Origin of the sequence: Aeromonas sp. ASNIH1 (genome assembly GCF_002934285.1) — a bacterium.
Lineage (GTDB): Bacteria > Pseudomonadota > Gammaproteobacteria > Enterobacterales > Aeromonadaceae > Aeromonas > Aeromonas caviae.
In genome coordinates, this window is sequence record NZ_CP026228.1 from 4,855,034 (window position 1) to 4,912,704 (window position 57,671).

48 protein-coding genes, 1 tRNA gene and 2 pseudogenes (2 of these 51 running past the window's edge) are annotated in these 57,671 nt (G+C 54.9%); 17 read left to right on the forward strand and 34 right to left on the reverse strand.

Features of this window, described 5'->3' with window-relative positions; all coding sequences use genetic code 11:
* The 8 genes from C2U37_RS23375 to C2U37_RS23410 all read right to left on the reverse strand — a co-directional run.
* On the reverse strand, window positions 1–974 hold the beginning of the coding sequence (locus C2U37_RS23375) for a DEAD/DEAH box helicase (RefSeq protein WP_104453145.1). The gene continues 2,863 nt to the left of window position 1, outside the view; the window shows 974 of its 3,837 coding nt (coding positions 1–974); its start codon is at window positions 972–974; its stop codon lies off the left edge, out of view.
* A gap of 218 nt (window positions 975–1,192) precedes the next feature.
* On the reverse strand, window positions 1,193–1,846 hold the full coding sequence (locus C2U37_RS23380) for a YceH family protein (RefSeq protein ID WP_104453146.1): 654 nt from the start codon (window positions 1,844–1,846) through the stop codon (window positions 1,193–1,195).
* Between the two features lie 263 nt (window positions 1,847–2,109).
* Entirely contained in the window at window positions 2,110–3,759 is a 1,650-nt protein-coding gene (locus C2U37_RS23385; protein WP_233768441.1) for a PglL family O-oligosaccharyltransferase, read from the reverse strand.
* A 148-nt stretch (window positions 3,760–3,907) separates the two neighbouring features.
* Window positions 3,908–4,996, reverse strand: a complete 1,089-nt coding sequence (locus tag C2U37_RS23390; RefSeq protein ID WP_233768442.1) for an LPS O-antigen chain length determinant protein WzzB — start codon at window positions 4,994–4,996, stop codon at window positions 3,908–3,910.
* Window positions 4,993–5,547: a dTDP-4-dehydrorhamnose 3,5-epimerase gene (rfbC, locus tag C2U37_RS23395; RefSeq protein WP_042017517.1), complete on the reverse strand. Its 555-nt coding sequence runs from the start codon at window positions 5,545–5,547 to the stop codon at window positions 4,993–4,995. Before rfbC ends, C2U37_RS23390 begins: the two co-directional genes overlap by 4 nt.
* 54 nt (window positions 5,548–5,601) lie before the next feature.
* Complete coding sequence (gene rfbA / locus C2U37_RS23400) at window positions 5,602–6,507, reverse strand: glucose-1-phosphate thymidylyltransferase RfbA (protein ID WP_045524120.1); 906 nt, start codon at window positions 6,505–6,507, stop codon at window positions 5,602–5,604.
* Window positions 6,508–6,554: 47 nt separating this feature from the next.
* Window positions 6,555–7,445, reverse strand: a complete 891-nt coding sequence (rfbD, locus tag C2U37_RS23405; protein WP_104453147.1) for a dTDP-4-dehydrorhamnose reductase — start codon at window positions 7,443–7,445, stop codon at window positions 6,555–6,557.
* A gap of 5 nt (window positions 7,446–7,450) precedes the next feature.
* The gene (locus C2U37_RS23410; protein ID WP_225315733.1) at window positions 7,451–8,476 is read right to left on the reverse strand and encodes a sugar transferase; all 1,026 of its coding nucleotides are present in this window, start codon (window positions 8,474–8,476) and stop codon (window positions 7,451–7,453) included.
* 39 nt (window positions 8,477–8,515) lie between these two features.
* Between C2U37_RS23410 and C2U37_RS25180 the strand changes: the two genes are divergently transcribed.
* Window positions 8,516–8,680, forward strand: coding sequence for a hypothetical protein (locus C2U37_RS25180; protein WP_225315731.1), 165 nt, complete (start codon window positions 8,516–8,518; stop codon window positions 8,678–8,680).
* 95 nt (window positions 8,681–8,775) lie between these two features.
* Here the strand turns inward: C2U37_RS25180 and C2U37_RS23415 are convergent, their stop codons facing one another.
* The 16 genes from C2U37_RS23415 to rfbB form a co-directional block, all read right to left on the reverse strand.
* Complete coding sequence (locus C2U37_RS23415) at window positions 8,776–9,525, reverse strand: glycosyltransferase family 2 protein (protein ID WP_199770492.1); 750 nt, start codon at window positions 9,523–9,525, stop codon at window positions 8,776–8,778.
* The gene (locus tag C2U37_RS23420) at window positions 9,526–10,560 is read right to left on the reverse strand and encodes a glycosyltransferase family 4 protein (RefSeq protein ID WP_104453149.1); all 1,035 of its coding nucleotides are present in this window, start codon (window positions 10,558–10,560) and stop codon (window positions 9,526–9,528) included.
* Window positions 10,560–11,651: a hypothetical protein gene (locus C2U37_RS24790; RefSeq protein WP_158656309.1), complete on the reverse strand. Its 1,092-nt coding sequence runs from the start codon at window positions 11,649–11,651 to the stop codon at window positions 10,560–10,562. Before C2U37_RS24790 ends, C2U37_RS23420 begins: the two co-directional genes overlap by 1 nt.
* 4 nt (window positions 11,652–11,655) lie before the next feature.
* On the reverse strand, window positions 11,656–12,636 hold the full coding sequence (locus C2U37_RS23425; RefSeq protein ID WP_104453150.1) for a glycosyltransferase family 52: 981 nt from the start codon (window positions 12,634–12,636) through the stop codon (window positions 11,656–11,658).
* Window positions 12,637–12,666: 30 nt separating this feature from the next.
* Window positions 12,667–13,935, reverse strand: coding sequence for a lipopolysaccharide biosynthesis protein (locus C2U37_RS23430; protein WP_233768443.1), 1,269 nt, complete (start codon window positions 13,933–13,935; stop codon window positions 12,667–12,669).
* Window positions 13,929–14,375, reverse strand: coding sequence for an acyltransferase (locus tag C2U37_RS25315; RefSeq protein WP_324056897.1), 447 nt, complete (start codon window positions 14,373–14,375; stop codon window positions 13,929–13,931). Before C2U37_RS25315 ends, C2U37_RS23430 begins: the two co-directional genes overlap by 7 nt.
* A 110-nt stretch (window positions 14,376–14,485) precedes the next feature.
* Window positions 14,486–15,256, reverse strand: a complete 771-nt coding sequence (locus tag C2U37_RS23440) for an oxidoreductase (RefSeq protein ID WP_048207994.1) — start codon at window positions 15,254–15,256, stop codon at window positions 14,486–14,488.
* Window positions 15,256–15,945: an acylneuraminate cytidylyltransferase family protein gene (locus tag C2U37_RS23445; RefSeq protein ID WP_104453152.1), complete on the reverse strand. Its 690-nt coding sequence runs from the start codon at window positions 15,943–15,945 to the stop codon at window positions 15,256–15,258. The genes C2U37_RS23440 and C2U37_RS23445 overlap by 1 nt, the downstream gene beginning before the upstream one ends.
* Window positions 15,946–15,968: 23 nt before the next feature.
* Complete coding sequence (locus C2U37_RS23450; RefSeq protein ID WP_048207996.1) at window positions 15,969–16,940, reverse strand: Gfo/Idh/MocA family protein; 972 nt, start codon at window positions 16,938–16,940, stop codon at window positions 15,969–15,971.
* Window positions 16,940–18,001, reverse strand: a complete 1,062-nt coding sequence (locus C2U37_RS23455; protein ID WP_104453153.1) for a nucleotidyltransferase family protein — start codon at window positions 17,999–18,001, stop codon at window positions 16,940–16,942. The genes C2U37_RS23450 and C2U37_RS23455 overlap by 1 nt, the downstream gene beginning before the upstream one ends.
* Window positions 18,002–18,013: 12 nt before the next feature.
* On the reverse strand, window positions 18,014–18,655 hold the full coding sequence (locus C2U37_RS23460; RefSeq protein ID WP_104453154.1) for an acetyltransferase: 642 nt from the start codon (window positions 18,653–18,655) through the stop codon (window positions 18,014–18,016).
* Complete coding sequence (gene neuB / locus C2U37_RS23465; RefSeq protein ID WP_045524098.1) at window positions 18,648–19,721, reverse strand: N-acetylneuraminate synthase; 1,074 nt, start codon at window positions 19,719–19,721, stop codon at window positions 18,648–18,650. Before neuB ends, C2U37_RS23460 begins: the two co-directional genes overlap by 8 nt.
* Complete coding sequence (gene neuC / locus C2U37_RS23470) at window positions 19,718–20,878, reverse strand: UDP-N-acetylglucosamine 2-epimerase (RefSeq protein WP_045524096.1); 1,161 nt, start codon at window positions 20,876–20,878, stop codon at window positions 19,718–19,720. Before neuC ends, neuB begins: the two co-directional genes overlap by 4 nt.
* 2 nt (window positions 20,879–20,880) lie before the next feature.
* Window positions 20,881–22,023: a LegC family aminotransferase gene (locus tag C2U37_RS23475; protein WP_104453155.1), complete on the reverse strand. Its 1,143-nt coding sequence runs from the start codon at window positions 22,021–22,023 to the stop codon at window positions 20,881–20,883.
* A 9-nt stretch (window positions 22,024–22,032) separates the two neighbouring features.
* Window positions 22,033–23,211, reverse strand: coding sequence for a UDP-N-acetylglucosamine 4,6-dehydratase (locus C2U37_RS23480; RefSeq protein ID WP_233768444.1), 1,179 nt, complete (start codon window positions 23,209–23,211; stop codon window positions 22,033–22,035).
* Between the two features lie 75 nt (window positions 23,212–23,286).
* Entirely contained in the window at window positions 23,287–24,354 is a 1,068-nt protein-coding gene (rfbB, locus tag C2U37_RS23485) for a dTDP-glucose 4,6-dehydratase (RefSeq protein ID WP_104453157.1), read from the reverse strand.
* A gap of 859 nt (window positions 24,355–25,213) precedes the next feature.
* On the opposite strand from rfbB, the gene C2U37_RS23490 reads away from it, so the two are divergent.
* Both C2U37_RS23490 and C2U37_RS23495 read left to right on the forward strand, forming a co-directional pair.
* A complete protein-coding gene (locus C2U37_RS23490; RefSeq protein WP_041207018.1) occupies window positions 25,214–25,888 on the forward strand; it encodes a response regulator in 675 nt (224 codons plus the stop codon).
* Window positions 25,889–25,899: 11 nt separating this feature from the next.
* Window positions 25,900–27,270 (forward strand): ATP-binding protein, encoded by a 1,371-nt coding sequence (locus tag C2U37_RS23495; protein WP_442778409.1) that lies wholly within the window; start codon window positions 25,900–25,902, stop codon window positions 27,268–27,270.
* Window positions 27,271–27,639: 369 nt separating this feature from the next.
* On the opposite strand, the gene glk is transcribed toward C2U37_RS23495, so the two are convergent.
* Complete coding sequence (gene glk / locus C2U37_RS23500; RefSeq protein WP_104453158.1) at window positions 27,640–28,608, reverse strand: glucokinase; 969 nt, start codon at window positions 28,606–28,608, stop codon at window positions 27,640–27,642.
* A 348-nt stretch (window positions 28,609–28,956) separates the two neighbouring features.
* On the opposite strand from glk, the gene C2U37_RS23505 reads away from it, so the two are divergent.
* Window positions 28,957–29,811: a MurR/RpiR family transcriptional regulator gene (locus tag C2U37_RS23505; RefSeq protein ID WP_029314760.1), complete on the forward strand. Its 855-nt coding sequence runs from the start codon at window positions 28,957–28,959 to the stop codon at window positions 29,809–29,811.
* 160 nt (window positions 29,812–29,971) lie between these two features.
* On the forward strand, window positions 29,972–31,411 hold the full coding sequence (gene pyk, locus C2U37_RS23510) for a pyruvate kinase (protein ID WP_041214849.1): 1,440 nt from the start codon (window positions 29,972–29,974) through the stop codon (window positions 31,409–31,411).
* A 68-nt stretch (window positions 31,412–31,479) separates the two neighbouring features.
* Here the strand turns inward: pyk and C2U37_RS23515 are convergent, their stop codons facing one another.
* The 4 genes from C2U37_RS23515 to C2U37_RS23530 all read right to left on the reverse strand — a co-directional run bounded on the left by C2U37_RS23515 (window position 31,480) and on the right by C2U37_RS23530 (window position 38,788).
* Entirely contained in the window at window positions 31,480–32,523 is a 1,044-nt protein-coding gene (locus C2U37_RS23515) for an efflux RND transporter periplasmic adaptor subunit (protein ID WP_104453159.1), read from the reverse strand.
* Between the two features lie 15 nt (window positions 32,524–32,538).
* Window positions 32,539–35,601, reverse strand: coding sequence for an efflux RND transporter permease subunit (locus tag C2U37_RS23520; protein ID WP_104453160.1), 3,063 nt, complete (start codon window positions 35,599–35,601; stop codon window positions 32,539–32,541).
* A 161-nt stretch (window positions 35,602–35,762) separates the two neighbouring features.
* Window positions 35,763–38,087, reverse strand: coding sequence for an acyl-CoA dehydrogenase (locus C2U37_RS23525; protein WP_041213197.1), 2,325 nt, complete (start codon window positions 38,085–38,087; stop codon window positions 35,763–35,765).
* A gap of 47 nt (window positions 38,088–38,134) precedes the next feature.
* Complete coding sequence (locus tag C2U37_RS23530) at window positions 38,135–38,788, reverse strand: TetR/AcrR family transcriptional regulator (RefSeq protein ID WP_005324182.1); 654 nt, start codon at window positions 38,786–38,788, stop codon at window positions 38,135–38,137.
* Between the two features lie 470 nt (window positions 38,789–39,258).
* Here C2U37_RS23530 and C2U37_RS23535 point away from each other — a divergent pair, with 470 nt between their 5' ends.
* Together C2U37_RS23535 and C2U37_RS23540 are read left to right on the forward strand one after the other, a co-directional pair.
* Entirely contained in the window at window positions 39,259–39,999 is a 741-nt protein-coding gene (locus C2U37_RS23535) for a phosphatase (protein WP_005324180.1), read from the forward strand.
* An 87-nt stretch (window positions 40,000–40,086) separates the two neighbouring features.
* A tRNA-Thr gene (locus C2U37_RS23540) sits at window positions 40,087–40,162 on the forward strand.
* 148 nt (window positions 40,163–40,310) lie between these two features.
* Here C2U37_RS23540 and C2U37_RS23545 read toward each other — a convergent pair.
* The 3 genes from C2U37_RS23545 to C2U37_RS23555 form a co-directional block, all read right to left on the reverse strand.
* Entirely contained in the window at window positions 40,311–41,363 is a 1,053-nt protein-coding gene (locus C2U37_RS23545) for a YagK/YfjJ domain-containing protein (RefSeq protein WP_080689687.1), read from the reverse strand.
* 514 nt (window positions 41,364–41,877) lie between these two features.
* Window positions 41,878–43,338, reverse strand: a complete 1,461-nt coding sequence (locus C2U37_RS23550; protein WP_024941028.1) for a YfjI family protein — start codon at window positions 43,336–43,338, stop codon at window positions 41,878–41,880.
* 32 nt (window positions 43,339–43,370) lie between these two features.
* A complete protein-coding gene (locus tag C2U37_RS23555; protein WP_080689276.1) occupies window positions 43,371–43,604 on the reverse strand; it encodes a helix-turn-helix transcriptional regulator in 234 nt (77 codons plus the stop codon).
* Between the two features lie 251 nt (window positions 43,605–43,855).
* On the opposite strand from C2U37_RS23555, the gene C2U37_RS23560 reads away from it, so the two are divergent.
* From C2U37_RS23560 to istB, 6 genes are all read left to right on the forward strand, one after another.
* Window positions 43,856–44,575 carry a hypothetical protein gene (locus tag C2U37_RS23560; RefSeq protein WP_158656311.1) on the forward strand — a complete coding sequence of 240 codons (720 nt, stop codon included), beginning with the start codon at window positions 43,856–43,858 and terminating at the stop codon, window positions 44,573–44,575.
* Between the two features lie 101 nt (window positions 44,576–44,676).
* Window positions 44,677–45,708, forward strand: coding sequence for an IS630-like element ISAhy2 family transposase (locus tag C2U37_RS23565; protein WP_001809438.1), 1,032 nt, complete (start codon window positions 44,677–44,679; stop codon window positions 45,706–45,708).
* A gap of 162 nt (window positions 45,709–45,870) precedes the next feature.
* Window positions 45,871–46,878, forward strand: a complete 1,008-nt coding sequence (locus tag C2U37_RS24795) for a hypothetical protein (protein WP_158656313.1) — start codon at window positions 45,871–45,873, stop codon at window positions 46,876–46,878.
* Between the two features lie 190 nt (window positions 46,879–47,068).
* Window positions 47,069–48,022, forward strand: coding sequence for a DUF932 domain-containing protein (locus C2U37_RS23570; RefSeq protein ID WP_104453311.1), 954 nt, complete (start codon window positions 47,069–47,071; stop codon window positions 48,020–48,022).
* Between the two features lie 343 nt (window positions 48,023–48,365).
* A complete protein-coding gene (gene istA, locus C2U37_RS23575; protein ID WP_024944013.1) occupies window positions 48,366–49,907 on the forward strand; it encodes an IS21 family transposase in 1,542 nt (513 codons plus the stop codon).
* Window positions 49,908–49,921: 14 nt separating this feature from the next.
* A complete protein-coding gene (istB, locus tag C2U37_RS23580) occupies window positions 49,922–50,677 on the forward strand; it encodes an IS21-like element ISAs29 family helper ATPase IstB (RefSeq protein WP_059296348.1) in 756 nt (251 codons plus the stop codon).
* A gap of 208 nt (window positions 50,678–50,885) precedes the next feature.
* Here istB and C2U37_RS23585 read toward each other — a convergent pair whose 3' ends face one another.
* Entirely contained in the window at window positions 50,886–51,539 is a 654-nt protein-coding gene (locus tag C2U37_RS23585) for an HNH endonuclease (protein WP_041204581.1), read from the reverse strand.
* Between the two features lie 254 nt (window positions 51,540–51,793).
* Between C2U37_RS23585 and C2U37_RS23590 the strand changes: the two genes are divergently transcribed.
* The 4 genes and pseudogenes from C2U37_RS23590 to C2U37_RS25420 form a co-directional block, all read left to right on the forward strand.
* Complete coding sequence (locus tag C2U37_RS23590; RefSeq protein WP_024941042.1) at window positions 51,794–52,765, forward strand: integron integrase; 972 nt, start codon at window positions 51,794–51,796, stop codon at window positions 52,763–52,765.
* 296 nt (window positions 52,766–53,061) lie between these two features.
* The gene (locus C2U37_RS23595; RefSeq protein ID WP_024941043.1) at window positions 53,062–54,042 is read left to right on the forward strand and encodes an IS5-like element ISKpn26 family transposase; all 981 of its coding nucleotides are present in this window, start codon (window positions 53,062–53,064) and stop codon (window positions 54,040–54,042) included.
* A 273-nt stretch (window positions 54,043–54,315) separates the two neighbouring features.
* Window positions 54,316–54,528 (forward strand): annotated as a pseudogene (locus C2U37_RS23605) (JAB domain-containing protein); the annotation flags it as partial.
* A gap of 88 nt (window positions 54,529–54,616) precedes the next feature.
* Window positions 54,617–54,688, forward strand: a pseudogene (locus tag C2U37_RS25420) (hypothetical protein); the annotation flags it as partial.
* Window positions 54,689–54,750: 62 nt separating this feature from the next.
* Here the strand turns inward: C2U37_RS25420 and C2U37_RS23610 are convergent.
* On the reverse strand, window positions 54,751–57,671 hold the 3' portion of the coding sequence (locus C2U37_RS23610) for a DEAD/DEAH box helicase (protein ID WP_024941045.1). Its footprint extends 139 nt past the window's final position; only the last 2,921 of its 3,060 coding nucleotides appear in the window; its start codon lies off the right edge, out of view; the stop codon is at window positions 54,751–54,753.

Consider the following 57,671-nt stretch of genomic DNA (forward strand, 5'->3'; position numbering starts at 1 on the left):
CTCTGCTCGCCGTGGCGCGCCAGGGCGCAGAGATCGAGCCAGAGGTAACCCCAGTGGAGCTCCTCCAGCGGCAGTTGCAGGGTATCGAACAGGCCGACCGCCTGGCCGTGGCGATCTCCGGCCCACTGCCCCAGCAGATCGGCCAGCAGGGGGGAGTGATTGCCCAGACTGCGCTGCCACTTCTTGCGCTGCTCGCTCCCCTGCACCGGATCTGCCTGTTGCAACCAGCCGAGCCAGAGCAGGGCGCTGAACATCCGGGGCCAGGGCGACGCCTCTTGCCCCTGCCACTGGCCAAGCGCCCCCAGCAGCCGCTCGGCCAGGGGTTGCTCATCCCCCTGCTGCGCCAGTTGTTGCAGTGCAGGCCAGTGAGTGGTTACCTCGCCCTCAAAGGAACCGCAGAGCCACTCCCATTCTCGGGCGCGAGCCTGGATCAGGCCAGAGAGCGCCGGGGAGCAGGAGGCGACCAGCGTTGCCAGCGGCCAGCCCTCGTCAGGCTCTGCGTCAAGCAGGGCCTGCAGGGCGAAGTGCTCGAGCAGCAGGGCCTGCCAGGCGGGGCTGGAGCCTGCCAGCAGGCGGGGAGCATCGGGGAGATCCAGGAGGCTCAGGAGTTCGGCACTCTGGTAATAGGCCGGGATCTGCCCCGCATCTCCCAGACAGAGCTCACGCACCACCTCCTGTGCCCGCTCCAGGCCCGTGACCGAGGGGATGCGGGACCACTGCGGCATGGGGCACTCCCCCGCACGCACCGCCAGGATCAGGGTCAGGGTTCCCTCTGCCGTCAGACTCCACTGCTGCTCCGTTCGTTGACGGACAAGCCCCCACTGCTGCAACTGATCGAGGGTGTCGAGCAGCGCACGCCCGGGTGCGCCCGGGGCATAGAGGGTGTCTTGCAGGTAACGAGTGCTGGCGGCGCGCTGCAATTGCAGCTCGCACAGCAGGGCATGGCAATCTGAAGAGAGGGTGAAGGCTGACATCAGAACTCACGGGCAAGTGCAAAGGCGGAATTTTAACGGGAAAGCGGCGGCGGCTCGACCCTTAAGCGCGAAATAGTGCAAAAAAGCTGGCGCCTTTGATGGGTACGCGAGCGACAGGGCTGACAGGGCACTCGCCCCTGCCACCGGGCAACGGGCCGCAGGAGGGGCGCTGTCATCAAAAAAGGCGCCGCAGCGCCTTCTGGAAACAGATTGTTGGCTCAGCCTTCCAGCCGGGCCAGACGGGCTTCCAGCCCCTGCAACTGCCCCTTGAGGAGCTCGACCTCTTCTTCGAGCGCTGCCAGTCTGTCTGCCGCCGGTGACACAAGGTTGCCAGCGGGCGCCGCGTCGGCCAGCGCCTGCAGATCCACCTCGCCACTGAACAGGTGCGCGTAGCGGGATTCCCGCTTGCCCGGCTCACGGGGCAGCTTCACCACATAGGGCCCCCGCTCGATGAGAGTGGCCAGCACGGCATCCACTTCGGTCACATCGTCAAAGCTGCACAACCGGTTGGTGCGCGAACGCAGCTCACCCGGGGTCTGCGGGCCACGCAGCAAGAGTTCGCAGATGATGCCGAGCTCCTGGGCCGAGAACTTCAGCTCGCCGAACTCGGTATTGCAGAAACGATGCTGATAGCGGGGCACCCTGGCGTTGAAACCGGCGGTATTGACCACCAGACGGCGGCGGATCAGCTCGTCGATCACGGCGCGGATATCCAGCTCGGCGAGCTCCAGCACGGGTTCCCGGTTGCTCTTCTGGTTGCAGGCATTGACCAGTGCATTGAGCGAGAGAGGGTACTGATCCGGCGTGCAGATCTCTTTCTCAATCAGGCAGCCGATCACGCGGGCCTCTAATGGGCCTAGTACTATCTCCATGTCATACTCCCTTGCCAAACAAGACGTTAAGACGGTTATCTTAGCCAAGGCGCTTGCGCCGTCCAGCAGATAACCCCATTTTTGCGAGCCGATGAAACCCTTGCTGCAACCTTGTACAGCAAAACGGCTGCGGTGCGCGGGCGAGGTGAACGGATGGCCGGGAACCTCTTTGGCAACCAGCCCCCTCCCCCTTCAACGAGGCGGGCACAAAAACCATCACGGCCGCAAAGGCGGCCGTGATGGTTGACAGATTGAAACGGCCCTCACGAAGAGGGCTTGCGCTCCAGGGTCGCGGCCACCTTTCTTGCGGCCGACACGGTGAGCAAAGGCTCACCCGGATAGAGCATCAGGGCGCTTGCCCGCAGGTTGTCCGCCTCCGCCGTGCGCCCCAGGGCATTGAGGGCGATCACCATGTTGGCGTAGATGTTGGCCCTCGGGGTATGCCGCACGAAGGCCTGCCCCCAGTCAAGGTAGGCTTCAAGCTCCGCCTTGTTGTTGGCCTGCAGACCGACCATGAGGCGCACCGCGTTCACGTCGAACTCCACCCGGGTCAGCCAGGCCATGGGGTTGACGATGTCGAGCAGGAGCGCAGGCTGCTTGTAACCGCCCCGCTCATACTTGGTCACCACCCAGGCGGTATGCATGGCGGTCAGCATGAAGGGGATGACGATCAGGGGAATGGCGATGGCCATGAAGCGCAGCAGCAACCAGGGGCGGCACAGATGGTCGCGCCAGTTGCCGTGGTCTTGCTCCTCCACCTCCGCATCCATCGCATACAGGAGCAGCAGCAGCACCCACCACAGGGCGATGGCGTGGTAGAAGGGGTACTCGGTCTGGGTGTGCAGCAAGATGGGGGTCACCAGCGCAAGCAAGGCGGCGCCCTTGACCCAGCCCGCCCGGCTCAGACGCCACAGCAGGGCCCCGCCCATCAGCACCATGCCCAGCATGGGGGCCAGACCCCCTTCCACCGCCCAGTAGAGAAACTCGTTGTGGGGGTGATCCAGGTTGTACTCGATCTGCACCATGGCCGGGTTCAGCGCCTTGTCGGCCATGTAGTGATGGAGAAACACCGACTCGAAGCTGCCATAGCCCCAACCGGTCCAGGGCATCTGGGCAATCAGCTTGGCGGCGTAGGGCCAGTAGATGGAGCGCATGCCGCCGGACTGGTAGATCTCCAGCCCTCGTCTGGCTCCGGCCATCAGGTATTGCGAAACCAGCCCGATCAAGATGCCCAGCGCTACCAGCGCGAGCATCCGGCCCAGCCGCCGCTCACGACCCAGCTGGGCAGACAGCAGCAAGAGAGCCATCATGCCGCCCAGTTGCCCGACCCGCGATTGCAAGATGACCAGCAGCAGAGAAGTGGCCAGGATCACCCCATAGCGCAGCCCCTTGAGCCAGGGGTTGGCATCACCGCGCAGCTCCAGCCAGATGGCCAGTGACAGGCCGGTCGCCATGAAGCTCGCCATCACGTTGGGTTGCTGGAAGATGCCATAGGGGCGGTTGGTCTGGGTGTCGTACCCAATCCAGTTGCCCGGCACCAGCAGGTAATACTGCACCAGGCCGAGCAGCGCCTCGATGGCAACGGCCCCCAGCAGCAGATAGAGCAGCCTGTCTCGCCCCTCGCGGCCGAATCGCCACTGATAGAGGCTTGCCAGAAACAGCAGGCCGGCAAACAGCCCCAGCAGCCGGGGAATGGCATAGTCCTTGAGCTCGGCTCCCGGATAGGCCATGGGCAGCAACAACAAGAGGCCCCCCAGCCACTGGGCCGTCAGCAGCGGCGAGACCACCAGCCGCTGGCTGAGGGTCACATGCCACAGCCCCAGGGCCATCACCAGGCTGGCGAAGATCCAGCCCCAGGCATTGAACGGCAGATAGAGCCCTGCCCCGCCCGGGTTGTGCATGAAAAAATGCATGCCAAGCAACCAGTAAAGGAGGCTGACAACCCCCAATATCCCAGTCGTCGACGTCACCGTCACTGCTCCCTGTTGTGTCATGCTCATGCTCGTTTTCTTCCGACACGCCATACATGAAGGGGGGCAGAGCCCCCCTTGTTCACTTCAATCATCCTTGTGCCGATTCCGGTCGGCGAAACGCATGGCGCACCAGCACGATGCCCACCCCCAGCATGCCGCCGAGCAGGGTAGCCAGCACCACCACCAGAGGGCGCTTGGGCTGTTCGCGGCTCAGGGGCTCACTCGGCGAAGCCAGATAGGCGAACGACTGGAAGGGCTGTGCTTCAAGCTTGATGGCCTGAAGGCTGCCCAACTGCAGGCGCAGGTCGCTCAGCGCCGGGTTGAGGAACTCGGGGTTCTTGATCTCCTTGAGGATCTTGAGCTTCTCGGCGAGGGCGCGCGCCCCCAGATCGATGGGAAGGCTCCCCTGCTCCTGCAGATTCTGCACCGGCGCCTCCAGCCCGGCCGCCTGTGTAATGCGCAGACCATATTCGGTACGCAGAATATCGTCTTGCAACTGCTTGAGGGTATCGGCCTTGGCACTCTCGAACTGGGTTTGCAGCGTCTTGATGCGGTTCTGCCAGATGGTATACAGCTCCTTGCCCTTGGCCGCCGACTCCTGATGCTGGATAAAGGCGATGTACTGCTCCAGCCGGGATTTGGCCTCCCCCGCCGTGGCCGCGGCAAAGGAGAGCGTCACCTCTTCACGCAACTTGTCCGGCGCCTTGGCGCTGATCCCCTCGGCCATCTTCTTGAGCAGCAGCCGCTTGCCTTTGGGATCTGTGACGTCGGCCTGCGCGGCCTCGGCATCCAGATAGCCTCTTTCCAGCAGGAACTGGCGTTTGTTGTTGAAGCTGTTGAAGTTGTTGACGAAGTCGCCATAGAGCGCCTTCTTGTCAAAGGCAGTAAAAGCCGCCACCGGTACCTGAGCATTGACCAGCTGGTTGATGTTGAGCTCGAGGGACTCCACCTCCTTGAGGGTGGGCGACTTGATCTCGGCCTGGCTGACCCAGACCTGGGGGGCCAGCAGGGCATAGGCGATACCTGCTGCGGCAAAGACGCCTGCGACCAGCAGGATCAGTATTTTCTGGCGCCACAGGACCAGGATCAGCTCACGCAGATCGATTTCATCACCGGAAGAGGCTTGCCAACCCTGGGGCAACTGACTGTCTGAATTATCGAATACTTGTTTGTTCATATCGGGCTCTGAAGATGAGGTGATTGCCAGAGAGGGGCGTGACGGTCTTTCTCTGACAAGCGTAATGGCACATTGTCCATGAGGGGCCACTCAATAGCCAGTGTCGGATCCGACCAGTGAAGGGAGGCTTCCAGCTCGGGAGCGTAATAATCGGTGCATTTGTAGAGCACCTGGGCCCATTCGCTCTGAACATAAAAACCGTGGGCAAAACCTGGCGGGATCCAGAGGGAGGTTCCCTCCTCGGCCGAGAGCGACACCCCCACCCACTGGCCCAGGGTCGGGCTCCCGGCGCGCACGTCGACGGCCACGTCGAAGATGGTGCCTGCCAGCACCTGTATCAGCTTGCCCTGGGGCCGCTGGCGCTGATAATGCAGCCCCCGTAGTGTCCCTTGTCGGGAACGACTCAGATTGTCCTGAACGAAGCAAAAATCACCGCATCTGCGGGTGAAGAGATCGTGGCGAAACAGCTCCATGAAGTCGCCCCGCTCATCTGGATGACGCTGGTGGCGGATCTGGATAACATCCGGAATCTTCAATGAAATAAAGTGCATAGGTGTTTTCTTTGGAATAATGGGCAAGGATATATCACCCAATGGAGTGCCTTATCAATCCCAATCGGGGTGCATTTTGCCAAAGGGCTCTTGCAACAGACGCAACAGATAGGCGCCATACCCGCTTTTTGCCAGTGGCTGTGCCAGTGACGCCAGCGCCTCGTCAGAGATCCAGCCCTGGCGCCAGGCGATCTCCTCCGGAGCGGCCACCTTGAGCCCCTGGCGTTTCTCCAGGGTCTGGATGAAGCTGCTCGCCTCCTGCAGGCTGTCATGGGTCCCGGTATCCAGCCAGGCAGCACCACGCCCCATGAAACAGACCTCCAGACTTTGCTGTGCCAGATAATGGAGATTGACATCGGTGATCTCGAGCTCTCCCCGTGACGAAGGGCGCAGGCCCCGGGCAATCTCGCTTGCCGTGGCATCGTAGAAATAGATGCCCGTCACTGCGTATTGACTGGCAGGAGATGCCGGCTTCTCGACGATCGACTCGACCCGCCCCTCACCGTCGAACCCCAGCACACCGTAACGTTCGGGATCCTGTACATGATAGGCAAACAGGGTGGCGCCTTGCGTCTTGGCGCTCGCGCGCTGCAACTGGCGGGGCAGCTCGGTGCCATAGAAGATGTTGTCCCCCAGAATCAGGCAGCAGGGGTTGCCGGCCAGAAAGGGCTCCGCAATGAGCAACGCCTGGGCCAGCCCGGCAGGCTCTTCCTGCACCGCGTAGCAAAATTGCATCCCCCACTGGCTGCCATCCCCCAACAGCAGCTCGAAGCGGGACAGATCCAGCGGCGTGCTGATGATGAGAATCTCACGGATACCCGCCTGCATCAGGGTTGAGAGGGGGTAATAGATCATGGGCTTGTCATAGACCGGCAGCAGTTGCTTGCTGATGGCCAGCGTCGCCGGATAGAGACGGGTGGCGGATCCCCCGGCCAGGATGATGCCTTTACGCTGGTGCATGGAACACCTCCAGAAAAGAACAGAGAGCCATCAAGACACGCGTCACGTCATTCACCTTCACACTGACTGGCAAGCCAGCGGCTCATCAGCCCTTCCCAGGCCGGGATCTGGATCCCGAACACAGTGGCAAACCGTCGACAATCGAGCCTGGAGTTGGATGGCCGACGGGCTGCCTGAGGCCAGTTTGCAGATGGAATGGGTTTTATCGGAACGGGCTGTGCCAGCAGACCAAGCCGACAACCTTCCTCAACCAGGGCCGATGCAAAGCCATGCCAGCTCGTCTCGCCTGCGGGGCAGAGATGATAGAGGCCGCCCTTGTCTGGCGCCTTTACGACCTGTGTCAGCGCCAGGAGAACGGACGTTGCCAGCCAGTCCACCTGGGTCGGCGCCCCCCACTGATCCGCCACCACCTCAAGGGGCTGGCCCTCGTTGGCACGGCGCAAGATGGCTCGGGCGAAGTGTGCCTCTTCCCCACCATAAACCCAGCTGGTGCGCACGATCAGATGATGGGGACACAGCCCCTGAATGGCCTGCTCTCCGGCCAGCTTGCTGGCACCGTAGACATTGAGCGGGGCAGGCACATCCACCTCGCGCCAGGGAGCGCTGCCGGAGCCATCGAACACATAGTCGGTGGAAAAATGTACCAGCAGCGCCCCCCTGGCACCGGCTTCCCGGGCAAGCAGTGCGACGGCCTGATGATTGATACGCTCTGCCAGCTCGGGCTGGCTCTGTGCGAGATCGACTGCCGTATAGGCCGCACCGTTGAGGATGACATCAGGCTGATGGCGGTTCAGGGCGCAGATCAGCGCACCGGGGTCGGTGATATCACACGCATCCCTGCCAAGGGCCGTCACCTGCCAATGGGGATAATCCCGGCAAAGGGCAGAAAAAAGGGCTCGTCCCAACTGGCCACGAGCCCCCAGCAACAAGATCCGCATCGGGATTACCGCGCGCCAAAACCGGTCAGGATGGTGCGGATGGTCTTGAACACGATGAGCACATCCAGCCAGAGGGAGAAGTGCTTGATGTAGTAAAAATCGTGCTCGATCTTGATGCGGGTATCATCGGCATCGGCGGCATAACCGTGGACCACCTGCGCCCAGCCACTGATCCCGGGCCGCACGATATGACGGTACATGTAGAAGGGGATCTCCCGTTCGAACTGATCGACGAACGTGCGCTGCTCCGGTCTTGGCCCAATCAGGCTCATGTCCCCTTTAAGGACGTTGAAGAACTGCGGCAGCTCGTCGATGCGCAGCTTGCGGATCACCTTGCCCACCCGGGTGACGCGCATGTCGCCGTCCTGGGCAAACTGGGCGCCGGCTTTTTCCGAATCCTTGCACATGCTGCGGAACTTGTAGATGCGAAAATCCTTGTTCCCCTTTCCTACCCGGTTTTGCAGGAACATCACGGGGCCCGGACTCTCCAGCTTGATGAGGATCGCCGTCACCAGCATCAGGGGGGAGAACAGCGGAATCGCGATCAACGCGGCCAGAATGTCCATTCCACGTTTGATGAAGGCATAGACGGGGGACGGCAAAAGGGAACCAAGCTGGTTCTCGTGCAGATGATCGATCTTCACGCGCCCGGTCAGGGTCTCGCTGATCTGCTTGATGTGATAGACGGGAATGTGAGACAGGGCGCAGCGCGCCAGGAAACGCTCCCACTCACCCGCCAGCTTCTCATCCCGAAGATCTGCCACCACGGCGTCATAACGCACGGCCCCGAGATCGGGTTTGTCCAGCAGACGCCACTGCACACACTCGTGCCGGGTCAGGGCCTGATAGTCCCCAAAGGGTAGCAAGGCGTATTTGGGGGTCCGGTAACGGCGGCCGATGAAGTAGGCGAGCCAGCAGCAAAGCAAGGCAACCAGATACGACTCGAACAATACCTGGCGGCTGTAAGGCAGCCGCAGGAAGAAGAGAATGCCGACCAGGGCACCATAGAGGGTGGTCACCGTGGGGATCATATAGGCCACGGGACTTGCGCCCGGATAGCGCAGGAAGCGATGCAGCACAATCCCGGTCAGCAGAAACGCCACAAAGGCACCGCTCAGGGTATTGATCCGGACGGCATCGAGGTGATGCCAAAATTCCAGGCCCCATCGCTCAATGGCAGGCAGGCAAACCGCAAGCAAGGCCCCGAAGATGAACAAGGCAGGAGGGCTGAATAACACACGTTCATACCAGCGTGAGTGACGGCGTTGAAAGGACAAAGTTACCCCCAGAGATCGAAATAAAGGTCAAATAAATACATAACTTTCTAATTCTACTCGCGAATTCGTTTTTTCAACGCGATGACGACATAGCTGAGCCAATGATACAAACTATCTGGCAAACTTAACAACAACTTGTGCCGATAGATATGCCACTGCCATTTTGCTGCGGTCAATTTATTTGCAGATAATGAGTTTGAACTCAATCTATAACGAGCAACGATGTCTTGAACGCAGGCAGCCTTTTTTGCAACCTTCATTATTGCAAGCCACATCAGGTAATCTTCATGCCCACAGCGCTCTTGGTAAAATGTGCCAAGCAGTTCGCGGTTATATATTCCCGTCAGATTTCCGATCCGGTTGCTGTTCAGCATATCCTTGTAGCTGAATTCCATCGGACTGGTTCGCACTGCCACGGTGCGATCAATGTCATCAGAGAGAAAAGTAGAGTAATTGCCACACACCACAGCATACCCTTGCTCCAGCAAAGATATCTGTTTTTCCAGTTTGTTTGATTCCCAGAGATCATCACTATCCAGAAAAGCAATATACTTGCCCTTGGCTGATTGAATGCCGACATTGCGGGCATTGGCTACACCACCATTATCCTTGAGCAGGATATATTCGATTCTATCATCATGGATATCTGCCACAACATTCGCTGTGTCATCTGTTGATGCATCATCAACAATATAGAGGCGCCAATCGCCAAATGATTGGGACAATACAGATTCAACACTATGCCTTATATATCTTGCCGCATTATAAGCGGGCATGATAATAGACACTGATTCAAATGGCATTTATATCAACCTCATCCACTGTTTGACAATGATCTCGGGTGAATAGCGTTCTGCTGCAGACAAGGCTGCGAGCTGCATATTTCTTCGTGCATCATCCGAGTTCATTAAATAGACCAACTTGTCCTTGTATGCCTCCATGTCACCATCCAATACCAGGAATCCATCAACACCTTCGCTGATAATTTCTCTTGGCCCGGTCTTGCAATCAAATGCAACCGCCGGCAATCCAAAAGACTTCGATTCTATCAATACCAGAGGAAGGCCTTCATAATGGGAGGTCATCGCCAGAATGCTCGCATTGGCATACTCAATGTCAATGTTCTTGGCCGCGGGGAGCAAGGAAACTGTGTCAGCAAGCGCATGATCATCGACAATCTTTTGCAACTTGTCGCGATCCTCTCCATCTCCGATGATACGCAGCTCCCACCCCTTTTTATCGTCGATAGCAGCCCAGATATGCAATAAACGATCAAATGCTTTTTGATAGGTGAGACGACCAACCGCCAGGACGACTTTTTTCTTTTGTGCCAGGCTATCTGCACCTTGCACCGGAAATGCACTGGCGTTGGAAATAACACTCACATTGGCTTTGACCTTTCCATCGAGAATGGATTGATCATGTTGTGTCAATAACACCAACTCATCCGCAAGATGATAGCTTAAGCGTTTTAAAGCACGAATCCACCAGGGGGAGGTCTCATAGGCAATATGTTCACTTAAGATTAGCTTCCCTTTTAATCTCAACAGTGAATGTAGCAGTGACAGCTTGAACGACAATCTGCCCATAGAGACGGATATAATGGTATCGTTTTTATGCTGATACAATGCACGCGCCAGATTTATCGGTGAAGCCCCATCCAATATGTCATAACTTACATCAGTCGACAATGAATAATAGGGAGTTGTATTCTTGCCCATCAAGGAAACAATGCTGACATTATATTGATGATTGGCGAGGCTATTCGCGATAAATGTTGCGACCCTCTCAGTGCCACCGGACATTGTTATATCATCAATGAAAACCACAACATTCATTACGATTTACCTATCAAGTTTAACTTTTCTTTTGAGGTAATTTTTTGACCCTGCACTGTACTTATTAGAATAGAAAATAGAATAAAGTCAGCTGGTCCAAAAAGTCCAAATTGGTCTAATGCATATCGAATGATGACTATAATAGCAAGAACATTAAAATACCAATATTTAATTATGAACCCACTAATGAATTGATATATATAGAACGCTATAAACAGTAAAAATGGAAAGATACCAAATCGAGCGTGCAACATTATAAATGTATTATGTGGATTCCCATCAAATCTAGCAATCAAATCACAGCATTTAAAAAAATCTACGCCAAATAGAACATCATACGGGCTGTTTATTGAATCTAAATACTGTGCCAGCATTAGGCTTCGCTCTGACTCGACACCATGAGCAAAATTACTGCTCTGTATTAATGTTGATATTTCGATTGCATATGAAATGCCTATAACTACAGCGACAGTCAATATTAATAAAACATATGCCTTACCATATTTAGTGAGTATGGATAGACACAAAACAACAAGTGATAAGGCAATACCACTCCGACCATAAAGAATGAAACATGATAGGGTTATTAGTATTGGATAGAAAATGAATATATTTTTTTCATATAGCTTACATGCATATAAGTAGTAAACCATGAAAATTATCATGTATCCACTTATGAAATTTCTACTCCCATCTATCAAATCATTATATGCATCAGGATTATATCCGAGATGGGCCACCTGATATATGAACCATAATAGCGACACAATCAATAAAGTTTGAGATACCGCATAGTCTATTCTTAATCGACGTATAGAGATGGCAAGAGATAAAGATGAGAGAAAATAGAAGTAATATAAGAAGTAGTTTCTTCCCTCTATACTATTATTGATAAAGCCAAATAAGAATATATAAAAACCAACTGCCGCACACACGATCAAGGCAACTGGAGCAAGTTTTCTTGATGTAGCAAAAAATAGTAAAATAGAAATCACGCCACCAACGAACGCGAATACACTTCCACCGGTAGATATTTTTAGAAGAAAACATAATACAGATAGAAAAACTAATGCTATGTTGAATGCATACATGTAATTATTTCTCTGCCTCGTTTATGTCAATAATCTCAAATGAGTTGTAGCTTTGTGACTTAATTGCATTGTTAAAGGCAGGGCTTAATGCTGTCGAATAAAAAATTCTATTTACAATTTTTGGATGATACGCAAGATTTATTTGGCATGAACTTAAAAAGCCATATAAATATACATATTCATACTCTTTTAAAAGCATTATAATTTCTTGCTCTGCAATATATTTCGCATTGATTTTATTTATATAATTAGGTGTGTAGTCTGTTCGCTCTCTAGGATGAGGCAAATAGAATGTGTCTCTATCTTCTGACTTTAATATTGACCAGCACCTATTTAAATTTGACCTAATGTTTTTTTCCGAACCAAATAGAGATGCATATACAGCACCAATCATTACATTACATGAAGATTTTTTTAACCCCGCGCTTTCCACATTACCTTCATCTCCTGTAGAAATTGATGTAAAGTTAATAGGGATCGTATTGGAGATTATGTTTTTATGCTGTGGGTAAATTGTATAATGACATTGGCTACGCTGTTTTACATTTAAGATGTCATAATGAATCATCAAGATACATCTATATATTCTTATAAAAAGTCTCACGTCTGGGTCCTGATAGTAAATACTACCAGGGATGATATTGGCCGAGCCATCATCAAATGTATATAAATGTTCGAAGCCAACTCTCGATAAAATAAAATGAATTAATATATTGTCGATAGAGGAAACAAATACAGCATCATAGCGTCGCTTAAAGAAATGTCTGAAAATAGCCGGGAAGTAGAGCGGATATTTCAACTTCATATGAATAAACGTCACTTTACCGCAAATTTCTCTCATGTCCTGCAGTGTGTTTTTTGTGACATCATTATCTATTTTACTGATATAAAATAGTTCCACATCGTCAGGAAGAAGATTCCGGTGTGCAATAATGCGTGATGCAATAACCAACTGGAGATGCGTGTAACAGACAAAAAGATTCATTGTTGGAGATCCGCTGAGTTTATTGCAATATTATTTTTTATAGGTGATACGCCAGGAAACAGCACTGACCCGTGATGCCAGCCACCATGTGGCAAAAAATCGAATGCACATCGAGATAGCGAAAGCCATTGCAACGCCCACTATGCCCATATGCTCGATCAGGTAGACAAGCAGCGCAATGTTCAACAATCCGGTGGAGATAGTGACGGCAGACAAGGCACCGGTTCTTCTGGCATAGAAGATATAATTGGCCACCATCAGATACATTCCACCAAAGGCTTGCCCAAGGCATAGCCATCCGATGACCGTCGTTGCCCTTTGATACTCGGCGCCTGCTACCCATGTGACCACCCAGGGGCCGACGATGAATGAAAGGGCTCCCAGACCGGAAACAATGACAAAGAACAGATAAGTGAACTTGACCAGTCGTTGCAACTGATGAGGGTTATTGTCCGACAGGGTTCTGAACAGCCAGGGTACCAGCGCCTTGTTGATGGCATCAAATACGACAGCCATCCCAAGACTGAGTTGTACGCCAAGCATATAGATACCCGCCTCTGCCACCCCCAACTGCCGGTTGATAAAGAACCTGTCTATCGAGCTCAACAAGAATATCCCAACCACATGTGGTACCAGAGGGACCCCAAAAGAAAGCGCCTCTTTGAAAAATGCCTTCTTCAGGGGCAATAAAACCAGCAAGCGATCCCGATAAAGCAACAGCAGTCCTAATACGGCATACACGACACTGGTTGCCATCAGCGCATCAACACGTCCGGCGGCGCCCTGCTGAAACCCGATAATCAACGCCAATGACAATATCAGTACAAGGACACTTTGGCTGACTTGCATGACGCCGAAAGAAACTGCCCGCTCTCTGATTTGCCACTGTCCCAATCTGAACTGAATAATGAAATTGGCACTGGAAATAACAAGCGCAAAATACACCCATGAGGTGGGTATATTCAGCCATTGACTGAGCTCCGCCGACAAAAAGAAGCAGACAACCCCGAGGGTCAGTGAGCTGAGCAGCAGGATATGCAGGCAGGTGCCATTGAACAAGGCAAGGGCAGAAGCATCGTGCTTGTCATAGAATTTGCGGTTGGCAGCCCCTACTGCGTTTAGCCCCGTCAGTGCGGCCAGCCCCGTGATCAGTGTCTGAAACATGGCTATCTGACCGTATTCATCAGGTGTCAGATAGCGCGTCAATATGGGCAGCAACAGGAACGGGACTAAGGCATTTAATATATTCGAAGCCAAGTAAATCGTTGAGTTTCTCAGCATCCCGGTCAGTTTCAACATGCCTCGTCATCCAGCCGCTTCACGATTTTCGCCGGGTTACCGCAGGCAACGACACGTGGGGGAATAGAGCGAGTAACCACGCTGCCCGCCCCAACGACACTGTTTTCGCCAATACTTACACCAGGAAGAATAATAGCGTTTGCGCCAATCCAGGCGCCTTTACCAATACAGACTGGTTTAACATCCTGATGCCCCTGCTGAATAATAGGCCTGGTCACGTCATTAAAGGCATGATTGGATACATAGATATGCACCCCGGACCCCAGCATTGCATTCTCTTCGATTGAGATCTGGATAGAAAAGTCTGATTGAGGGGATGCAAATAGCATTGAACCTGGTCTTATGACGACATTTTTCCCCAAGGAAATCCTGCCGGTTTCAATCGCATAAGCACCAAGACGAAAATCAGCACCCTCCCCAAAATATGAAAATTTGCGCATGCAGATTTTATGGGCCAGTCTCCTCGAAAAACAGAGGAAGTAAGTCAGGGGCATGTCAGGCCCCAACCGAGGGGCCGACCAAAGAAATTTCAATCTATCTATTATTCTTCTCATAGCGAAAAACCATCATCCACTATGATATTTTGCCCAGTCACATATTTGGCCTGATCTGACAACAGGAACATGATGCTGCCGATGATCTCCGACACATCCAGCATGCCTGCACCATGGGTGTGGCTCTTGTATGCCTGACAAAATGCATCTGGCTGATGATCAAATATGCCACCCGGGCTCACATTGTTTACCCTGAAACGGCTGTCATTGACATATGCTACCGCATACTTGCTCAAATGCTGTATCGCGGATTTGATCGCCGCATACTCGACCGGCATGGTCATTTTGGTATTGTTGTAAATATCAAACTTAGGTGCAACAACACCATATATGGATGAAATATTGACTAATGAAAAGGCTGTTTCATGTGCTTTGAAATAAGACGCACATTGCTGGGTAAACAGGAAAGCACTACCAAGATGGAGTGAAAGATTTTCATTGAAACTGGCAAGGGACACATCAAAAAAATGCGCGCCATAGGTTTTGTTTCTCGGATAGGTCGTGTTGACAGCCCCATCCATATGTTCTTGTTGCGCAAAAAATGCCTTGAGGCTTTCCTCACTGGTCACATCCAGCTGTATCAACGTCAGATTGTCGTCTGCCGTATCCACACCCTGAGTGGAAAGACGCTGGGCCATGGCATCGACATTGATATCTGCCGCGATAACTTTGCCGCCCTGGGCAAGAATGGCAGGCACCAGACGAGAGCCCAGCAAGCCGCCGGCACCGGCCACCAGAATGCGTTTTTCGTTCAACAGCTGTTCCATTATTTCTGCTCTCCTACGATAGCTTCTGCCAGTTTGAAGTCGTAAATATCGTCAATATCGACCGCTCGTTCTTTCGGCACCTCAATACTGGTGACTTTCCCCGAGAACAGCCCGTAATGTTCAAGCACAAAGGCAGGTGTCGTCGCATATACCACTGTCGTGATATCAAAAACCGGAGGCGCATCCTGACGCCGAGCAACATCGCCCGCCGGTTTATTGACCAACTCGACCCAGCCATCCACCGTTTCCTTTACCATGTTGAAATAGGGGCTGCGGTTGGCTGGCGTAACGGAGATACAGATATCGGCATTTTGCTCACGACGTTTGGCAATGGCCGCTTCAACATCACTCACACTGCGCAGCGGGCTGGTTGCCGGCAAGCTGATGAAACCATCGAATGCCCCATAATGCGCGATCGCCCATTCAATGGCATGTCGCCAGGACAGCCACTCCGGGCTGGTGTCTGTCGCCAATTCGGATGGGCGCTCTATAACCACCGCGCCGGATGAGATTGCAACGCTGGCAATGGCAGCATCATCCGTAGAAACAAACACCTGGCTAATCGATGGTGATGCCAGCGCCGTATCGATGGAATATTGCAACAACGGTTTTCCCGCCAATGGACGAATGTTCTTTCCTGGCAACCCTTTTGAGCCGCCCCGGGCGAAAATGAACGCAAAATTTTTCATCTGATTCGAGATCCGGTTAGGTGTTATCGATGATGAGAGAACGCTTTGATTGCTTCGATCAATGCAACCGTTCGTGTGGCGTCATCGATAGAGATGCTGTGATGCTTGGCACCCTGAATAAGATTGACAAAATCGGCAATCATGCCGAGGTACATCTGGTTTTTATCCCAGGCGGGCTCACAATGAATGACCTCAATACCGTTGGCCGAGCTCAAGGAGACCGAATTTTGAATCAGGTCCCATTCCAACGTACCTTCACTGCCAATCACGCGGCATTTGCGATGTGCTTTTCGTTGGAGAAAATCCAGATGAACCGTGGCAATGGCGCCCGTTTTGTCGCCAAGCATGATATCGGCCATGTCCTCAACCGACAGGCCAAGCTCTTCGGAAGAAGACAGGCTTGCGTATTTGACTTGAAGTGGTCCAAGCAGCCACTGGATATAATCGAACTCGTGACTGAGCTCCAGCAACACTCCTCCCCCCAACTCGGCACGAGCAGAAACGCTGTGCCGAAAATCTTTGCTGGGGCGCCAATCAGGCAGGTATTGCCCGGTTTCAACCTGGACATGGTAGCAGCGGCCCACTTTCTGCTCAGTCAACAGATCTTTCATGAGCATGGCCGACGGTAAATAACGCAGGCAATATCCGACAGCCACCGGAGTATTGTGCTCATGGCTGGCCGCCTGAATGGCCTCACAATCGGCAAGCGATGCCGCCAGGGGTTTTTCAATCAGAACGGGAATGCCCGCTTTTATCAGAGGGATGGCATGGGCAGCATGCAAGGTCGCTGGGGACGCGATGATCGCAAAATCAATGCGATGCTGGATAAGTTCCTCTACTGAAGAGACGAGTACATCACAATCACTGATATCCGCTGCGGCAGCCTGACCACTGGCTGACATGGCGTAGATGGAAGCGGATGGATAAAGGTGCTTTAAGTTTCTTCTGTGGCGAACCGAGATATTACCGAGGCCAACGACAGCAATACGTTCCATTATGAGTGCAGCCCCAGTGAAGAGATATCCGATTGAGCGCGATGGAAGTCTTCCATGCGACCGATATCCAACCAGTATTCATGGATAGGGAACATCAATACTTGCTTGTCTGCCTGCATGTGTCGTTCAAGCAGTGTCGGCATATCGACACGCTCGCCTTTCTGCACCGATTGGACGATATGGGGGCCAACGACATAAATACCGGCATTGACAAAGAAATGATGGACCGGCTTTTCAATCATGCTGGTGATCTTGTTTCCCTCACCCGTGATGACGCCGTAAGGAATTTGGTAATCATATTCACGCACACACATGGTGGCATCAGCACCGTTTTCCACATGAAAATCGAGCAGACGATTGAAATCCACTGTGGTCAGCACGTCGCCATTGATCATGATAAGCGGCAGGGCCGGCATGTCGGCGGGCAGCAGACCCAGGGCGCCGCCGGTTCCCAGCGGGGTCTCTTCATAGACGTAACGAATATTGGCCCCCCAGGCTGAGCCATCGCCAAAATAATCGGTGATCTGCTCGGGCATATAGTGGGTGGAGATGTAGATGTTCTTGAAGCCTGCCTTGAGGAACTGGCTGAGCAGGGTCTCCAGTATCGGCCTGTCACCCACCTTGAGCATGGGCTTGGGGCAACTGTCGGTCAGCGGGCGTAGCCGGGTACCAAATCCCCCCGCCATGATGAACACGGGATTGTCATAGTTCGGCGTTTTTGCCGCCTGCTCCCAGGTTTCCAGCCCAATCAGCTTGCCTGCATCGTCGACCACCGGCAGGGAAAGAACGCTTCGCGCTCGCATGGTTTCCAGCAACTGCGCACGGGTCAGTTTGGCCGAGACAGTGATGGGGGTGGGATTCATCACGGCCGTGACGCTTTGCGTCAGGGAGACATTGTTCAGGATGGCGCGGCGAACATCGCCATCGGTCACGACGCCCAGCAAGTGCCGCGCGTCATCCACGACCAGGCAAACCCGCAGTGCCTCTTCATTGATCACGGCCAGGGCATCACGCACCGAGTGTGCCGGCGACAACACCACTTTTTCCCAATTTTTGCTCATCCAATCCATCCTTTACTGCTTGATAGGCATTACGCTGCCCCGGGCAACGTATGCAATCTGCTTTTCTCCAAGAGGGCGCGTCAGCGTGGCGCCGGCCCCGACCACGGCATCAGAGCCAATTGATATGCCCTGGATCACGGCAGCTCCCGTACCGATATGGACTCTCTCACCCGTTACCACACCGCCGGATAACACGGCGCCCGGTGCGACGTGATTGTCGCCTCCCAGATGGCAGTCGTGATCCACGATGGCACCACTGTTGATGATGCTGTTGGCACCTATCCGGGTACCCGCCTGAATGATGGCCCCCGCCATGACCTGGGCCCCCTCTTCCAGCACGGCGTAGTCAGAGACCATGGCCTGTGCGCTGACGACGCTTGCAAAGCGGTAACCAAGGGCGCGATAACGGGAAAACAGCGTGGCGCGCAGCGGGTTGCCCGGCAAGGAGCCGATGCCATTGACCAACACCACCTCATCCGGATGGTGGGTCAGTATTTCCTCGTCATGCCAGAGGGGAATATCAGCCAGTGCGGCGCGCGCTGTACCTGCGGCGGGCGCAACCAGGGCGATGGGAACCACTCCCTGGCTGCGCAGCATGTCGACCAGCACCGAGGCGTGCCCCCCTGCCCCGAGGACGATGACCGGTTTATTCACGGATAGGCTCACCCGCCTGATAGGCACGTTTGGCCGGTTGCCCCAGGAGCTGCCAGTAGGCATAGGGGCTCATTCCATCGCCAGGGCGCTTGATGGCGAGGTTGTCGGCACAGAGGATGGTGCCCTCCTCAATGTCGCAGGCAGCGACCAGGCTCTTGCGTGCGATCTCCTTGTTCTTGATCTCGCTCGGGCGAGGCCCTTTGATGCCGTCTCCCAGTGCCAGTTCCACATCGCGGATCCCTTTCACCATGGCGGCCAGTTCATCGGGTTCAAGAGAAGCCTTGTGATCAGGCCCTTCCATGTTGCGATCCAGCGTGAAGTGCTTCTCGATGAGGCAGGCTCCACGGGCGACTGCCGCCACCGGGATGGTGATGCCCTGGCTGTGATCCGAATAACCAACCGGCAACCGGAAGGCGTGCGACAGGGTATCCATGGCTTTGAGGTTGATATCCACCATGGGCGCCGGATACTCGGTCGTGCAATGCAGCAGGGTCACCTTGTTGGCAAGAGCGGCCTGACCTGCCTCGCTGGCATAGGCAGCCATGAAGGCGGCCTCACCGGGCTGCGCATCCTGCGGCGCGGTCAATCCGAAGGCTATCACCCCCAGGGCCGCCTCCACTTCTGCCAACGTGGCCATACCGGTCGAGACGATCAACTCGCAACCGGTGCGAGCATGGGCCAGTACGAAAGGCGCATTGGTCAGTTCCCCGGACGGGATCTTGAGGGTCTGCAACTTCAACCGGTTCACCAGAAAGTCCAGGCTCTCGGTATCGAAGGCGGTAGACAGAAACGCGATACCGAGAGACTCGCAATGGGCGATCAGACGAAGATGGGCATCGAACGAAAGCTCAAGGCGGGAGAGCATGGCAAACTGGCTCTCTTCCTTGCCGGTGTTGGCGGTTTGATAAGCAGCCTGCTTGGCCTGGCGGGTCACCAGATTGGCCGCCTTGAAAGTCTGAAACTTGACGACATCGACGCCTGCCCGGTGGGCAGCATCGATCAGTGCCACGGCGAGTGCTTCGTCGCCATTATGGTTGACGCCGGCTTCGGCGATGATGCGGATCATGGCGACGGACTCCTGTCGAGATCATGGAACTGTTTGATGGTGGGGATGGCAAAATGCTTCAGGCGTGCCACGATTTGGCCGCTGGCGTCCCCTGCACCATAAGGATTGACATAAGCATCCGGGCCCATAGGCTGCAAGGCCTTGGCAATGCATTGCGTAATGGCCTCTGCCTTCGCGTCGCAATGAAGCACACTCTTCGCTGCCAGGCGCCCTTGTTGGCGTTGGCCGATATTGATGGTCGGGACACCCAGAGAAGGCACTTCGATGATGCCGCTCGACGAGTTGCCGATCACGGCGGCACAGTGTTTCACCGCGCTCAGGTAACGTCTGTAACCCAAAGACGGGATGGCCAGCACGCGTGCAGGATTGGCTGTCGCATACTGCTCAAGCAGTGGAATGATGGCTCGACCACCGTCATCTGCATTCGGGTACGTCAGGATAACCTGATGGTCGGGATAGTTATCCAACGCCGCCAGCAAGGCACTGAAACTCTCCCTGGCCGGTTCATCGGCCAGAGTCACGGGGTGATAGGTCACCACGAAGAACGGTGAGTCCAACGTAAACCCAAGAGAGGATTGCAGCTCGTCCATGGACAGCAGCGGTGTCTTGATGATGTGGTCCAGACCGACGGCACCCACGTTGAACACCCGTTCAGGCGCCTCCCCCAACTGAATGACTCGCTGTCGATAGGGCTCGGCGGCCGTGAAGTGCAGGTAGCTCAACTTGGTAATGGCATGGCGAATGGCGTCGTCATAAGCCCCCTCGGTGATCTCGCCACCATGGAGGTGTGCTACCGGTATGCGCTGCAACATGGCCGCCTGGGCTGCCGCCAGCGCTTCAAAGCGATCCCCCAGGATCACCAGCACATCCGGTTGCAAGCGGGCCAATGCATCTGCCAGCCCGAGCAAGGCCACGCCCATGCTTTTGACCACCCCCACAGAGGTATCGGAGGAGAGCAGCATCTCGATGCGCTCATCGATCTTGAAGCCATCCTGCTCTATCTGCTGATAGGTCAGGCCGAACTCGGGGGACAAGTGCGTACCCGAGACGATCAGCTTGAGCTCCAGGTCGGGATCCGCGGCAATGTCTTTCATCAACCAATAGAGCAGCCCGTATTCGGCGCGAGTACCGGTAAAGACGGCAATGGTGTTGGCCATGTTCAGACCTCGACAGGCGAGCTGGGCAGGTTGATCAGATGGGCTTCCAACCATTCGGCATTGTTAAGCTCCCCACGCAAGGCATGAGAGAACATGGGCAAGCGATGCATCAGCTTCCATACAGGCCGGGTCATGACACCAGCCTTGTTCAGCTCAGTCAGCAACGTATCCCGCTGGATCTGATCTTCACAGACAATCGCATTGAGCCAGTAGTTGGAGCGTCCATAAGAAGGCTCGGTCACAAACTGGCATGACTGTCCCTTGAAGAACTCGGCATAGTGCATGGCAAGCGCCCGCTTTTGCGCCAGGAATTGCGGCAGGGCTTCCATCTGGGCACATCCGAGGGCCGCATTCAGATTGGGCATCCGGTAGTTAAAACCGGGTTCATCATGATAGAACTCGAACGGATGGGGTACCTTGGCGGTGGTGGTAATGTGCTTGGTGCGCGCCCCCTGTTCGGCATTCTGGCAGAGCACCATGCCACCACCACCCGTGGTGATGATCTTGTTGCCATTGAAACTCAGGGCGGAAAACGCACTCAGCGTCCCCGTGTGTTTGCCTTTGTAGTAGGAACCCAGGCTCTCGGCAGCATCTTCTACCAGGGCGATACCCCAGGCCTCGCACACGGCCTGAAGCTCATCGAGTTCAACCGGATGACCAAAGGTGTGCATGGGCACGACGGCTTTGAGGCGGCGTCCGCTTGCCTTGTGGATGGCACCTGTCTCGGTGCGAGACGCATGCTCTTCCAGCCAGTTGGCCAGGGCAACGGGACACAGACCCAGGCTCTGGCGTGATACATCGACAAACACGGGTTCTGCGCCCATGTGATACAAGGCATTGCAGGTCGCCACAAAGGTCAGGGGCTGGGTGATCACCAGATCCCTTGCCTGCACACCTGCCATATAGAGCGCGATATGCAGCGCCGCCGTGCCATTCATGGTGGCAACGGCACGGGCTGAACCGGTAAAGGTGGCTATTTGCTGCTCGAACTGCTCAACATAGGCACCGACACTGGAAACGAAGGTGCTTTCGAGGGTATCGAGCACATATTGACGTTCATTGCCGGCAAAGGTCGGGGCGTGAAGAGGGATGAAGTCATCGGTTTTGTAGGTATCACGAATAAAACGTATCAATTGAGTATGCATACCGATTCCTTACATCTTGCCGTCGAGATATTTGCCCGTTTCTTTGTGACCAAAATCCGGGATCATGGCGAAGAACAACTCGACGATCTCTTTCTTGTCCCAGGCGCGTTTTGTTTTCATGGCTGCAATGGTCTGCTCGAAATGGTTGAGCAGATCATTCTGATATGAGGGTTCATTCTTGATGATGCCCAGGTTCTCGAACCGGGCCATATCCAGCACTTCCTTCTCCGTGAAGAACTCTTCGAAGTCTTTTTCACCCGTGGTGTCACTCTCGGTAAACAGGCAGGGCCACATCCCCTGCTCGGGCAGGCTCGCCATCAAGGCTCTGGCTTCATCCTCGTCCTTGCACAGATGCGGCTTGTAACCATGCTGCTCCAGATACTTCACGGCGATTTCGGCGAAGGTAATCAGGTGCAGGGATTCGCTGAGCTTGGGGAAGAAGATATCCCTGTTCTCACCGAAGATGCAGGACATCAGGCACAGCTCACCGGACTCCTGGGGAGTCACGAAGTAGCGTTTGATGTCGTTGGGGGCGACGATGGGCTGACGCTTTTGCAAGCGCTGGTTGAAGCCATGCAGCAAGGAGCCATCGGAGAAGGCCACGTTGGCAAAGCGCGCGGTTGAAATGGCAATCTGTTCGCTGCGGCGCATCAGGAACATCTCCATGATGCGCTTGGACGCCCCCATCATGTTGACCGGATTGGCCGCCTTGTCCGTCGAAACACAGAAATACTTTTTCACTCCCATGTCGATGGAGTGCTGGATGGTTTTGTCCGTGTTGAAGACGTTGACATCGATCATGCGCATCAACGTGAAAGGATCTTTCTCGCTGCGTACATGTTTGAGCGCAGAAAGATTGAGCACGTAATCATAGGCGCCGTCAGCTTTGATAAAGGCGTCATATTCAATGGAGCCGATATCCAGGGCGAACGTCTGGAAATCACCATCGATATACCCGAACGAGCTGCGGATATCGCGCACCAGCTCGACCATGTTGTTCTCGCTGATATCGACCACATGCAATTTACGTGGATTTCTCTTGAAGATCTCTTTGGTTACCGCCTGGCCAATAGAACCGGCGCCACCAAGCACAAGAAAACGGGACTGGCTGACGATATCAGACAGCTGTTGCTCATTTTTGCCGATGTCATCAACGAACAGGTCTTTATTACGACCAATGAGACTCAAAATATTACTCTTCATATAAAAGATACCAATCTCAAGTTCAGTCCACGCAGGACGTGCAATATATCAATGATGAATTCAATCAATGTCGCGCATTTGCGAGAGATGCCAGGTAATCGTCTTGGACAATCCTGACTCAAAACTCTCCTGCGGCAGCCATTTCAATTCAGTGGCTATTTTGCCGGCATCAATGGCGTAACGTCGGTCATGGCCGGGCCTGTCGGCCACATGGGTGATTTGATCCCGATAGCTTTTCACCTTTTCCCCGGGCTTTTCTCCCTCAAGAGGAGATGGGGACAAGGGGACCAGTTCGTCGAGCAGATCGCAGATGGTTTGCACCACTTCCAGATTGCGCTTCTCATTGTGGCCCCCGATGTTGTAGGTCTCTCCCACTCGCCCTTTGGTCAGCACCAGCAACAGTGCTCTGACATGATCCTCCACATAGAGCCAGTCGCGGATCTGATCTCCCCGGCCATAAAGCGGGATGGGCTTGCCAGCCAGGGCGTGGGCGATCGTTTGTGGAATCAGTTTTTCCGCATGTTGCCAGGGCCCGTAATTGTTCGAGCAGTTGGTCACCAGCACGGGCAGCCCGTACGTTCGGTGCCAGGCGCGCACCAGATGATCGCTCGATGCCTTGGCGGCAGAATAGGGGCTGCTCGGCGCATACGAGCTAGTTTCGGTGAAAAACGGCAGCGCGGCTCCGGAAGTCAACTCATCCGGATGGAGCAAATCGCCGTATACCTCGTCGGTGGAGACATGATGGAAGCGAAATGCAGCCTTGCGTACCTCGTCCAGATCGTTCCAATAGGCGCGTGCCGCTTCCAGCAACATATAGGTGCCGACGATATTGGTCTGGATAAAATCGGCAGGACCGGTGATGGAGCGATCAACGTGGCTCTCGGCGGCCAGGTGCATTACGGCATCGGGTTGATGGGTTGTAAAGACCCTGTCCACTTCAACGCGATTGCAGATGTCGACCTGCTCGAACACATAACGATCGCTCGTAGATACAGACGCCAGAGATGCCGGATCCGCCGCATAGGTCAGCTTGTCCAGATTGACAACTGAGTCCCGGGTATACCGGATGATATGGCGGACAACGGCAGAACCGATAAAGCCGGCACCACCGGTAACAAGAATTTTCATATCAGTGGGTGTTCATGCATGGTCAGTGAATAGCTGAGGCAGGCAAGGCCATACTTGTATGACCAGTATTCGAGGTCAATATTGCCTGAGAAAACCACGACAGCCAGAAGCTGGCAACTGTGTTAGCTACCGCCCTTGGGTTACAGCTCCCAACATGCTGCTTTTAACCTGATTGTCCGTGCTGTTGGCCATCACATCCTCCAGCTTCTTGTTTTGATTGATGTTTAACAATGTTGTCGCATTACATTGCACACCCAGGCAGTCCACAGCCTGCATTGCTCACATCTTGGGCTATCTGCGCCCCAAACCCGATTCGGGGTCAGATTCTATCTTGTTTAACCCAAAGATGAACAGTCAAAACAATAGGAAAGCGCCTATTGAAATCAGGATTCAAAAAAAACCATTCATGTGATACTGCCCTCCGTGAATCCACTCAGCCGTTGCCGGGGATTGCCCTGCTTTGTTCCAACATCCAGGCCAGGGCATGTAAACATGTTTAATTTCAAACAATTAAATTCATACCTCAAGCGCTTGCAGGCACTCGGGAATGGCCTGATGCCAGCAAGGCCCCCTGCCCCTGTGTATCGGCAGGCTGAAAGCGGCAAGCCGCTTGTGCGATAAGAATGGTCGCGACCAGCCCCTGCACCGGCTCTGACCCTCAACACCCAGAAACCGGCAGGCACGGATAGCGAGCCTGAACACGAGGCTGATGACACAGCGTTGCATCATGGGAAATGCATGAGGAAAGAAGACAGGGATGATTCAGTCCCGATACAGCGGGGTCAGGTAGGATCCGGATTGACTCTCCCTCTTGTTGACCCTCTAATTGACAGCCTGGACCCTCATCATCATGCATCTTATGAAAATCCTACTGGTTGAAGACGACAAGCTGCTCAATCACCACCTCTCCACCCTGTTGACCGAGGCCCAGAACCAGGTTTACAGCACGGACAATGCCCAGGTGGCGCTGCACTACGCAGCAGACTACCCCATCGATGTCGCCATCATCGATCTGGGCCTGCCTGACATGGATGGCCTTCAGCTCATCACCCGCCTGCGCGAGCAGCAGATCCCCTTTCCCATCATTGTGCTGACGGCCAGAGGCAACTGGCAGGACAAGGTGGAAGGACTGGAGGCCGGGGCGGACGACTACCTGGTCAAACCCTTCCAGAAGGACGAACTGCTGGCCCGTCTCAATGCGCTGGTACGCCGCAGCGCCGGCTTCATCTCCCCCAGAGTGAAGGCGGGTGACTACGAGCTGGATCTCTCCCGCAAGGAGCTGACCATCGCCGGCGAGGTCACCGTGCTGACCAGTTTCGAATATCTGATCCTGGAATACCTGATGCGAAATGCCCGTCAGGTGGTCTCCAAACAGCAGTTGCTGGATCAGCTCTATGGGGATGGTGAAGGGGATCCCAACACCATCGAGGTGATGGTGAGCCGGCTTCGCAAAAAACTGGATCCGGAAGGGAGCATCCAGCCCATCTCCACCATCCGCCGCCAGGGCTACATCTTCAACCTCGCCTGCAGCTGATGCGCCTTGCCATGTTGCATCCCCTGACCCTGATCCGCCGCTCCCTGCACCTCAAGCTGATGCTGAGTGCCATGCTGGTCATCGCGCTCATCATGGCCTTCTCCGTCTACATCCTCTACCTCGGCCATGCCGAGGAGCAGGCCCAGAAAGCCAGTGTCCGCATGCAGGAGAACCTCTCCAAGCTGTTCTCGTCCAAGCAGCCGGAGCCCCACGCCATGACGGATCTAGGCAAGCTCACCCCGGATGCCATCGATCCCAATCTCGATACCCTGATCTGCCGCGCCGACGGAGTGCTGAGCTGGTCCAGCCTGCACATGCCGGAGGTGGTCTCCATCAAGGAGACCATCTGCCGGGATCTGATGAGATACCTGGGGGGACTGGATCAGGACTATTTCTTCAAGCTGCATACCATCAAGAACGGCGAGAGCTACTTCATCTACAGCCTGCGTTTCCTGCGCAATCATGGCGCCGGCCCCACCACCTACTACGTGGTGATGGTCGATTCCGCCCGGCGCTATCAGGCCCAGACCCGCGATTACCTCTACCGCTGCATTCGCCAGGCGCTGCTCGCCTACTGTCTGCTGGGCGCTCTGTTGCTGCTCACCAGTTTCTGGAGCCTCTCCTCCCTGCGCACCATGGCGCGCCAGATTGACGAGATCCGCGCCGGTACGCGAGAGGCGCTGTCAAACGACTACGAGCGCGAGCTGACCCCCCTGACAAGCTCGGTCAACCAGTTGCTGGAGAACGAACGCCAGCAGACCCAGCGCTACCAGCACGCCCTCAACGATCTCGCCCACAGCCTGAAAACCCGGCTGGCGCTCATCCAGATCACCGCCCAGGAGCTCAAGCTCGGCCACGACATCCATGACAACATCAATGAACAGATCACCACCATGGATCAGATCATCCAGTACCAGTTGCGCCGCGCCGTCACCGGGCGAAAGCGCCTCGCGAGCAAGGGCACCGAACCGGTTCCCCTCATCGAGAAGCTGCTGGCCAGCCTCGCCAAGGTCTATCGCCACAAGAAGCTGCAGACCGGCTTCCAGTTTGACGACGATGTCTTCTTTCACGGCGAGCAGGGCGATCTGATGGAGCTGATGGGCAACCTGCTGGACAACGCCTGCAAATTCGCCATCAGCGAGATCCGGGTTCATGTCCGCCACCGGGAGCGCGGCCTGCTCATCGTGGTGGAAGACGACGGTCCCGGCATCGATCCCGGCAAATCGCAGCAGATCTTCCAGCGCGGCGTGCGGGCTGACAGCTCCCCCGGCCAGGGGATTGGCCTCGCCGTGGTGACCGAAATCGTGCACAGCCACGGCGGCGAGATCCGGGTGGATGACTCCCCGCTCGGCGGCGCGAGATTCCACATCACCCTCCCCTGACAGCGCAGGGGCCAAGTACTGGCCCCTGCCGCATTCGGGCATTGCCATCCCGGTGCTTGCCCTGTCTCACGCCTCACTCCTTATGCTTCGACCAGGCCAAGCACATGGCAGCGAGGCTGACGAGCTTGCACCCCCATCAGAAGCTGACCTGCCGCTCCCCTCAGCCCCATGCTCGCACAGAAACGACAGGCATAAAAAAACCGGCCGCGAGGGCCGGTAAAACAGTTCAGGCTTGTCAGGTGACAATGCGCACCCAGCGGATGAAGACCGGTTTCAATTCCCTATGAAGCCCCGTCCTCTTGAGTACGTAGGTTCACTTTACGCCCCGGTCACTGAATCGGGACTGAACCATGTTCACCCTGGCAAGGCTCAGAGACGGATCCCGAGCGACTGGCGCAGATAGGCTCCCGCCCCGAGCAGCCCCGGCCCTTCATGGGTGATGAGGAAGACCGGAATGTCTTTGAGATAAGGCTTGAAGCGCCCCTTGTCCTCGAAGGCGACCCGAAAGCCCGATCCAATGAAGAACTCCTGGAAGCGCGGCACTATGCCACCGGCGATGTAGACACCGCCGAAGGTGCCCATGTTGAGTGCCAGGTTGCCGGCAAAGCGGCCCATGAGCACGCAGAACAGGCTCAAGGTGCGGCGGCAATCGAGGCAATCCCCCGCCAGCGCACGCTCGGTGATGTCCTTGGGGGCAAAGGGTTCGGGCTCGCGGCAATCGGATTTGACCAGGCCGCGATAGAGATTGACGAGCCCGGGGCCCGAGAGGAAACGCTCCGCCGACACATGGCCCAGCTCGCCGCGCATCACCTGCAGCACCGCATCTTCCTCTTCCGTGTTGGCGGCGAAGTCCACGTGGCCGCCCTCACCCGGCAGGCTCAGCCACGTCTCACCGGCCTGCACCAGGTGGGCAACGCCAAGGCCGGTCCCTGCGCCATAGATGGCGATGGGCTTGCCGGCTACCGGAGCCGCGCCCCCGAGCTGGATGCGATCGCTCTCGCCGAGCACGGGCACCGCCATGGAGACGGCAGTGAAATCGTTGATCACCTGCAGGCGCGCAAGGCCGAGGTTGGCCTGCATCTCGCGGATGGAGAACTCCCAGCTGTGGTTGGTCATGGCGACCCAGTCACCGTTGATGGGACAGGCGATGGCGATGCACGCCTCGCCCACGGTGGCATCGTGCTCTTCGAGATAGAGGCGCACCACGGTCTCCAGGCTGGGATGGGCCAGCCCCGAATAGGTTTTTGCCTGGGAAATGGCGCCCGTCGCCAGTTCGCAGAGGGCCAGCCGGGCATTGGTACCGCCAACGTCGCCCACCAGCGCATGGGTATGCTGCATAACAAACTCCTTCGTTACCGACTCGGGGCGGCCCTTACCGTCCCGACATTATTATTTGGCTGCAATACTACTCGAGCCCGCAGCCGGGCTGTGCGATTTATGCAGACAAGTGTGCGCCCGCTCACAGTGTTGTTGCTTTGCAACATTTGTAAGCGTTTTCAAGACACAAATGGAAGTTTGCAACTAAAAACACGAAATAATTAGACACGAGTCATACTTTGCAGGGCCGAGATTAGTTCCGATAAGCGCTTGTCTTGTATAGTCATCGCGGAGACTGGAAACCTGCTTGAGCTGTGAATTTAGTGCACAGACACTGAAGTTAAATTACAAAAATGCCTGGTGGTAATGATGAATACCCTCGATAAAATTACGAACAATCTGGAAAGTTTCAGTAAATCAGAGCGTAAGGTGGCTGAAGTGATCCTGGCCTCACCCCAGACCGCCATTCACTCCAGCATCGCCACCCTGGCCAAGCTGGCCGATGTGAGCGAACCGACCGTCAACCGTTTCTGCCGTCGCCTCGATACCAAGGGTTTTCCCGATTTCAAGCTGCACCTGGCCCAGAGCCTGGCCAACGGCACCCCTTATGTGAACCGCCACGTGGAAGCGGAAGACGGCCCGGATACCTATACCGCCAAGATCTTCGAATCCACCATGGCCTGCCTCGATGCCGCCAAGAACAGCCTGGACATCTCGGCCATCAACCGCTGCGTCGATATTCTGACCCAGTCCAAGAAGATCAGCTTCTTTGGTCTGGGCGCCTCCTCCGCCGTCGCCCGGGATGCCCAGAACAAGTTCTTCCGCTTCAATATCCCCGTGGTGAGCTTCGATGACATCGTCATGATGCGCATGAGCTGCATCAACAGCAGCGAAGGGGACGTGGTGGTCCTCATCTCCCACACCGGCCGCACCAAGGCCCTGGTGGAAATTGCCGCGCTGGCCCGGGAAAACGATGCCACCGTGATCGGCATGACCGCCAAGGACTCTCCCCTGGCCCGCGAATGCAACCTGGTGCTCTCCATGGACGTGCCGGAAGACACCGACGTCTACATGCCCATGGCCTCGCGCATCGCCCAGCTCGCCCTGGTGGACGTGCTGGCCACCGGTTTCACCCTGCGCCGTGGCATGAAATTTCGCGAAAACCTGAAGAAAGTCAAAGAAGGTTTGCGCGAATCCCGCTTTGATACCCCGCACTCCTCCTGATCATTCGGGGGTCCGCCCCCGACTGTCTATGCCAACGGGCTTGGTGTAGTATCGAAATTCAATCAAACAAGGCCACCCAGATGGCCTGCCAGTTGGCACCATGCCACATGCTTGACGGGGCAGTATTTCAAGTCATATCAACTTCACATTGGAGTCTTTCATGCCAAGACGTACAAAGATTGTTACCACACTCGGTCCGGCGACCGATCGCGACGGCATTCTCGAGGGGATCATTCGCGCCGGTGCCGACATGGTGCGGATGAACTTCTCCCACGGCACTCCTGAAGATCATATCCAGCGCGCCAACCAGGTGCGTGACATCGCCGCCAAGCTGGGCCGCCACGTGGCCATCATGGGCGATCTGCAAGGCCCCAAGATCCGCGTCTCCACCTTCAAGGATGGCAAGATCTACCTCGCCATCGGTGACAAGTTCATTCTCGATGCCGCCCTCGGCAAGGGAGAAGGCTGCCAGGAGCAGGTCGGCATCGACTACAAGAGCCTGCCACAGGACGTGGTATCCGGTGACATCCTGCTGCTGGACGATGGCCGTGTGCAACTGAAGGTCGAACAGGTCGAAGGCACCCGCATCCACACCACGGTGACCGTGGCCGGCCCGCTCTCCAACAACAAGGGCATCAACAAGAAAGGTGGCGGCCTCTCCGCCCCGGCCTTGACCGAGAAGGACAAGGAAGACATCAAGACCGCCGCCCGCATGAACGTGGACTACCTGGCGGTCTCCTTCCCCCGCAGCGGCGATGATCTGCGCTACGCCCGCGAACTGGCCCGCGAAGCTGGCTCCAACGCCAAGATCGTGGCCAAGGTCGAGCGCGCCGAGACCGTCGCCAGCGACGAGGCGATGGAAGACATCATCCTTGGCTCCGATGCCGTCATGGTGGCCCGTGGCGATCTCGGTGTCGAAATCGGCGACCCCGAACTGGTGGGTGTGCAGAAGAAGCTCATTCGCCACTCCCGTCGCCTGAATCGCGTGGTCATCACCGCGACCCAGATGATGGAGTCCATGATCAACGCGCCGCTCCCGACCCGTGCCGAAGTCATGGACGTGGCCAACGCCGTGCTGGACGGTACCGATGCGGTGATGCTCTCCGCCGAGACCGCCGCCGGCCAGTTCCCCATCGAGACCGTGACCTCCATGGCCAGCGTCTGTGTGGGCGCCGAGAAGCACCCGAGCCTGAACGTCTCCAACCACCGCATGAGCTACACCTTCACCTCGGTGGAAGAAGCGGTGGCCATGTCCACCATGTATGCGGCCAACCACCTAGAAGGGGTCAAGGCGATCGTGGCGCTGACCGAGTCGGGCACCACCCCGCTGCTGATGTCCCGCATCAGCTCCGGCCTGCCCATCTTCGCCATGTCTCCTCACAACAAGACCCTGGCCTGGGCCAACCTCTACCGCGGCGTCACCCCCGTGCTGTTTGATGGCGACGAGACCAAGCCGGTCTACGAGGTGTGCCGCGACGCGCTGGACGTGCTCAAGGCCAAGGGACTGCTGCAAAGCGGCGACATGGTATTGCTCACCCACGGCGACAAGATGGAAACCGTCGGCAGCACCAACACCTGCAAGGTGATGATGGTCGAGTAATCGCCCCTCCTCCCTGCAACAAAAACGGCTCCCGCGGGAGCCGTTATTTTTATGGGACCTGCCCAGGTTCAACCGCGAAACAGCTCCACCTTGTCCCCATCCTGCAGGCTGCCGGCGCCGCGCACCACCACCTTGTCTCCCTGCTTGAGGGCGCCACTCACCGCCACCTCCCGGCTGTCCCCAAAGAGCACGGTGACCGGCACCCGATTCACCGTGAGCGCCTCGCCGCGCTGCTCCACCTGATAGACCACGCTTCCCTCGGTGCCGAGCACCAGGGCATCCCGTGGCAGCAGCATGGTGTGCTGCTCTCCCATCGGCAGCGCCACCCGCACCGGCGAGCCGATGATGAACGTGCCCGCTTCCGGCTTGAGGCGCAGCTCGATGAGCCGGGACTTGGGATCGGCGCTCGCCGCCCGCTGGTCATAGATGGCGTGGCTGCTGAGCTGCTCCCCTTCCACCCGCAACCGGGCCTGGGTGGCCAGTTGCCGGGCCCAGGCGATAGGCGCACGCAACCGGATATCCGGCTGGTCCGGATTGACCAGCTCAAGCGCCTGTTCGCCCGCATCCACATGCTCCCCCGGCTGGATGAAGTGTTCATTCACCACTCCGTCAAACGGGGCAAAGATGCGGCTTCTGCGCAGCTGCTCCTCAATCTGGCGCACCTGCACCCGCGCCAGCTGCTCGGCCAGCTCAGCCTGCTCCACGTCATAGCGCGCCTTGTCATACTGGCTCTGGGAGGCACTCTTTTGCTGGTGCAAACGATCCAGGCGCTGGAACTCGGCGCGAGCGTAACGCAGATTGCTCCCCTCTCTTGCTTGTTCCGCCCTCGCCTGCTCCAGCGAGAGGCGCAGAGTCGCGCTGTCCAGGCGCAGCAACTCGTCCCCCGCTTTCACCCGGCTGCCAAACTCGGCTATCCACTCCACCCGGCCGCTCACTTCGGCGCTGAGCGCCGCCTGCTGGCGGCTCGCCACCGTGCCGCTGACCCAGATGCTGGCCCCCGCCTCTCCCTGGGCCACCTCCGCCAGCGTCACCATCTTGCTTTGTGCAAGCGCAGGCAGCCCGCCAGCCAGCAGCAGAGCCCCCACCACTATCCTTGTGAAACCTTGTGTCATCGATGAGCTCCTTGCTCAGGCACGCTGCCGAAGGGCGTGCGGTATGTCGGTCTGCTCCCCCAACCGCAGGAAGGCGGGCAACAGGATCAGGGTGAAGAGGGTGCTGCAGCTCATGCCGCCGACGATGACGGTGGCCAGCCCCCGGTAGATTTCGCTCCCCTCGCTCGGACTCAGCATCAGGGGCAGCATGCCGAAGATGCTGGTGAGGCTGGTCATGGCGATGGGACGCACCCGGCTTTGCAGGGCATCGGTGACTGCCGACTGTCGGCTCATCCCCTCCCGCTCGGCCATCCTGGTCTGGTGCACCAGCAAAATGGCGTTGTTGACCACCAACCCGAGCAGGATGACGAAGCCGATGATAGTGAGCAAGTCCATCGGCAGCGGCGCCACCAGACCGCTCAGGTGCAGCGCCAGCACGCCGCCGACAGTGGCGAGCGGCAAGGTGAGCAATACCAGCACGGCATCCTTGAGGGAGGCGAAGACCCCCCACAGCAGAATCAGCAGTATCATCACGGCGAACAGGAAGATGCTGCCGAGGTTGCCGAGCGCCTGTTGCAGGCTGTCGGCATTGCCGGCGACCCGCAGCTCCCCCCCGGCCGGCAGCAACGGCCGGATGGCGGCAAAGCTCTTGTGCTGCAGGGTGTCGAGCACCTGCTCCATGCTCATCCCCGCAGGGGGCGAAATCTGCAGGCTGATGCTGCGCCGCCCATCGGATCGGAAGATGCTCTCAGGCCCGAGTTGCGGCTCCACCCGCAGCAGTTCCCCAAGGGGAACGATACGCCCGGACGGGGTAGCAAGCGGCACCGCCTTGAGCTCGTCCGGGTTGGCGGAGGCCTGCCCCATCAGCAGGATGTCGAGCCGCTCATCCCCGTCGAAATATTCGCCGACCCGCAGACCATCGCCAAAGGTCTGGATGATGGCGGGCATGGGGGAGCGATCCCAGCCCACCTCGGCCAGGCGCCTGTCCTGGGGCACCAGCCGAAGCTCGGGAGCGGTGAAATCGAGTCCGGGCTCTGGCCTGACCTGGGCGCCGGGCAAGTCCCGCTGCACTATGGTCATGCTCTCCCTGGCCGCCTGATAGAGTTCGGGTAGCCCACCCCCCTGGATCAGCAGGGAGATGCTGTTTTCACTGTCAAAACCGCCAAACAGGGACCCCTGACCGCCAAACACCCGGGTGTCGGGAATGCCCACCAGCAATTGCTTCATCAAGAGCTGCTCCAGCACCTTGATCTGGTTATCCTCCTTTGGTCGCACCCCGATCTGGGCACCGCCCGGGTAGCGCAGGATGTAGTAGTTCTTGAGGACAGGCTCCTTCTCCCCTTTCATATAGGGGTCGAGGCGGGCAATCAGGGTATCGATCACCTCCTCCCGCTGGGCCTGGAGATTGACCCCGGGGGTGAAACTCATCCAGACGTCGATGGCGTCCCGCTTCACATCCGGCAGGTAGTTCATCTTGGGCAACATCAACCAGCTCACCAGCACAGGCCCCGTCATCATCAGGACGATGATGGCCCAGCGCCTGGGGGCGGTGGCAGTCCAGCGGATCACATGGCGGGTGGCGCGGCACCACAGGCGCTCAAAGGGATCAATCAGCCGTTCGTGCCCCATCCAGCGCGCCGCCACCGCAGGCAACACCGTGACCGCCACCACCATGGAGACGGTCACCGCGCAGGCGATGGTGAGCGCAAGATCGGCAAACAACTGCCCTTCCACGTCGTTGAGCAGGAGCACCGGCAGGAAGATGGCGACCGTGGTCAGGGTGGACGCCACCAGAGCGGTCCACACCCGGCGGGTGCCCTCCAGCGCCGCCTCTCCCTTGCTGATGTCACCCCGCTCATGGCGCCGGTAGATGCTCTCCAGCACCACGATGGCGGCGTCGAGCACCATGCCTACCGCAAACGCAATGCCCGCCAGGGAGATGATATTGAGGGTCCGCCCCATCACCTTGAGCAGGCAGAAGGTGAGCATGATGCTGATGGGAATGGCGATCGCGATCATCAGGGTCGCCTTGAGCTGGCGCAGAAAGAGCCAGAGGATGGCGCAGGAGAGCAGCACCCCGAGCCCCAGGTTGGCGGTCACCATGCTCACCGCCCGGTTGATGTAGAGGGAAGCGTCAAACGACTGCTCCATGTGCAGGCCGACCGGCTCCAGCACCTCCCGGTTGAGCTCCCCGACATTGGCCTTGATCCCCTCGAGCGCCGCCAGGGCATTGGCACCGCTCTCCTTGAAGATCTGCGCCGCGATGGCGGTGTTGCCGTTCTGGATGCGCAGCACCGGGTTCTCCTCCCGGGCCACTCTGATCTCGGCAACGTCCCGCAGATAGATAGGTAGGCCGTCACGCCAGTCCACCACCTTGTCCCCCAGGGCCGCCACGTCATAGCGACCGGCAAAGCGCAGCTTGTACTCCCAGCGTCCGATGTCGAGGGTGCCGGCCGACACATCCCAGCCCGTCGTTGCCCGGCTGGCGAGCACCGGGATCTCCACCCCCAGCTCGGCGGCGCGGTAAGGGTCGAAACGGATCTGGATCTGGCGCTCGTTGATCCCCTCGATGTCGACCGTGGACACCCCGGGGATCCGCTCCAGCTCGGGCTTGACCCTCGCCTCGATCAGCGCCTGGTGATCGTCTATCTCCCCCTTGGCGCCGGGCAGTTGCTGGATGAAGAAGAAGGTCAGGGTGTCGTTGCTGCTGTAGTTGTTGACGTAAGGGCCACCGATGTTGTCCGGCAGTCCCGAGACCCGGTTCAGGCGGGAGATGACATCAAGCTGGGCCCGCTGCATGTCGGTGCCGAGGGCAAACTCCATGTCTATTTCGGTGAAGCCGGGGTAGCTGTTGCTGCTGAGGCTCTTGAGCCCCTGTACCCCCTGCATCTCCTGCTCGATGGGATCGGTTATCTCCGACTCCATCTCCTGGGGCGAGGCCGAACGCCAGTCCACCGTGATGTTGAGGTGAGGACGGTCTATGTCGGGAAACAGCTGGACGGGCAGTCCCCGGATGCTGAGCAGGCCCAGCAAAAAAATCAGCACGACCGAGACCGCCACCCAGATGGGGCGTTCGATCGCCGTTTTGGCGAGGTTCATTCACTCTTCCTGAGTTGTTGTTATCGGCCATTCCGATGGCCTTGCTTCCTGCCCCAAGGGTGGGGGCCATTGCATTAAACTGGAATTAATCCAGGTTGTAAATGCCTGGTTAAACAACAAAAAACCGGCCACTAGGGCCGGTTGTCGGTTTACGCGCGGGGTCAGGCTGCATGCTCGACCGGGTTCGGTTGAGACAATCCTTCCAGCTCGCCAGGAGCGAAGTTGTCCACCTGGATAGCCTCGTAGCGCAGGGCATCGGCGGCCAGCAACTTGTCCGCCTCCTCCTTGCCGAGGATCGACTGGGACAGGGCCGCAGCCACCAGCTCAGGCAGCGCCAGCTTGCGGGGCAGTCTGCCCTCTTTCTGGGCCTGCACCAGCTTCTTCTCGATGGGCTGCACCGAGACCATGGCCTGGAAGGCACGCTCCATCAGCCCCACCGGATCCGCCTCGTCCTTGCCTACATAACAGAGCGCGGTCAGACGATCCCGGAACTCGCCCGGCGTCATCATGGCCAGGCAGATGGCATGGCAGCGATCATCCGCCGGCATCTTGTAACCGACGCCGAACGGGAACACCACCCGCTTGAGTACGGCACCCACCACCTTGTTCGGGAAGTTCTGGAAGAAGCCCTCGAACGCCTTGCCAATCAGATAGAGGTTGCGCTCCACCGCATACTGCACGAACGGCAGGTCAGAGACCATGCGGCCCTGATCCTCGTAATGCTTGAGGGTGGCGGAGGCCAGGTAGAGGTGGCTCAGCACGTCACCCAGACGGGCGGAGATCATCTCCTTGCGCTTGAGATCGCCACCCAGCATCAGCATGGAGACGTCGGCGCACAGGGCCAGCCCCTTGCTCATGCGGGAGAGTTGCTTGTAGTAGCGGGCGGTTTCGCCAGCCACCGGGGCGCTGTTGAACTGGCCCAGGGTCAGCCCCTGGAACAGGGCACCGAAGAAGTTGCCGGTACCGAAGGCGATGTGCTTCATCAGCAGGGCGTCAAACTTCTCGAGACCGCGCTCCACATCGGTGTCGGCCGCCGCTTCCAGCTCGGCAAACACATACGGATGGCAGCGGGTGGCCCCTTGCCCGAAGATCATCAGGTTGCGGGTCAGGATGTTGGCCCCTTCCACCGTGATGGCCACCGGAATGCCCATGTAGGCGTAGCCGGTGTAGTTTTTCGGGCCCAGCTGGATGGCGCGACCGGCATGGATGTCCATGGAGTCATCCATCACCTGGCGGGCCATCTCGGTCATGTGGTACTTGGAAATCGCGGTGACGATGGCCGGTGCCTGACCCAAATCCAGGGAACCTGCGGTCATGCGACGAGCGCCTTCGAGCTGATAGGTGAGGCCGCCAATGCGGGCCAGCGCTTCCTGCACCCCTTCAAACTTGCCGATGGACATGCCGAACTGCTTGCGCACGTAGGAGTAGGCGCCCACGGTGCGGCTCGCCATGTGACCACAGGCGGTACCCAGAGCAGGCAGCGAGATGCCGCGACCGGCGGAGAGGCACTCCACCAGCATGCGCCAGCCACGGCCGGCGTAATCCGGGCCACCGATGATCCAGTCGAGCGGAATGAACACATCCTTGCCGAAGGTCGGGCCGTTCAGGAACGCCAACCCCATGGGGTAGTGGCGATCGCCGACGCGCACGCCTGGGTGACTGGTCGGGATCAGCGCACAGGTGATGCCGATCTCTTCCTTGTCACCCAGCAGTTTTTCCGGGTCATAGAGCTTGAACGCCAGCCCCAGCACGGTGGCACGCGGCGCCAGGGTGATGTAGCGCTTGTTCCAGTTCAGACGAATGCCCAGCACCTCTTCACCCTTGTGCATCCCCTTGCAGACGATCCCCTTGTCCGGGATGGCGCCCGCATCGGAGCCCGCTTCCGGCCCGGTCAGGGCGAAGCAGGGTACCTCCTTGCCGTTGGCCAGCCCCGGCAGCCAGAAATCTTTCTGGGCCTGGGTGCCGTAGTGCATCAGCAGCTCGCCCGGGCCGAGGGAGTTGGGCACCATGACGGTGACCGCGACACTCAGGCTCTTGGTGGCGATACGGGTGACGATGGTGGAGTTGGCAATCGCCGAGAACTCGCGGCCGCCGTAGGATTTCGGGATGATCAGGGAGAAGAAGCCTTCTTTCTTCAGATAGTCCCACACCGGCTCCGGCAGGTCCTTGGTCTCGTTGACGATCTTGAAGTCGTCCACCATGGCGAGCAGGGTTTCGACCTGGTTGTCGATAAAGGCCTGCTCTTCTGCGCTCAGCTCGGCCTTGCCGTAGCCGTGCAGTTTCTTCCAGTCCGGGTTGCCGCGAAACAGCTCCCCGTCCCACCAGACGGAGCCGGCCTCCATGGCCTCCCGCTCGGTGGCCGACAGGGGCGGCAGTATCTTCTTGAAGATGCCGAACACGGGGCGGGTCACCACCTTTTTACGGATGGCGGGGACACCGAGCACCACGGCTATCGCCAGCACCAGCAGGACAAGCAATGTGATCATACCGAAGTTCCTTCTATTTCACTGTTTCCGTTGATTATTGTTAGGTGTTACACGGCCAGGGAGAGCCTGGTCGACTCCACGGGCGCCCCGACACCGGACGCCAGATAAGGAATGACGTTGCGCACCAGCCCTTCCACATCGAGCTGCTGGCCAAAATCGGCCTGGGCGATGTCACGCAGGGCATCCGCAGAGGCCATGGTGAAGACGACGGTGCCCAGGGTGAAGTGCAGGCGCCAGAAGAGATCCGCTGGCGACAAATCCGGATTGGCCTTGGAGATGGCCTGGGTGATCCCGTGCAGGGTCGCCCCATAATGGGTGGTAATAAAGCGGCGCAGGTGGCCCTGACTGTCGATATAGCCGCGCCCCAGCAACTGCATGAAGAGCGCCGGACCATTCGCCCTGACGGCCGACAGTTTCATCAGGGGTTCGACAAAGCTCTCGAACACCTGCAACAGGGTCAGCTGATCCTGCGCCATCAACGTCTGCAACCGCCCGTCCAGTGCCGGCATGAAGAGGCTCAGATAACGGTCGAGCACCGCCTGGATAAGCTCCTTCTTGGAGCCGAAGTGATAATTGACCGAAGCCAGGTTCACATCGGCCTCGCTGGTGATCAGACGCAACGAGGTATCGGCGAACCCCCGCTCGGCAAACAGCACCTCGGCGGCGTCGAGAATACGGTTCTTGGTATCGATTTTACTCACTGGACACCTCACTTAAACGAATGTTTAAAAAGTACGTTTCACGCCCACTCATGTCAAGAGAATGTGAACAAGTGTTGGCTAAATGTTTTTAATCAAAAAAGAGGGAAGATGGCGGGAACTTCGCGGCGAGACGGCACTCTATATCTATGCCACTGCAATTAAACATTAAGTCTCGCCCAACCTGCGCCATGCTAGTTGGGCATTTTTTTGCCCTGCCGTCACCCGATGCGCCGACAGAGAACCCAAAAAAAAACCGTCGCAGGGGCGACGGCGGGGAAAACGGGTCTGACCATCCAGTGTCGACCCATCGATGGGTGTTCAGGCTTGCATCGATGTCGCCATCCTCGCAGTGAAACGTCATCAGACTTTGTCAGCACAGACCCAAATTGTGACAAAGTATGGCAACCAGCCACATGGCCCGGCTTCGCCAATCTTGCTATGCTGTCGCCTCATGCCAGAGGGGAGAGAAGATGAAGTATACGGTCGATACCCACACGCACACCGTCGCCAGCACCCACGCCTACAGCACCATTCACGATTACCTGCCCATCGCCAAAGCCAAGGGGATCAAGCTGTTCGCCACCACGGACCATGGCCCGGACATGGCAGATGCTCCGCATTACTGGCATTTCGTCAATCTGCACGTGTTGCCCAGGGTCGTGGACGGGGTCGGCATCCTGCGCGGCATCGAAGCCAACATCAAGAACATCGACGGTGAAATAGACTTCCCCGAGCGCTACGAATCGCGGCTCGACATGATCATGGCGGGCTTTCACGAACCGGTGTTTCCCCCCTGCGATCAGGCGACCCATACCCAGGCCATGATCAACGCCATTCGAAGTGGTCGGGTCGACATGATAAGCCACCCCGGCAACCCCGCCTTCCCTATCGATATCCAGGCGGTGGTCAAGGCAGCGGCTGAGTATCGAGTGGCGCTGGAGGTCAACAACTCCTCGTTCAGTCACTCCCGTGCAGGTAGTGAAAGCAACTGCCGCGCCATCGTCGAGGCAGCGCGCGATCTGGGTGCCTACCTCACTTTCGGCTCCGACTCCCACGTGGCATTCAGCCTCGGCGACTTTGATCACTGCCATCGGCTGGTCACCGAAGCCAACTTCCCACATGAGCGGATCCTGGCCCGCTCCCCCCGCGCACTGCTCGATTTTCTCGAGAGCCGTGGCCGTGCCCACATCCCGGAGTTCGTTGACCTCTGATATGCCTTAACATCATGAGCCAACTCATAAAATCGAGTTGGCTCAATTGACTTGTCCGGCTTTTTTCACGACTCTGAACATCAAGCCGCCGGTATAGCTCAGTTGGTAGAGCAGCGCATTCGTAATGCGAAGGTCGTAGGTTCAACTCCTATTACCGGCACCAGATAAAACAAAGGGTTAGCTTCTTCGTGGGGCTAACCCTTTGTGCATTTTTGCTATTTCGTACTTGCTCGCGTACTTGTAGAACCAACCATAGCTTTTGGCATTGCCTACTTCCTCCCCCTAAACTTGCCACCAGACGAGGCCTTAATTCACACCTTCACACGCGGTCTGCCTCGTGCAGTGTCGTGCTTGGGCAAGTTGCCTTTGAAAAAGGTACGGTGCTTTTTGAGTTTCAGCCTAGCGGCTGACTCTGATTTGGTCAGATAAGCAAGCGCTTTTTGTAAATAGCACCGTTTCGTCTTGTCGGCATGCCCCACCATGCCAATCCCGCACTCCCGGTATTCAGCCTTTTTCTGATTGCAATTATGCCCTCTGCCTCGATTGCCCGTGATACGCAACCATTCCTTAATGATGGCATCTGCATAGTAAACATCACGCTGGACATGAGCACCGTTCATAAAAACTGCCAGGTGAAAATGAAAGCCTGTTAGAGGTGCAAATTCCAAACGACAAGCATACCCGACCCAATTGGCAGCTAATGCCCCCTTACGACGGGTTTTAAACAGCGCTTTTTTGTGCTTGATGATCTCCTCAATAGAAAGCGCGTCCAAGAACTCCGTTTTGTAGTACAAATCGACCCGCAGCACCAGAAGACGAGCATAGCGCCCAAACAGCCGATTCACGTAGCGATGCAGTGATGCTGTATTCTTCTTAGCTCCCTTCATGAAGGTATGGCACTTTCCCTGCATAGTTTCAGACTTCAATTCCGATATCAACTGTTGATACCTGAACTTCAGATTGACCTGCGCATCTTTGCTGACGCCACCATCCATGATCATCTCATGAAGTTGATGCTTGACGACGAAATTGCACAAGCAAGCCAACTTGGGATGCAAATTAAAAAATTCCTGATGCTTGTATACCTGCATAGCAAGCGTGACTATATCTGATAGTTCTCTCCCCTCCTTAGTTAGAGGGTAAATCCACCCCAGAATTTCAGCTGAAAATAGAGCAGGGTGGGCATCCATCTGTTCCAGTTTGTCGATGAATTTGAATAGCGCCTGATAATGAATAGATTGAACAAGCATTTCACGCAACGCTCTTGTTATTGGAATTGCATTATTCATACGCAATGCTTTGCTTGGTTCTTTCTGTATAGGGATAGCATCAATGTCGATACTATTATGAACATACTTAGACATACCTTCCCTTTCATTTAATCCTTGGTGTTAGTAGCGTGTAAGGACATGTGGTCATGTCCTACTCGTACATCTGGTTACAGGCTTCATCTTGTTGATTACGCCTGTACTCTGATCCATCATTGTCGACTGTGAGTCTGAATGATTGGATAACCAGTTAGGTGGTTATTTATTATTCTGTTAAATACTGAGTTAGATGAACTATAAATAACATTAAAAACCAATATTAATGACTCGATGGCACGAAATATTTTTGAGGAAAAGGTTCGAACACATCTTAGTTTAACCAGTGCAAATGCTCTGTAAGAGTTATTTTTTATTTGTATAGTTAGTGTCTATTACCCCCCTTCTCTGCACTCACGCTATCATCTAACCAAGAGTGGGTTTTGTGAGTCACTGTTAGCTATGTAGACGCTTAACATTATCTCCGTTGGCTATAAATATGCTTATTGCTATATAAGCGCCTTTATAGCTACACATGAAATGTGTCAGATGCTACGTATTAAAGCACCTGCAGTTACACAAGTGCCCGTCTTTGCCCTGGCAGGTAATAGTTGACATAACTCGTGCCATTAAATTGGTGCTGGGTCACTGCCATGCGATTAACAAGTGCATTCAGTGCTCGCTCCAATTTTACTTTATTCCGGATGCAATTCGGACCAAATTTGCGGATATCATTCTTCTTGAATGCACCATTCTGGCTGCGATGCAGATTGATTTCCAGCCAACGTTCTAGTTCATTCGCCTCGCGAATATCGTTCGGAACTGTACGTTCTTTAAATTGTTGGATGAAATGCTGGAAGTACCAGTTAACAATAACTATTGCTGCATGCATGCTCACGTCAGAGATGACTGGACTACGTTTAGTAAAGCAGTGCAAGACTGCGGCAATTCTTGAAGCATGCTCCATGAATTTAGAAGCAAAGTCCCGGTACTCACGCCATTCTCCGAAGGGACCAATGTTGTTCTCAACGTAATTTGATGCTTCGAACCAGCGCGCACGGGCTTCTGGCGACAGTGTTAAGCACATTCTGGGCTTACCCAATTCACGGCGCATCTGAGATGCCTTAAGCAGTTTTTCTACCGTGTGGTAGAAGTCGTTCAAAGAGGTGGCATTGACATCTCCTGGCGACAACTCATCACAGAAAAATCGTGATCCCTGGGTTGAGTGGGGCTCAGACAACAAACAGCGAGCGAAAAACCCAGACTCGCGAGCCTGCTCGCCTTGACGATCAAGAAACCGTTCAAAGAGCGGCCCCTGAACCATCAGGGAAAGGCTAAATCGGTAATCACCGATCGTTGTCGCTCCCTGAGTCGATACTCGCATAGCCGAAATTGGTTTTGCCCCCCACAAAGAGTTCAGTACAGAGGTCTCGCGCATGAAATCACTGGCAAAAAGATGTGCGGACTCATCCGAGAAGACACCAATGGTGTGACCATAGGCGCTAATGGCATGTTTGATGGCTGCACTCGTCACATCATTCAGAAGCCACTTCTTATTCGATGGAACTGGAGGCTTGGCGGCCTCTACCATTCGTAATGCCTGTTTTTCAGACGAGGCATCTCCTTTCGCCAGAATGGCTTTATGCAACGCCTTCTTACATGCCTTTTGCTCTTCTTCCCAGACACTGAGCTCGATGGTGTATTGTTCATACGCATCACGATATTGCTGTTCTGCTAATAGTTCCAGTTTACGAAAAGGCTTCATCACCAGCTCGTCAACCGCTGTTTTTCGTTCGCCCGAGTCAGCCTTGGTAATAATAAACAGGGAGACTGGGTGAATAAGGTCTGCTTTAGGACTGACATCCACCAGATCTTGGCAAGCCAGTCCCATCGCACTGAGTACGGATGAGGCAATCAAACCAAGGGGCGCTTGAGTCTGCTGTTGGATCTGACGCATGACGTCTTGCAGCTGTTCATCGAGTACATGAACAGGAAATTCTCCAATCAGATTGAGCTTGATGGGGGTTGCGTACATTTTAAGATCTCCTTCGTTAATACAGGGGGAAACTACTGGATGCGTGAGGTAAGCCACTGATGTACTGATGACAGCAACCACCCCACTGAACTACTTCCCAAGCGCAACGGCTTGGGAAAGTCGGGGTCATAGGACTTGGATTTGGGGTTAAGTTTGTTGTAGATGGTCGAACGTGAAAGCCCCAGGATGCGAGCTAGCTCCTTGATGCGCACAACTCGATGTAACGTCTCACGGTCCCAGTAGTGACCATCTTCTTGCAAGTTCATGATTCATCTCCGCTTTGGTTTGGACTGAGGGCAGACTAACTCCTCCTGAAAAATGAAAACGCCGAAAATGTGCAGAGATATGGCTAAAAGCTGGAGAGCCTTTCAAACTCCTCGACAAGAAATTCTGTATAGGAACAGGCCATGGTATGGTTGACCCGTAGCGCGGCTTGCTTTTCTCTTTGCAGACTGGACGAAAGTAAAGAAGCGGAAAAAAATTACAAACACAGTACATATGCAGAGGTTTAAACAAGGTGTCACAACCAACAACCGATAAGCTAAGACCAAATGGCCATAGCCTCGATGAGTTCGTTACATTTATGTATGACGCTTTTGGATTGAGGGATGGTCGCCAACATCAGCTTCAAGAATTAAAGAGTATTGATGCCCTTTTAGATATGGTCAAAAAAATGACCATGGGCCTTGCTAAACATCTTGTGAGCAATAATGAAAAAAGCACCAATGTGCTCATGCTGTCAGATCAGCTCATGGTCATGTTTGACTTCATGAACCAGATGTTACTGCATTTCAATAGAACTGAAATATTTTCTGATTTATCAAGATCTCAACTGTATGTACTTTTTCTACGTGATGTGCAATTGCCTTTCATGAGACAAGCAATTGCACTTATCACCAATCAAGACGAACCTATTTTCCACTCACCATTGGATAGAAATGAGTTTCGTGCAGATAACTTGATGACTCACCTGTTGTACATGCTGACTCCTGAATATCTGCAACACGCAGAAGTAAACGTTAATGCATGGATGTGTAGACAAAAAAAATTTCTCAGCCATGGTGTTGGAACAACTTTTAAAAAGGCTCTTCGGGGGTATAAAGGAAAAACATCTATAATCAGTCTGCACACTATCGACAAGCTCTGTCAGGAATTACATGAGGATAACGTCTCTGTTTCCTCTAAGGAATTTCCCTCAATGAATGAGCTGAAATCATTTTGGTATGGGGCTAAATAGCTGTTCCGAATAGTAGATCACCGGAGGAAGGGAACTCAGTCCAGTTTGTGCGATCTGATTAGTCGCTAAACAAAACAAGCCACACCCAAAGGACTGAGTTGATGCCTATCCTACCACCTCTGCCACGACCACAACGGCGCCGCATTCACAAAATCATCCATGCCACCCGTGATAAAGGACATGCTCGTCGCTTGATGGCCATCTTGCTGTTACATGAAGGACGCACGATCACCGATGTTCATCACCTTACCGGCGCTGCGCGCTCGACCATCGGTCGTTGGCTTCGGTGGTATCGAGATGAAGGCATAGATGCGCTAGAAGCCTTACCGGCTGGCCGTGCCCCAGTCTTACCTATCGCCAAGATTGTCACCCTACTGGTGCTGCTCATGCAGTTTTCTCCGCAAGATTTTGGTTATCAGCGCAGCCGTTGGTGTACTGAACTATTGGCTATAAAAATCAATCGGTTAACAGGGCTCAATGTGGCAGCCTCCACGCTCCGCCGATGGTTACCTCGTATGGGCATTGTCTGGCGCAGGCCCGTGCCGACCTTGCGGATAAAAGACCCAGCCTATCAGGAAAAAATGGCGAATATCGACGCCGCGCTGGCCCGCTGTGATGCCGATAATCCGGTGTTTTATGAGGATGAAGTCGATATAGACCTCAATCCCAAATTAGGAGCCGACTGGATGTTCAGAGCGCAGCAAAAGCGGGTTGTCACACCGGGGCAGAATGCCAAGCATTATCTGGCAGGCGTTCTCCACGCAGGCAACGGAAGGGTACTTTACGTCAGCGGGATCAAGAAAAACTCATCGCTGTTTATTGCCATGCTGGAAAAGCTGCGCCACCACTACCGACGAGCCAAAACCATCACGTTGATCCTCGATAACTACATCATTCACAAAAGCAAACAGACCGAGCGATGGTTGAAGAAGAATCCCAAGTTCTGCCTGGTGTTCCAGCCAGTTTACAGCCCTTGGGTTAATCACATAGAACGGCTATGGCACAAGTTACATGAAACCATCACGCGCAATCATCAATGCAGAGGGATGGCAAACCTGCTGGCCCGAGTGAAACACTTCATGGATACCGTGTCTCCTTTCCCGGGGAATGGCTATGGCACAGCGAAGGTGTAGCACTATTGGGATCAGTTATTTAGAATTGCAATATTTTTCTCTAGACATATTGATTTTTCAATTAGTCCTATGTATGCACTTGAAGAGCTGAAGGACAACTGTCTATCTTTATTCACAGACTTATTAAAATCTGACTCTCCATACCTGCACTCAGATACACTGATGGCATTTTTCGACAAAGTCAGTACGAAAATAGCTAAATCCTCGCTAACAAGTGACGAACTTAACGTGATATTTAATACCATATCAGATAGTTCAAAATATAATATCCTCCCACCACGAGGAAAAATAATAAAGCCTATTATCCAATTCTGTTACGACTTCAATGCTGTAATCTCGTTTATTGCCAATGGTGAGCTAATAAATTCTCACGAGCGTTCGCTATCAATTCTAAATAGCGAAAATAACTTTTCAGCCGGGCGACTCCACAGTATTTTAATCCGTTTAATGTTAGCATTAAAGATAAAGCTGTATGTTTCCAGTATAAAACACCGCGAATATGAGAATATTGCGAAAGTAGCATTTTTACATGGAGGTACAGGCTTTTCGTTAGAGAAAAGCCCTCAAGATCCATTTAAAGAAGTCAATGAAAGTGTGTTTTCTACACCATCAATCCTTTATGCATTCTCTTCCATTCAAACCTATGCAGATGTTTTGGAGTGTATTGAGACACTTTCAATGGAAGAAAAAACAGCAATGATGATCCCATTTCCAAATAAGCTAGAAAGGGCTCTGAATACACTTTATAGCTCATATCCTGACTTGCATGCTGCGCCATTAGATAAAATCAGAGTATTATTGACGCCATTCATGAAAAGTAATTGCATTCCCTACATACCAAAATCTACACTTTACAACTGTCTATGCGAGATAAATTCACTCATTGATTTTTGGCCATCTTGGATAATGGAACAATCCGTTAATGTTCAACGATTCAGTCGCGAATCTATTTACTTAAAAGGAAAAATTCTTCATTCAATTGATCCTTATCGATACAAAATAGATTTTCATAAAAATCATGATGTGCTCAATTATGCCGAGTTAACTTTAAAGAGTGATGGCCAGCGTGTTTTACAAGAGTATGTTCCTTTTCCTCTTGAAGAGGAACTGTATAACCATTATGCATTTGAAATATTTTCCAACGAAATAAAAAAACGATTAAAAAAATAACAATCAGTTCCAACAATACACCTCCAGCGAAGTGCGCTTCTGCTACTCCCGCTACAATAGCAAAAAAAAGCACCCCAAATAGGCCCCCTTCGAAACCCCTTCTTGTTTTTTGATTTTAACAAAAAGAAACTCAAAATAATTTTAAACCTATATTCCCATCTTGAATTAACCAATGAATGGGATTTTACACATGGCACATCTGATCGACACCATAGCCTACACCGGCCAAACCCCCTGGCATGGCCTCGGCAATATATTGCCCCCGAAACAATCTCTCGATATCTGGCTGCAGGCAGCCGGGATGAATTGGACTATTGAGCAGAGTGACGTAATGTTTAACGTCGCCTCCGATGCACTCCATATTCGTCCTTATTCAGACAGCAAGGTTTTGTACCGCTCTGATAATCTGGAACCTCTGTCGGTTGTTTCACGGAGATATAATGTGGTCCAGCCTCATGAGGTGCTGCACTTTTATCAAGACTTGGTAGAAGTAGGCGGCTTTGAGTTGGAAACTGCAGGTTCGCTCAAGGGCGGCCGCAAATTATGGGCGCTGGCTAAAACAGGTCAAGATATGAAGCTGAAAGGTGGCGACAGGGTAAAATCATACCTACTGCTTGCCACCAGTTGTGATGGTACGCTGTGCACTACAGCACAATTTACCTCGCTACGAGTTGTCTGTAATAACACATTGCAAATAGCATTGCGGGATAATACTGGGGCGATCAAGGTTGCCCACTCAACCCAATTTAATGCTGCTGCCGTCAAAGAAGCATTGGGCCTTGGCATGGCAAATTGGGATCGTTTCCAGCAAGAGATGGCGGCGTTGAGCAATCGTCCAATATCCCCAGTAGAAGCCCTTAATTTCTTCGGTGAGCTACTCAATGATCCGGCTGGCGATGATGAGAATATTATTCTCAGTCGTCCCGCTCAAAAACTGCACGAGCTGTATATGGGCGCAGGCATGGGTTCAGAGCTTGCCAGTTCCCGCAATACCGCCTGGGGGCTGGTTAATGCAGTCACCGAATACGTGGATCACCACCGCCGTGCTCGTAGCCAAGATCACCGGCTCGATTCCGCCTGGTTTGGTCAGGGCGCCCAACTCAAATCCCAAGCCTTGAATCAAGCTCTCACCCTGCTGCAGTAATTCCGTTTCCCCATTCAAACCGCATAACGACCTCACCCGGACTGGCGCAAGCCAATCCGGGCGTAGCCATTTATGCCGTCAACAAGGAATAGTCATGAAAGCAAAAGCCAAATATGGCCAAGTGCATATTCCGGCCGATCATGAACACCGATTCCGGTTCAACGTGAACACCATTTCCGGACCAATGTGAACGCTCATTCCGGCTCAACCTGAACACTTTGCTCCTCCTTTCCGGAAACAGTGTTCAACATCCCGGAATCACTGTTCACATTCACCGGAATCATCCTTAACGCATTGATTTAACAACCTTTGATACGCTCTCCCTTTTGCCAGGGAAGAGCCTATGTCTGCCAAGAGGATTGCAATGCGTAAAATTCGTGAAGTGCTGCGACTGCGGCTGGAAGCTGACCTCTCTGTTCGCCAGATAAGTTGCTGCACCAAGGTCAGCGTTGGCTCCATCCAGAAACTCCTCAAAAGTGCCCAGACGCTCGGCCTGACCTGGCCCTTACCTAGCCAGCTTGATGATGGCCAACTGGCGGCCCTGTTCTATCCGCAGGCCGATACCACCATCTCGGCCCGCCATGTTGTACCGGATTGGCCCTCTGTCCATCAGGAGCTCAAGCGTAAGGGGGTCTCCAAACAACTGCTCTGGGAGGAGTACACCCAGCGCTATCCCAACAGCTGTTACAGCTACTCCCAGTTCTGCGACCGTTACAAATCCTGGTGTCAGTTGCAAAAGCGCTCCATGCGCCAGATCCACAAGGCGGGGGAAAAGCTCTTTATCGACTACTGCGGGCCCACGGTGCCCATCGCCTCGCCCTCCACGGGGGAGGTCCGTCAGGCCCAGATCTTTGTCGCCGTGCTTGGTGCGTCCAACTACACCTTTGCCGAGGCTACCTGGTCACAGTCACTGCCGGACTGGTTGCAAAGCCATGTCCGTGCCTTTGAGTTTTTCGGCGGTACACCGGCACTGCTGATCCCCGACAACCTCAAAAGCGGTGTCAGCAAGGCTTGCCGATACGATCCCGAGCTCAACCCCAGCTACCAGCAGTTGGCCGAGCACTATCAGGTGGCAGTGATGCCAGCTCGCCCTTACAAGCCCAAGGATAAAGCCAAGGCTGAGGTGGGTGTGCAGATCGTCGAGCGCTGGATCCTCGCCCGCTTGCGCCACCAGACCTTTTTCTCGCTGGCCGAGCTCAACCAGTGCATCCGGGCCTTGCTGGACGAACTCAACGAGCGCCCGTTCAAGCAACTGCCCGGTAACCGGCGCGAGGCGTTTGAGCAGTTGGACCGCCCGGCGCTGGGACCACTGCCGGTGCATCCCTATCGCTATGTCGCCATCAAAACGGTCAAGGTCAACATCGACTATCACGTCAGCTATGAGCAGCACCACTACTCGGTGCCACACCAGTATGTGGGCCAGCAACTGGAGCTCCATGCTGGCGACACTTTGCTTCAGGTCTATCACCAGCAACATCTGGTCGCGAGCCATCCGCGTAAAACCATCCCGGGGATGAGCACGCTCCCGGAACATATGCCGGAACGCCACAGCAAACAGCAACGCTGGACGCCAGGCCGTCTCAAGCAATGGGCTGCTGACATCGGACCGGGCACCTTGTGCTGGGTTAGCGAACGGCTGGAAGAGAAAGCCCATGCCGAGCAGGCATACCGACTCTGCCTGGGGCTACTGAGTCTTAGCCGGGAGTATCCGCCATCACGGGTCGAGGCCTGCTGCCAGTTGGCTAATCGGGAAGGACTGGTGCGACTCAAACAGCTCAAGTCGGTGCTGAGCAGTGGCCGCGACAAACTGCCCGCAAGCCCGCTGAGCTACCCAGAGTTATCGCAAGAGCACGAGAACATCCGTGGCCCCCAGAGCTTCCACTAAAGAGGATACGCCCCATGACCCAACAAACCCTGACCCGCCTGAGAAACCTGAAACTGACCGGCATGGCGGATGCAGTGCAACAACAACTGGAACAGGCCAGTACCTACGAAGGGCTGCCCTTCATCGAGCGTCTAAGCCTGCTGGTCGAACACGAACAACTGAGCCGGGAGCAACGTAAACAAGCTCGGCTAGTCAAGCAGGCGCGGCTCAAACTCCAAGCCACGGTGCAAGAGGTGGACTACCAGTCTGCACGCAACCTGGAGCGGTCACAGGTTGCAAACCTGGCCCAAGGAGAGTGGCTGCGCCGAGGCCAGAACCTGCTCATTACCGGCCCCTGTGGCTGTGGAAAAACCTACCTGGCTTGTGCGCTGGGCTACCAAGCCTGTCAGCAAGGGCATAGCACTCGTTACTACCGGCTGCCACGTCTGCTGCTTGAACTGAGCCAGGCCAAGGTAGATGGCAGTTACGCCAGACTGCTGGGTCAACTGGCAAGGATAGAGCTACTGGTCCTCGATGACTGGGGACTGGAAGCGGTGAATGCCGAGCAACGCAACGCACTGCTGGAGATCATGGATGATCGGTATGGGAAATACTCGACGGTCGTGGTCAGTCAGTTGCCAACGGAAGAGTGGTACGCGAGCTTGGGGGACAACACCCTGGCAGATGCGATCCTGGACCGGCTGATGCACAACGCTCACCGGCTGTCACTGAAGGGAGAATCGATGAGAAAGAGGAGAAGTGAGTTGACCCAATCTGAACAGTCGAGTTAGGGAAAGTGCGAACAAGTATCCCACGAACAAAAAATGAAAATTTTAGTCATTTAATATCAATGGGTTACCAGTAAATGCTCTCGTGCCATATGACTTATTCGCACCTTCCCTAGGACTCTCATAGCAACATAACGCCCCACATAAACGGCGCGAGGTACGAGCGTCCGGCGACCGAAGGGAGCGAATTTGATGTGATTGTTAGCTGTTTTCATATTCGGTTGCCTTTGGATAGATTGCAGCTTTCACACAGCAATTGAAGGTTACGAACGCTATTACTGCCCCCTTTTGAAAAAGGAACAATATGATCAAAACACAACTTAGCCTTTGAGCCACACTCGACGCATTTGCCCCCATCACGCTGCCAGACTTCCCGCTGAACCGCCCTAGGGATAGCCTCTCTACGAGGCTTAACGGGTTTAGCTTTTGGCATTTTTGAGACATCAACGGGAATTAAACCTTCTGCGGTTACAGGCTCGTGTTCCTCTGGCGTTGGGCTGGCTTTAAGTTGAGGTAAAGGTGCAAATGCTTTAAATGCATTTATGTAGGCTACAAGATCATCAAGTTCTTGGTCGCTTGTAACTATGAGCTTTAAGGCAGGGTTGCCTTTTTTTAGACCAGGCGATGCATATGTATTGCTGTGACGTCCTGACTCGCCTGCATACTCAAGTGCTATTTCAGGAACTTCTTCGTTTTCTGGTGGGTATGGAAGCCAGACAAATGCATTATCTTCCCTATTGGGCTGGTCTGTTTGAACTACCACCCCTAAGTTGTCCGTAACATCCCATGCTTTAACTTTAACCGTGGTGCGAGAAGGGGCGCCAAATTCTTTGGTAATTCTTTCAATGACTCGATCTTTAAACATTCAGACCAGTTCTCCGTTGTTTTTCTACAGCTAACAATTTATTGTACGGAATCTATCCGTGATTTTGGGGTGGATCGGGTCGTCATAGTCTGGTGTGAGACTATGTACCGGAAGCTTGAAAATCTCGGATAAAGCCCGCTTTGGCAATGTTTTTGTACCGCATAGATTATGCAAAAATGCGGAAAGTTTCTTCATAGTCAGCAATGGGACTTGCTCGTGTATATACTGTTTATATATACATGTGGAGGTGACTCATGCGCAAGCCTCATTCGCCGTTTTTGGCAAGCATCTATGAGCAGATGTTGATGCTGCGTTACGCGATGGCAACCGTTGAAGCCTATCTGCACTGGATCAAGGCATTTATCCGTTTTTCCCGGATGAAGCATCCGGTCGAGCTGGGTGAGGCGGAGGTTCAGCAATTTTTGTCCTATCTGGTCACCGAGCGCCATGTGGCTGTCAAGACTCAGGCCCAGGCGTTGAATGCGCTGGTCTTCTTGTATCGCACTGTCTTGTTACGGCCTCTGCAGCTCGAGATGAAATTTACGCGCAGCCAGCGCCCTCCCAAACTGCCAACTGTTTTGACGCAAAGTGAAGTCCGAGCCTTGTTGCTGGCTATGCCAGTTCATCTTCGTCTCTTGGCGCAACTGATGTATGGCAGCGGACTCAGGCTGATGGAGGTGATGCGCCTGCGGGTGCAGGATATCGACTTCAACTACCTCTGCCTGATGGTCTGGAATGGCAAAGGGGGCAAGCACAGGCGTGTGACTCTGGCCTCGGAACTCATTCCGGCCCTGCGGGAGCAAATTGCCTACGTCCAGCGCTTTTATATGACGGACTGCTTAAACGACGCGTATGCCGGGGTGGCCTTGCCGACGGCATTGGCGCGCAAGTATCCGGCCGCCAGCAAAGAGCTGGGTTGGCACTACCTGTTTCCGGCATCCCATCTGAGTCGCGATCCTGTCGATGGGGCCTTGCGTCGACATCATCTGGATCCAACCACCCTGCAAAAAGCGGTTCGTGCCACGGCGCGTCAGTTGCAGCTGGGAAAACCGGTCACCTGTCATACCTTGCGCCATTCCTTTGCCACCCATTTGCTGGCGCGGGGGGCGGATATTCGAACCGTGCAGGAGCAACTGGGCCATTCTGATGTTCGAACCACACAAATTTATACCCATGTGCTGCAAAACGGCGCCAATGGGGTACGTAGCCCTTTGTCTGATCTGTAATGGTTGGGGGGCGGGACGCTCGGTTTTTCAGAACGAGTGGCCTGACGCAGGCACGCTACCGCCCTTAGGTTACAGCTCCTAGAGGCTGACATCCGTTTCAGGTGGTGGCTTGTTACCCGGGCCATTTTCATCCTGATGGCCTGTTCTTTTCGTCAAACTATGCTACGGATTTCAGTTTCATATGGAAATAAATAATCGACGGGATTTGCAAAAATGTGCGATAGACAGGGAAGGTGCGAACAAGTTCCTGATATGAGATCATCATGTTCATCCGGAGCGCATCCCAGAGGGACATCATGAGCCATCAACTCACCTTCGCCGATAGTGATTTCAGCACTAAGCGCCGTCAGACCCGAAAAGAGATTTTCCTCTCCCGCATGGAGCAGATCCTGCCATGGCAGAATATGACCGCTGTCATCGAGCCGTTTTATCCCAAGGCGGGCAATGGCCGACGGCCCTATCCGCTGGAAACCATGCTACGCATTCACTGCATGCAGCATTGGTACAACCTGAGCGATGGCGCGATGGAAGATGCTCTGTACGAAATCGCCTCCATCCGTCTGTTTGCCCGGTTATCCCTGGATAGCGCCTTGCCGGACCGCACCACCATCATGAATTTCCGCCACCTGCTGGAGCAGCATCAACTGGCCCGCCAATTGTTCAAGACCATCAATCGCTGGCTGGCCGAAGCAGGCGTCATGATGACTCAAGGCACCTTGGTCGATGCCACCATCATTGAGGCTCCCAGCTCGACCAAGAACAAAGAGCAGCAACGCGATCCGCAGATGCATCAGACCAAGAAAGGCAATCAGTGGCACTTTGGCATGAAGGCCCACATTGGTGTCGATGCCAAGAGTGGCCTGACCCACAGCCTAGTCACCACCGCGGCCAACGAGCATGACCTCAATCAGCTGGGTAATCTGCTGCATGGAGAGGAGCAATTTGTCTCAGCCGATGCTGGCTACCAAGGGGCGCCACAGCGCGAGGAGCTGGCCGAGGTGGATGTGGACTGGCTGATCGCCGAGCGCCCCGGCAAGGTAAGAACCTTGAAACAGCATCCACGCAAGAACAAAACGGCCATCAACATCGAATACATGAAAGCCAGCATCCGGGCCAAGGTGGAGCACCCGTTTCGCATCATCAAGCGACAGTTCGGCTTCGTGAAAGCCAGATACAAGGGGTTGCTGAAAAACGATAACCAACTGGCGATGTTATTCACCCTGGCCAACCTGTTTCGGGTGGACCAGATGATACGTCAGTGGGAGAGATCTCACTAAAAACTGGGAATAACGCCTTAAATGGCGAAGAAACGGTCTAAATAGGCTGATTCAAGGCATTTACGGGAGAAAAAATCGGCTCAAACATGAAGAAATGAAATGACTGAGTCAGCCGAGAAGAATTTCCCCGCTTATTAGCACCTTCCCTAAAATGAAAGAAGCCAATGCGGTCTTGTTGATGGATAAATTTATCTACTACCTGAAGCAACACCGCTTATATACCCGCACACTTGGAATTATTTGAGTCTCTAACAATGAGGGGATCTCTGAGCCCGCGATGTGGTCAAGCGGGCACTGCACTACAATGCTGCCGCCCTGATATTGGTGCATAACCACCCGTCGGGATACCCGGAACCCAGCCGGGCAGATATCGAGATCACCCTGCGCCTACAGAATGCCCTGGCACTGGTGGATATCCGGATTTTGGATCATCTGGTCGTCGGTACTGAGGGTGTGGTGTCGCTGGCAGAACGAGGGAATTTGTAACTACCACGCCGGTCAGGGAGCACATGGAGGAAGGCATGGTCAGCAGTGAGCTCTACTACGACTTACCATCATTAGGAGTACACAGAAAATGGGAACCATAGGGAGTTGGGGATTACACACCCAAGTTCAACCACGTTTTGGCGCACGTGCAATTGTCGAACGAAACAGGGTCTCCCTATTTTTGGATCGCTGCGGCGTCTATGGCGATGGCCCACTCCATTACTACAGACCCATGGCACTTGTCATTTCTCTTTCGCTGACGGCTTCGGGGGTGACCACTGCATCTTTCAGCATCAGCTTGCCGCGCAACAGGCGATCCAGATGGACATCGAACGCATCAAATCGCGGGTGAGTCAGGGTCGGCAAGTGGATAAACACTGGTTTTTGCTGGCCGATGCGGTAGACCCGGTCTGAGGCCTGGGCCTCTTTGGCTGGGTTCCAGTGACGCTCCAAGTGGATCACATGGTTGGCACTGACCACGGTCAGACCGACCCCTGCAGCCACAGGGGACATGATTATCACATTGAAACCGGCTTGAGCCTCGAACTGGCTGATCAGCTTCTTGCGCGTCAGATCCTCGACTTTACTGGCCACCGCCTTGGTGTCGCCATTGATGATGGCGATATCCAGGCCGTAGATCTGATCCAGCCAGAGCTTGAGTACTCGCTGCAACCGCTTGGTCATCATAAACAGAATGACTTTTTCGTTCTGGCTACGGATCTGCTCCAGTAGCTGCAGAACAATGGTGAGCTTGCCGGATTCCTGCATGTACTGACGGGCCTGCTTGGCATCCTGACTGTAGAGCGCAGCTTCGTCATCCAGCCTTGGATGCAATGAGATGCTTCTGAGCCGGGAGAGTGCAGCCAGGGCCGCTCCTTGCATGTTTTCGTCACTAGCCCGGCGACTGCGATACTCATCGAGTACGGCATCATAGGCCTGCAACTGTAAGCCGCTCATGACGCGGCTCAATTCGGGGTGATAGCGTTGCAGCTGGCTATCTGCTTGCTGTACGCCACTACATATGGTCTTGCTGGGTAGTCCCTTGAGCTGCTCCTCTTTGACTCGGCGTAACATGAAGGTACCTACGGTGCGGCGTAATTGCTCGCCGATTTGGATACGGATCAGGTCGCGTTCTTGCTCTTCGGCATTCAGAATGGGTTTTATCCAGCTGTCCCGGTAGTGTTGCCAGCTACCGAGCAGCCCGGGTTGGGCGGTATCCAGCAAACACCAAAAATCTCCCAGGCTGTTCTCCACTGGGGTTCCGGTTGCCAGCAGCTTGAAGTCAGCCTTGAGGCCTTTGGCTGCACGGGTCTGTAAGGCATTGGGGTTCTTGATGTTTTGCGCTTCATCGAAGATCACCATACCCCAGTCGATGCGGCAGAGTGAAAACTGGTAGTCCCGCAAGGTTTGATAAGTGGTGAGTACTAGCCGTCTGTCCATGTCCAGCCGATGGATCCCGGCCTCTGGGCCTATGGCCAGGGCATAGCGGATGCTTTGTTCATCTAGCATGCCGCTTTCATCTGCCAGCGAGGCCAACTGTACCGACTCTCTTTCTGCACCTCGGATCCGAAACCTCCCTAGATCACGACCTGCTTGCAACACCACCTGGTCGCGAAACGGCACGCTGTTATAGGTCTTGGCGACCTCATCTTCCCAGTTCTCCAGCAGACTCAGTGGCGCCACCACCAGAATGGGCTTTTCTGCCTGGCCCAGGCTGCGTTGACGATGCAGGTATTCACCGATGGTCACCAAGGTCATATAGGTTTTGCCCAACCCCATGTCATCGGCCAGCAGGCCGCCTTGCAGTCGGTAGAGATCCTCGGGATCTTCATGCAAGGCCACATTCAGCAGTTTTAGCATCCATTCGATGCCTTCTTGCTGGTGAGAGAAGGGCGTGCGCGCATAGCGTGACCAGTCAGGTGAGGCTGGCAGGGTGGCGAAATTGGTCTTGTTCAACAAGGTGGTATGGATGGCATCCGCCTCCTTGAGAATGACGGCAACGCGCTCTTTGACTTTTTCTTCGTCTACTGGTGTCTCAAGTGTGACTGATTCATCTGCTGGTTCATCGTCGAGGCCAGAATGGCCGGCAAGACGTTGCTTGATGGCGGTAACTTGTTTTTCCACTACATCGACGTTGGTGATGTCGATCGTCTGTTCACCAAAAGTCAGAGTGCTGGCGCCTTGGGCTCGTGCCGCTTGCAATAGATCTTCAAAACGTTGCAATTCCTCAGGCGACTGAATAAGTCCGCTGAGTACCTCCGGGGGTGATGGACGGGAGTCAAGAGCAAACCAATTGTTTTGGTTGGTATCCAGCCCGCCAAAGTCCATGTACTGTAGTCGGCCTACACCTGCGACCCTAATGGAGAAACCAACCTCGAGATTAACCAAGGCGGCATCCAAAAAAGCGGTAGGGGTGGCAATAAACTCATTGACCTTGTCGGCAGGAATGCGTGTATTGGCCAGTACGTTGCGGATCCCGGCCAACCGGGGTTCGTCCAGCAGTACTACGCGATTATCTATTCGCAACACGCCGCCATTAGCGCTCATATCTATCTGCGCCCATCGCTTCTGCAATTGATCTGGCGTGGATCCCTCTCCCAGACAGGGGCAAAGCTGCAGGCTACCATCCGGCATGCGGGTGGCTATGATACCTATGTTGTCCGGCACCACTACGTCAAGGCGCTCAAAATGACTAAGGTCGATGCGCATACCACTTCGTGCCGCCGTTTGCAGCTCGGCCATCAGTCGCAGGTTAGCGGTTTCGCCTCGCAGCTCGGCTGTCAGGGTCTCGTGTTGCTCCCAAGCCATCAGTCCCATTAATTCTGCTGGCGTCAGCCAATAGCATTCTTGGCTACCCAAGTACAGAAAGGGCCCTTTGCGGGTAAAGGGGGTTTCCCCTTCAGGCATACTGGCGGTAATGGCTACCCGAAAGCCGCTGTTACCGGTTCGGCCGTGAATCGTGGAGACAAATTGCCCGGGGAAGCGGGGCGGCAGGTCCAGGATCTCGGCTTGTTCGCCATCCATACCAGTGATGTCTTCTGCCTCAATATGAAAACCATTAGCAGTGGTCTCGGCCACACCCTGCTCGGCCAACATGTTGAGGCAGATGAGTTGCACCTTTTGCCGGGTGTTCCCCTGTCCTA

What these genes read in the sequence shown, in the direction of transcription:
- C2U37_RS23555 (WP_080689276.1), bottom strand. Translation starts at nt 43,604, where the DNA reads ATGAACTTGCAAGAAGATGGTCACTACTGGGACCGTGAGACGTTACAT.
- C2U37_RS23415 (WP_199770492.1), bottom strand. Translation starts at nt 9,525, where the DNA reads ATGCCATTTGAATCAGTGTCTATTATCATGCCCGCTTATAATGCGGCA.
- C2U37_RS23450 (WP_048207996.1), bottom strand. Translation starts at nt 16,940, where the DNA reads ATGGAACGTATTGCTGTCGTTGGCCTCGGTAATATCTCGGTTCGCCAC.
- C2U37_RS23385 (WP_233768441.1), bottom strand. Translation starts at nt 3,759, where the DNA reads ATGCATTTTTTCATGCACAACCCGGGCGGGGCAGGGCTCTATCTGCCG.
- istB (WP_059296348.1), top strand. Translation starts at nt 49,922, where the DNA reads ATGACCCAACAAACCCTGACCCGCCTGAGAAACCTGAAACTGACCGGC.
- C2U37_RS23380 (WP_104453146.1), bottom strand. Translation starts at nt 1,846, where the DNA reads ATGGAGATAGTACTAGGCCCATTAGAGGCCCGCGTGATCGGCTGCCTG.
- C2U37_RS23570 (WP_104453311.1), top strand. Translation starts at nt 47,069, where the DNA reads ATGGCACATCTGATCGACACCATAGCCTACACCGGCCAAACCCCCTGG.
- C2U37_RS23505 (WP_029314760.1), top strand. Translation starts at nt 28,957, where the DNA reads ATGAATACCCTCGATAAAATTACGAACAATCTGGAAAGTTTCAGTAAA.
- C2U37_RS23420 (WP_104453149.1), bottom strand. Translation starts at nt 10,560, where the DNA reads ATGAATGTTGTGGTTTTCATTGATGATATAACAATGTCCGGTGGCACT.
- C2U37_RS23545 (WP_080689687.1), bottom strand. Translation starts at nt 41,363, where the DNA reads ATGTCTAAGTATGTTCATAATAGTATCGACATTGATGCTATCCCTATA.
- C2U37_RS23525 (WP_041213197.1), bottom strand. Translation starts at nt 38,087, where the DNA reads ATGATCACATTGCTTGTCCTGCTGGTGCTGGCGATAGCCGTGGTGCTC.
- C2U37_RS23590 (WP_024941042.1), top strand. Translation starts at nt 51,794, where the DNA reads ATGCGCAAGCCTCATTCGCCGTTTTTGGCAAGCATCTATGAGCAGATG.
- C2U37_RS25315 (WP_324056897.1), bottom strand. Translation starts at nt 14,375, where the DNA reads ATGCGCAAATTTTCATATTTTGGGGAGGGTGCTGATTTTCGTCTTGGT.
- istA (WP_024944013.1), top strand. Translation starts at nt 48,366, where the DNA reads ATGTCTGCCAAGAGGATTGCAATGCGTAAAATTCGTGAAGTGCTGCGA.
- C2U37_RS24795 (WP_158656313.1), top strand. Translation starts at nt 45,871, where the DNA reads ATGGCATTTTTCGACAAAGTCAGTACGAAAATAGCTAAATCCTCGCTA.
- C2U37_RS23565 (WP_001809438.1), top strand. Translation starts at nt 44,677, where the DNA reads ATGCCTATCCTACCACCTCTGCCACGACCACAACGGCGCCGCATTCAC.
- C2U37_RS23550 (WP_024941028.1), bottom strand. Translation starts at nt 43,338, where the DNA reads ATGTACGCAACCCCCATCAAGCTCAATCTGATTGGAGAATTTCCTGTT.
- C2U37_RS23475 (WP_104453155.1), bottom strand. Translation starts at nt 22,023, where the DNA reads ATGCATACTCAATTGATACGTTTTATTCGTGATACCTACAAAACCGAT.
- C2U37_RS23585 (WP_041204581.1), bottom strand. Translation starts at nt 51,539, where the DNA reads ATGTTTAAAGATCGAGTCATTGAAAGAATTACCAAAGAATTTGGCGCC.
- C2U37_RS23595 (WP_024941043.1), top strand. Translation starts at nt 53,062, where the DNA reads ATGAGCCATCAACTCACCTTCGCCGATAGTGATTTCAGCACTAAGCGC.
- rfbD (WP_104453147.1), bottom strand. Translation starts at nt 7,445, where the DNA reads ATGCGGATCTTGTTGCTGGGGGCTCGTGGCCAGTTGGGACGAGCCCTT.
- rfbB (WP_104453157.1), bottom strand. Translation starts at nt 24,354, where the DNA reads ATGAAAATTCTTGTTACCGGTGGTGCCGGCTTTATCGGTTCTGCCGTT.
- C2U37_RS23520 (WP_104453160.1), bottom strand. Translation starts at nt 35,601, where the DNA reads ATGAACCTCGCCAAAACGGCGATCGAACGCCCCATCTGGGTGGCGGTC.
- rfbA (WP_045524120.1), bottom strand. Translation starts at nt 6,507, where the DNA reads ATGCACCAGCGTAAAGGCATCATCCTGGCCGGGGGATCCGCCACCCGT.
- neuC (WP_045524096.1), bottom strand. Translation starts at nt 20,878, where the DNA reads ATGGCCAACACCATTGCCGTCTTTACCGGTACTCGCGCCGAATACGGG.
- C2U37_RS23455 (WP_104453153.1), bottom strand. Translation starts at nt 18,001, where the DNA reads ATGAGCAAAAATTGGGAAAAAGTGGTGTTGTCGCCGGCACACTCGGTG.
- C2U37_RS23515 (WP_104453159.1), bottom strand. Translation starts at nt 32,523, where the DNA reads ATGACACAAGGTTTCACAAGGATAGTGGTGGGGGCTCTGCTGCTGGCT.
- rfbC (WP_042017517.1), bottom strand. Translation starts at nt 5,547, where the DNA reads ATGCACTTTATTTCATTGAAGATTCCGGATGTTATCCAGATCCGCCAC.
- C2U37_RS23490 (WP_041207018.1), top strand. Translation starts at nt 25,214, where the DNA reads ATGAAAATCCTACTGGTTGAAGACGACAAGCTGCTCAATCACCACCTC.
- glk (WP_104453158.1), bottom strand. Translation starts at nt 28,608, where the DNA reads ATGCAGCATACCCATGCGCTGGTGGGCGACGTTGGCGGTACCAATGCC.
- C2U37_RS23535 (WP_005324180.1), top strand. Translation starts at nt 39,259, where the DNA reads ATGAAGTATACGGTCGATACCCACACGCACACCGTCGCCAGCACCCAC.
- C2U37_RS23495 (WP_442778409.1), top strand. Translation starts at nt 25,900, where the DNA reads ATGTTGCATCCCCTGACCCTGATCCGCCGCTCCCTGCACCTCAAGCTG.
- pyk (WP_041214849.1), top strand. Translation starts at nt 29,972, where the DNA reads ATGCCAAGACGTACAAAGATTGTTACCACACTCGGTCCGGCGACCGAT.
- C2U37_RS23445 (WP_104453152.1), bottom strand. Translation starts at nt 15,945, where the DNA reads ATGAAAAATTTTGCGTTCATTTTCGCCCGGGGCGGCTCAAAAGGGTTG.
- C2U37_RS23440 (WP_048207994.1), bottom strand. Translation starts at nt 15,256, where the DNA reads ATGGAACAGCTGTTGAACGAAAAACGCATTCTGGTGGCCGGTGCCGGC.
- C2U37_RS24790 (WP_158656309.1), bottom strand. Translation starts at nt 11,651, where the DNA reads ATGTATGCATTCAACATAGCATTAGTTTTTCTATCTGTATTATGTTTT.
- C2U37_RS23390 (WP_233768442.1), bottom strand. Translation starts at nt 4,996, where the DNA reads ATGAACAAACAAGTATTCGATAATTCAGACAGTCAGTTGCCCCAGGGT.
- C2U37_RS23430 (WP_233768443.1), bottom strand. Translation starts at nt 13,935, where the DNA reads ATGTTGAAACTGACCGGGATGCTGAGAAACTCAACGATTTACTTGGCT.
- C2U37_RS25180 (WP_225315731.1), top strand. Translation starts at nt 8,516, where the DNA reads ATGCAGCACAATCCCGGTCAGCAGAAACGCCACAAAGGCACCGCTCAG.
- C2U37_RS23410 (WP_225315733.1), bottom strand. Translation starts at nt 8,476, where the DNA reads ATGATCCCCACGGTGACCACCCTCTATGGTGCCCTGGTCGGCATTCTC.
- C2U37_RS23425 (WP_104453150.1), bottom strand. Translation starts at nt 12,636, where the DNA reads ATGAATCTTTTTGTCTGTTACACGCATCTCCAGTTGGTTATTGCATCA.
- neuB (WP_045524098.1), bottom strand. Translation starts at nt 19,721, where the DNA reads ATGATCCGCATCATCGCCGAAGCCGGCGTCAACCATAATGGCGACGAA.